This is a genomic window from Stenotrophomonas sp. TWI1149, from assembly GCF_039673155.1.
GTDB lineage: Bacteria > Pseudomonadota > Gammaproteobacteria > Xanthomonadales > Xanthomonadaceae > Stenotrophomonas > Stenotrophomonas maltophilia_AA.
Genome location: NZ_JBDJLB010000013.1, coordinates 1 through 57671 on the forward strand (window position 1 = coordinate 1; position 57671 = coordinate 57671).

At 68.8% G+C, this 57671-nt stretch carries 39 protein-coding genes (1 of these 39 running past the window's edge); 34 read left to right on the plus strand and 5 right to left on the minus strand.

Going from position 1 to position 57671, the window contains the following annotated elements; translation table 11 throughout:
* Window positions 1-670: 670 nt before the first annotated feature.
* The gene (locus ABE424_RS14925; protein WP_346491383.1) at window positions 671-1159 is read right to left on the minus strand and encodes an RDD family protein; all 489 of its coding nucleotides are present in this window, start codon (window positions 1157-1159) and stop codon (window positions 671-673) included.
* 59 nt (window positions 1160-1218) lie between these two features.
* On the opposite strand from ABE424_RS14925, the gene xerD reads away from it, so the two are divergent.
* Window positions 1219-2196: a site-specific tyrosine recombinase XerD gene (xerD, locus tag ABE424_RS14930; protein ID WP_176990448.1), complete on the plus strand. Its 978-nt coding sequence runs from the start codon at window positions 1219-1221 to the stop codon at window positions 2194-2196.
* A gap of 104 nt (window positions 2197-2300) precedes the next feature.
* Entirely contained in the window at window positions 2301-3080 is a 780-nt protein-coding gene (locus ABE424_RS14935; protein ID WP_346491382.1) for a thioredoxin fold domain-containing protein, read from the plus strand.
* Between the two features lie 116 nt (window positions 3081-3196).
* Here the strand turns inward: ABE424_RS14935 and ABE424_RS14940 are convergent, their stop codons facing one another.
* Complete coding sequence (locus ABE424_RS14940) at window positions 3197-5305, minus strand: glycosyl hydrolase family 18 protein (protein WP_346491381.1); 2109 nt, start codon at window positions 5303-5305, stop codon at window positions 3197-3199.
* A gap of 290 nt (window positions 5306-5595) precedes the next feature.
* Between ABE424_RS14940 and purL the strand changes: the two genes are divergently transcribed.
* The 28 genes from purL to ABE424_RS15080 all read left to right on the plus strand — a co-directional run bounded on the left by purL (window position 5596) and on the right by ABE424_RS15080 (window position 50430).
* The gene (gene purL / locus ABE424_RS14945) at window positions 5596-9480 is read left to right on the plus strand and encodes a phosphoribosylformylglycinamidine synthase (RefSeq protein WP_346491380.1); all 3885 of its coding nucleotides are present in this window, start codon (window positions 5596-5598) and stop codon (window positions 9478-9480) included.
* A gap of 450 nt (window positions 9481-9930) precedes the next feature.
* On the plus strand, window positions 9931-18540 hold the full coding sequence (locus ABE424_RS14950) for an ESPR-type extended signal peptide-containing protein (RefSeq protein ID WP_346491379.1): 8610 nt from the start codon (window positions 9931-9933) through the stop codon (window positions 18538-18540).
* A gap of 157 nt (window positions 18541-18697) precedes the next feature.
* The gene (locus tag ABE424_RS14955; protein ID WP_346491378.1) at window positions 18698-20551 is read left to right on the plus strand and encodes a S8 family peptidase; all 1854 of its coding nucleotides are present in this window, start codon (window positions 18698-18700) and stop codon (window positions 20549-20551) included.
* Between the two features lie 120 nt (window positions 20552-20671).
* Window positions 20672-22405, plus strand: a complete 1734-nt coding sequence (gspE, locus tag ABE424_RS14960; protein WP_346501949.1) for a type II secretion system ATPase GspE — start codon at window positions 20672-20674, stop codon at window positions 22403-22405.
* 37 nt (window positions 22406-22442) lie between these two features.
* A complete protein-coding gene (locus tag ABE424_RS14965; RefSeq protein ID WP_346491376.1) occupies window positions 22443-23663 on the plus strand; it encodes a type II secretion system F family protein in 1221 nt (406 codons plus the stop codon).
* 48 nt (window positions 23664-23711) lie between these two features.
* Window positions 23712-24143 carry a type II secretion system major pseudopilin GspG gene (gspG, locus tag ABE424_RS14970; RefSeq protein WP_176990440.1) on the plus strand — a complete coding sequence of 144 codons (432 nt, stop codon included), beginning with the start codon at window positions 23712-23714 and terminating at the stop codon, window positions 24141-24143.
* Between the two features lie 90 nt (window positions 24144-24233).
* Window positions 24234-24653 carry a GspH/FimT family pseudopilin gene (locus ABE424_RS14975; RefSeq protein WP_319206877.1) on the plus strand — a complete coding sequence of 140 codons (420 nt, stop codon included), beginning with the start codon at window positions 24234-24236 and terminating at the stop codon, window positions 24651-24653.
* The gene (locus ABE424_RS14980) at window positions 24650-25069 is read left to right on the plus strand and encodes a prepilin-type N-terminal cleavage/methylation domain-containing protein (protein ID WP_346478333.1); all 420 of its coding nucleotides are present in this window, start codon (window positions 24650-24652) and stop codon (window positions 25067-25069) included. The genes ABE424_RS14975 and ABE424_RS14980 overlap by 4 nt, the downstream gene beginning before the upstream one ends.
* Window positions 25066-25704 (plus strand): type II secretion system protein J, encoded by a 639-nt coding sequence (locus tag ABE424_RS14985; protein WP_346478332.1) that lies wholly within the window; start codon window positions 25066-25068, stop codon window positions 25702-25704. Before ABE424_RS14980 ends, ABE424_RS14985 begins: the two co-directional genes overlap by 4 nt.
* Window positions 25701-26564 (plus strand): type II secretion system minor pseudopilin GspK, encoded by an 864-nt coding sequence (locus ABE424_RS14990; protein WP_346491375.1) that lies wholly within the window; start codon window positions 25701-25703, stop codon window positions 26562-26564. Before ABE424_RS14985 ends, ABE424_RS14990 begins: the two co-directional genes overlap by 4 nt.
* Complete coding sequence (locus tag ABE424_RS14995; protein WP_346501951.1) at window positions 26561-27709, plus strand: PilN domain-containing protein; 1149 nt, start codon at window positions 26561-26563, stop codon at window positions 27707-27709. Before ABE424_RS14990 ends, ABE424_RS14995 begins: the two co-directional genes overlap by 4 nt.
* A complete protein-coding gene (gspM, locus tag ABE424_RS15000; protein WP_346501953.1) occupies window positions 27684-28442 on the plus strand; it encodes a type II secretion system protein GspM in 759 nt (252 codons plus the stop codon). The genes ABE424_RS14995 and gspM overlap by 26 nt, the downstream gene beginning before the upstream one ends.
* Entirely contained in the window at window positions 28432-29229 is a 798-nt protein-coding gene (locus tag ABE424_RS15005; RefSeq protein WP_346501955.1) for a hypothetical protein, read from the plus strand. Before gspM ends, ABE424_RS15005 begins: the two co-directional genes overlap by 11 nt.
* A gap of 9 nt (window positions 29230-29238) precedes the next feature.
* Window positions 29239-31437: a type II secretion system secretin GspD gene (gene gspD, locus ABE424_RS15010; protein WP_346501957.1), complete on the plus strand. Its 2199-nt coding sequence runs from the start codon at window positions 29239-29241 to the stop codon at window positions 31435-31437.
* Window positions 31438-31552: 115 nt separating this feature from the next.
* Entirely contained in the window at window positions 31553-32419 is an 867-nt protein-coding gene (locus tag ABE424_RS15015; RefSeq protein ID WP_346501959.1) for a glycosyltransferase, read from the plus strand.
* A complete protein-coding gene (locus ABE424_RS15020; protein ID WP_346501961.1) occupies window positions 32416-33252 on the plus strand; it encodes a glycosyltransferase family 2 protein in 837 nt (278 codons plus the stop codon). The genes ABE424_RS15015 and ABE424_RS15020 overlap by 4 nt, the downstream gene beginning before the upstream one ends.
* A 106-nt stretch (window positions 33253-33358) precedes the next feature.
* A complete protein-coding gene (gene pncB / locus ABE424_RS15025) occupies window positions 33359-34534 on the plus strand; it encodes a nicotinate phosphoribosyltransferase (protein ID WP_346501963.1) in 1176 nt (391 codons plus the stop codon).
* A 171-nt stretch (window positions 34535-34705) separates the two neighbouring features.
* Entirely contained in the window at window positions 34706-35887 is a 1182-nt protein-coding gene (wecB, locus tag ABE424_RS15030; protein WP_346501965.1) for a UDP-N-acetylglucosamine 2-epimerase (non-hydrolyzing), read from the plus strand.
* Complete coding sequence (locus ABE424_RS15035; RefSeq protein WP_346501967.1) at window positions 35884-38097, plus strand: hypothetical protein; 2214 nt, start codon at window positions 35884-35886, stop codon at window positions 38095-38097. The genes wecB and ABE424_RS15035 overlap by 4 nt, the downstream gene beginning before the upstream one ends.
* Before the next feature lie 5 nt (window positions 38098-38102).
* A complete protein-coding gene (locus ABE424_RS15040; protein WP_346478321.1) occupies window positions 38103-40247 on the plus strand; it encodes a glycosyl transferase family protein in 2145 nt (714 codons plus the stop codon).
* Complete coding sequence (locus ABE424_RS15045) at window positions 40244-43066, plus strand: hypothetical protein (RefSeq protein WP_346491373.1); 2823 nt, start codon at window positions 40244-40246, stop codon at window positions 43064-43066. The genes ABE424_RS15040 and ABE424_RS15045 overlap by 4 nt, the downstream gene beginning before the upstream one ends.
* 21 nt (window positions 43067-43087) lie before the next feature.
* The gene (locus ABE424_RS15050) at window positions 43088-44140 is read left to right on the plus strand and encodes a twin-arginine translocation pathway signal (RefSeq protein WP_346478319.1); all 1053 of its coding nucleotides are present in this window, start codon (window positions 43088-43090) and stop codon (window positions 44138-44140) included.
* 4 nt (window positions 44141-44144) lie between these two features.
* Window positions 44145-45269, plus strand: coding sequence for a cell division protein FtsQ (locus ABE424_RS15055; RefSeq protein ID WP_346491372.1), 1125 nt, complete (start codon window positions 44145-44147; stop codon window positions 45267-45269).
* Window positions 45270-45281: 12 nt separating this feature from the next.
* On the plus strand, window positions 45282-46862 hold the full coding sequence (locus ABE424_RS15060) for an MBOAT family O-acyltransferase (protein WP_346491371.1): 1581 nt from the start codon (window positions 45282-45284) through the stop codon (window positions 46860-46862).
* A gap of 13 nt (window positions 46863-46875) precedes the next feature.
* The gene (locus tag ABE424_RS15065; RefSeq protein ID WP_346491370.1) at window positions 46876-47106 is read left to right on the plus strand and encodes a phosphopantetheine-binding protein; all 231 of its coding nucleotides are present in this window, start codon (window positions 46876-46878) and stop codon (window positions 47104-47106) included.
* Between the two features lie 28 nt (window positions 47107-47134).
* On the plus strand, window positions 47135-48610 hold the full coding sequence (locus ABE424_RS15070; RefSeq protein ID WP_346491369.1) for an AMP-binding protein: 1476 nt from the start codon (window positions 47135-47137) through the stop codon (window positions 48608-48610).
* Window positions 48607-49293: an alginate O-acetyltransferase AlgF gene (locus tag ABE424_RS15075; RefSeq protein WP_346491368.1), complete on the plus strand. Its 687-nt coding sequence runs from the start codon at window positions 48607-48609 to the stop codon at window positions 49291-49293. The genes ABE424_RS15070 and ABE424_RS15075 overlap by 4 nt, the downstream gene beginning before the upstream one ends.
* A 3-nt stretch (window positions 49294-49296) precedes the next feature.
* Entirely contained in the window at window positions 49297-50430 is a 1134-nt protein-coding gene (locus ABE424_RS15080) for an acyl-CoA dehydrogenase family protein (RefSeq protein ID WP_346491367.1), read from the plus strand.
* Window positions 50431-50483: 53 nt separating this feature from the next.
* On the opposite strand, the gene ABE424_RS15085 is transcribed toward ABE424_RS15080, so the two are convergent.
* From ABE424_RS15085 to ettA, 3 genes are all read right to left on the minus strand, one after another.
* Window positions 50484-51482 (minus strand): DUF4434 domain-containing protein, encoded by a 999-nt coding sequence (locus ABE424_RS15085; RefSeq protein ID WP_346491366.1) that lies wholly within the window; start codon window positions 51480-51482, stop codon window positions 50484-50486.
* A 74-nt stretch (window positions 51483-51556) separates the two neighbouring features.
* The gene (locus ABE424_RS15090) at window positions 51557-52873 is read right to left on the minus strand and encodes an NCS2 family permease (protein WP_176990421.1); all 1317 of its coding nucleotides are present in this window, start codon (window positions 52871-52873) and stop codon (window positions 51557-51559) included.
* 93 nt (window positions 52874-52966) lie between these two features.
* Window positions 52967-54631: an energy-dependent translational throttle protein EttA gene (ettA, locus tag ABE424_RS15095; RefSeq protein WP_176990420.1), complete on the minus strand. Its 1665-nt coding sequence runs from the start codon at window positions 54629-54631 to the stop codon at window positions 52967-52969.
* A 236-nt stretch (window positions 54632-54867) separates the two neighbouring features.
* Between ettA and ABE424_RS15100 the strand changes: the two genes are divergently transcribed.
* The 4 genes from ABE424_RS15100 to ABE424_RS15115 form a co-directional block, all read left to right on the plus strand.
* On the plus strand, window positions 54868-55347 hold the full coding sequence (locus ABE424_RS15100; RefSeq protein WP_176990419.1) for an RcnB family protein: 480 nt from the start codon (window positions 54868-54870) through the stop codon (window positions 55345-55347).
* Between the two features lie 202 nt (window positions 55348-55549).
* Window positions 55550-56803 (plus strand): serine hydroxymethyltransferase, encoded by a 1254-nt coding sequence (gene glyA, locus ABE424_RS15105; RefSeq protein WP_346478311.1) that lies wholly within the window; start codon window positions 55550-55552, stop codon window positions 56801-56803.
* Between the two features lies 1 nt (window position 56804).
* On the plus strand, window positions 56805-57230 hold the full coding sequence (locus ABE424_RS15110; protein WP_346491365.1) for a hypothetical protein: 426 nt from the start codon (window positions 56805-56807) through the stop codon (window positions 57228-57230).
* Window positions 57231-57234: 4 nt separating this feature from the next.
* On the plus strand, window positions 57235-57671 hold the 5' portion of the coding sequence (locus ABE424_RS15115; RefSeq protein ID WP_346491364.1) for a hypothetical protein. Its footprint extends 7 nt past the window's final position; the window shows 437 of its 444 coding nt (coding positions 1-437); it begins with the start codon at window positions 57235-57237; the stop codon falls past the right edge of the window.

A 57671-nucleotide genomic window follows, 5' to 3' on the forward strand; every position in this document is an offset into this window, starting at 1 on the left:
TTCCGGCGTGGGCGCCAAGCTACATGGCGATCGCTCAGATCCAGGCTCGTACGGCGGCCCACGCCGGCTCTCGGCACCTAAGCTGCCAGATTCCGAACAGATAAGGCTCGTGTGCTGCCATCCATGGCAGCACACGGTCCCGGCCTGGCAATCCCGCCGCGCCTCCGACAGTGTGCTGGTGGGGGAGGGAGAGCAGCCGGGCATGGCCCGGCTCTACCATTCTGATGGGTTGGCGAAGTGCCGCTGTTCGCATTGAATCTTGGCGACTTAGCGACTTAGCGACTTAGCGACTTAGCGACTTAGCGACTGAGCGAAGGTTCGACTTCGCGATGAAGATTGCGCTTCTTAAGGCGTCTCGATCGCGAGAGCTGGTATTCAGTGCAAAACGTCAGCCACGCAAAAAAAACCGCTTTCACCAACCGCACTTCGCGATCTATCAATGCGGAGAGGCGCAGCCCATTTCAGGGCCGTAGTGCGCCATGGATGGCGCACTACGAGCCTACATGGACGTACTTGCGGCGGGCCCAGAAATGGGTTGCGCCTCTCCGCAAACGCACGGAAAGTGGAAACGCTGCTATTCGCGTTGTTCTGTAAGGCATCAGAGCTTCAAAGCTTCAAAGCTTCAAAGCGTCAAAGCGTCAAAGCGTCAAAGCGTCAAAGCGTCAAAGCGTCAGCGCTTAGGCAACCGGACAACCCGCGTCCTGCTGGCCCGGTCATGCCAGGTCAGGCGCTGTCGATCCACCAGCGCCCACCAGAACCCCAGGCCGGCCGCCAACACCGACAGCGAGCCCACCGCATACCGCAGCCACAACTGCCTGCGCGTCGGCACCGTGCCGTCCAGCGACACCACCTGCAATCGCCACGGCCGCATCCCCAGTGTCTGCCCACCGCGACGCCAACTCATCGTCGCGTACACCCCGGTCACGCCCCAGCAGCAGGCCCACAAGGCCCACTGCCACGCACTGAATGGCGCGATGTTCTCGCGCTCCGCATGGCCGCTCAACGTGTAGACCGCCACGAACAGCGCACCCAGCAGCATCCACAGCGCCAGCGCCGGGAAGAGGTCGTACAGGAGCGACAGCAAGCGCCACAGCAGCAACGACGCAGGACGATCAGCAGCAGTGGACGACAGCGGGGCATCGGTCATGTCCCGGAGCATACCCGGCCCGCCGCCCACGTTCGATGGCCCCCGATCATTCGCCTCCGTATGCTGTCCGCATGTCCGACGCCACCACCCCCGCACTGCGCCGCCAGCTCGTGCAGCACCTGCCCGAGCTGCGCGACGACGACAACGTCCGCATCCAGCGCTTCCTCGACACCGCCTGGGCCGAACACGGCCTTGCGCGTGCCAGCCTGGACAGCTATCGGCGCGATCTCGAAGGCCTCGCGCGCTGGCGTGATGGCGCCGCAGGGGGACTGGCCGGCCTCGACCGCGCCGGGCTGTTCGACTACCTCGCCTGGCGCTCCCGTCATGGCTGGTCGCCGCGCAGCAATGCCCGCCTGCTCTCCGCCCTGCGCGCCTTCTTCGCCGATGCCGTCCGCCGCGGCGAACGCAGCGACGACCCCAGCGCGCTGCTCGATCCGCCCAAGCTGCCCCGCCTGCTGCCCAAGGCGCTCGCCGAAAGCCAGATCGACGCGCTGTTGGCCAGCCCCGACATCGACACGCCGCTCGGCCTGCGCGACCGCGCCATGCTCGAGCTCATGTATGCCGCCGGCCTGCGCGTCAGTGAGCTGGTCAACCTGCCGGCCAATGCGGTCAACCTGCGCCAGGGTGTGCTGCGCGTCACCGGCAAGGGCAGCAAGGAACGCCTGGTCCCGCTCGGCGAAGAATCCCAGCACTGGCTCGAGCGCTACCTGGCCGAATCGCGCCCCCGGCTCACCGGCAAACGCAACGTGCCCACTCCGCAGGACGGCGCCGTGCCGATGTTCCTGGAGCCCTCCCTGCATCCGGTCAGCCGCCAGCAGTTCTGGGGCCTGGTGAAGAAGTATGCGGTACTGGCCGGGATCGACCCGGCCCGGATCAGCCCGCACGGCCTGCGCCACAGCTTCGCCACGCACCTGCTCAACCGGGGCGCCGATCTGCGGGCCCTGCAGATGCTGCTGGGCCACAGCTCCCTGTCCACCACCCAGATCTACACGCTGGTCGCGCGCGAACACCTGCAGAAACTGCACGCCAAGCACCACCCGCGCGGCTGATGCCGCGCCGGACAGGGGCGCGCGCCGCCGTTCCACTGCGGTCCAGCTGCGGGGGCAGGCAGCTGTGCGAGAATCCAGTCTGACTCCTTACACCGGAATGCTCGATGCTCCGTGTTGCCATTGCGGCGCTCTTCGGCGCGCTCAGCCTGACTGCCTGCGCGCAGCAACCGTCCGCTCCGGCGGCCAAGACCACGGCCGCTGCTCCGGCCGCTGCCGGCGATGCCGACCAGCGCGTGCGCACCGCGCTGCAGCAGCTGGACCCGACCTTCAAGCCCGATTTCATCGGTGCGGCGCCGTTTGCCGGGTTCCGTGAAGTGCTGGTCGGCGGCCAGGTGCTGTACGTCTCCGATGACGGCCGCTACCTGATGCAGTCCCAGCCGTACGACATCCAGAACAAGGGGCCGGTCAGCAGCCAGGGCCTGCTCAGCTACCGGCGCAAGCTGCTCGATGGCGTTCCCACCAACGAGCGCATCGTGTTCGCCGCGCCGAACGCCAAGTACACCGTCAGCGTCTTCACCGACATCGAGTGCGGGTACTGCCGCAAGCTGCACCAGGACATCGCCGAGCTCAACCGCAACGGCATCACCGTGGAATACCTGGCGTTCCCGCGCATGGGCCTGGGCAGCCAGGACTACACCGACATGATCTCGGTCTGGTGCGCGGCCGACCGCAAGCAGGCCCTGACCGCGGCCAAGACCGGCAAGGCCGTCACCCCGAAGAACTGCACCAACCCGGTGGCGATGCAGTACAAGCTCGGCCAGCAGATGGGCGTCAACGGTACCCCGGCGATCTTCGCCGCCGACGGCACCCAGCTCGGTGGCTACCTGCCGCCGGCCCAGCTCAAGGCGGCGCTGGAGCGCGTCTCGGCAGGCGGAAGCCGCTGAAAACAACACGCCCCGGCCAGGCCGGGGCGTGTTCTTCACTGAGCGGGGTGGTGCTTCGCTCGATCAGCTGGGCTGCGCCCTGCTCGATCAGCCGGGCAGCGTCCCGCGCTGCGGTGTCACTTCAGTCCATCACTGATCGCCTTGGTCAGCGTGCCCTGCGCATCATCGCCGCTGAACTCCCAGAAGAACGCACCGCCCAGGCCCTGCGTTTTCACGTAGCCCATCTTCTCGGTGACCATGGCCGGCGTGTCCACGCTCCAGAACGTGGTGCCGTTGGAGATCCATGTTGCCTTGGCGACGCTGTCGGTGTACACCGGCCAGTTGAGGGTCTTGAGCACTTTCCAGTCTTCGATGCCGGCCTCGTACGTGCCCGGTGCCGCGCCGCTGGCGCTCTTGTAGAGCCCGTTGTTGCCGGCGGCCACACCGGTCCAGCCACGGCCGTAGTAGCCGATGCCCAGGTTCAACTTGCTGGCCGGCACCCCGCGGCTGAGGAAGGCCTCCATCGCATCATTGCTGTTGTAGAACTTCTGGTCGTTGATGGACGGATCGGCCGGTGAATCGAACAGGGCCGAGTGGTGATTGGTCTGCGGATCCCACGCGCCGTGGAAGTCGTAGGTCATCACGTTGATGAAATCCAGGTACGGGTGATAGCTGGCCGGGTCGGTCACGCGAATCTTGTCCACGCCTGCGCCCACCGCCACCGTCAGCAGCAGGCCCGGCCGCACCGCATCGAGCTGGCGGCGGAATTCGGCCAGCAGCGCGGTGAAGTTGGCATTGTCGGCCGGCGTGCCGCAGCTCAGCCCGCAGGCCACCGGGTACTCCCAGTCGATGTCGATGCCGTCGAACACGCCGAGCGCCGCACCCGCGCCGCCCGCACCATCGGCGACCGGCAGGTTGCCCTTGATGTAGGCATCGATGCACGAGGCCACGAACGCCTGCCGGTTGGCCGGCTGCGCCGCGCTGGAGAACCCGCGCGACCAGGTCCAGCCGCCGAGCGAGATCAGCACCTTGATGTTCGGGTGCTTGGCCTTGAGCTGCTTGAGCTGGTTCCAGTTGCCGCGCAGCGGCTGGTCCCAGGTATCGCCGATGCCGCTCACGCTGGCGCCGGCGGCGAACGACTTGCCGTAGTCGGCATACGCATCGCCGCCCACGCCGGTGTTCGGGTCGGAGGCCTGGGTCACGCCCACTTCGCAGCGGTTGTTGCGCACGTTGCCGAAGGCGTAGTTGATGTGGGTCAGTTTCGCCGCCGAACCACTGGTGTCGATGTTCTTCACCTGGTAGTTGCGGCCATAGATGCCCCACTGGGTGAAGTAGCCGATCACCCGCTTGGTGCCGCCACCGCCACCGCCGGCGGCCGTGGTCACGCTGATCGAACCACTCTGCGCCGAGGCGTTGCCCGCGTTGTCGCGTGCCCGCACGGTGTAGGTGTAGGCCGTGCTCGCGCTGAGTCCGCCATCGGTGTACTGGGTCGCGCCGGGGGAGCCGACCAGGCTGCCGTTGCGGTACACGTCGTAGCCGGCCACGCCGCTGCCGCCGCTGTTGTCGGTGGCCGCATTCCAGGCCAGGTTCACCGTGGTGGCGGTCTTCGCGGGCGAGGCCAGCCCGCCCGGGACGCTGGGCGGCGTGGTGTCGTTGCTGGCGGCGGTGACGGTCACGTTGACCGTGGCCGAGGACGTCACCGCGTTGTTGTTGTCGGTCGCCACCGCCTTGAAGGTGTGGCTGCCGGCCGCGGCGTTGGTCCAGACCACGCTGTAGGGCGCACTGGTGTCGATGCCCAGCGAGGTGCCGCCGCGGAAGAACTCGACCTTGCTGATACTGCCGTCGGTATCGCTGGCATTGGCGCTGACCGTGATGCTGCTGCCGGCACTGAAGCTGGCCCCGGCGGCGGGCGAGGTCAGCGCGACGCTGGGCGGCTGGTTGCTGGCGCTGCCATCGCAGGCGCCGAGGTTGGTGTAGTAGGGCGCGCCGGCCGGGTGGTCGGGCGGGGCGTTCCAGATGTCCTGGTTGGCGCGGTACAGCACGCCCCCCTTCTGCAGGGTCTGGCCGGCCAGATAGATGGCTGCGCCGTTCCATTCGGGGGCCCCGGTACAGTTCGCCGCCTGGACCAGCGTGGGCGTGCCCGCGGCCGCGGCCAAGGCCAGGGCGAGCAGCCAGCGGGGGCGGCGGAGGAGGGCGGCGGGGGAGGAAAACGATGTCACTGCACGGCGCGCAATCGGGTCTGGCATGGTCGGTCTCCGATCAGGTGGGCGCATGCCGCCGGGATGGCGGCATGCGTGCAGCAGTTCCGGACGCCGGTGAGAGAGGCCGGCAACGACATGGGGGACGGACGGCACCTGGCCGCAGGCCAGGTGGTGATAACGTTGTCATGTAATCCGGGTGCAATCCGTGAACCAGCGCATGGTTCTGGTGTGAACGCGGTTGTCCCCGGCCCTGGCCGGCCGATCCCCAAGGCCGGGCCGCGGCGGCCGACTTGGGTACAATAGTGGGCCCCGTTCCCAACCACGGTTCCCCGGACATGATGGTCCTCGAGGGCGCATCCGCCCTTTCGCCGTTCCGCCGCGAACGTCTTGAATCCCGCCTGCAGTCCCTGGCCGCCGATCTGCGCATCACCGGTGCCTGGCATGTCTACTTCATCCAGACCGAGGGCGATGCGGCCCCGGACCCGGCGATCCTGAGCCGGATCCTGGAAGCCCAGCCGGCGCTGGCCGGGCGTGAGGACGGGGCGGTGTCGCGCTTCGTGGTGCCGCGGTTGGGCACGTTGTCGCCGTGGTCGAGCAAGGCGACCGAGCTGGTCCGCGGTGCCGGGCAGCCGATCCGCCGGGTCGAACGTGGCCTGCGCATCGACCTGGCCGGCTGGCCGACCGATGCGGCCGCGCAGGAAGCGGTGATCCGGGCGCTGCACGACCCGATGACCCAGTCCGTGCTGGCCGAGACCGCGCAGGCCCAGGCGCTGTTCAGCGTCCCGGCGCGCGGCGAGCTGGAGCGGATCGCACTGGATGACCTGGAAGCCGCCAACAGCCGCCTCGGCCTGGCCATGGCCCAGGACGAGATCGACTACCTGCGCCAGCGCTTCGGCGATCTGGGCCGCAAGCCGTCGGACGTGGAACTGATGATGTTCGCGCAGGCCAACTCCGAGCACTGCCGCCACAAGATCTTCAATGCCAGCTGGACCATCGACGGCGCCGACCAGTCGCACTCGCTGTTCCGGATGATCAAGAACACCCACCAGCAGACCCCGCAGCACACGTTGAGCGCCTACAGCGACAACGCCGCGGTGGTCGCCGGCTTCCCGGCCGCCCGCTATCGTCCGGACCCGGCCACCGGCCAGTACCGCAGCGAGGCCGTGGTGGATTCGGCGTTCTGCATCAAGGTGGAAACGCATAACCACCCGACCGCGATCGCCCCGTTCCCGGGCGCGGCCACGGGCGCGGGCGGTGAGATCCGCGACGAAGGCGCGACCGGCCGCGGCGGCAAGCCCAAGGCCGGCCTGACCGGTTTCTCGGTCTCGCACCTGCGCATCCCGACCCTGCCGCAGCCGTGGGAAGCGCCGCGCGCGCTCAACCCGCGCATGGCACCGGCGCTGGACATCATGCTGGACGGCCCGCTCGGCGGCGCTGCCTTCAACAACGAGTTCGGCCGCCCGAACCTGCTCGGTTACTTCCGCAGCTTCGAACTGCCCGAAGGCGAGGGCCTGACCCGCGCCTACGACAAGCCGATCATGCTGGCCGGTGGCCTGGGCGCGATCGACCAGAACCAGGTCGAGAAGCTGCGCCTGCAGCCCGGCGATGCGGTGATCGTGCTCGGCGGTCCGGCGATGCTGATCGGTCTCGGCGGCGGCGCCGCCAGCTCGGTGGCCTCCGGTGAAAGCGCCGAAGACCTCGATTTCGCCAGCGTCCAGCGCGACAACCCGGAAATGGAGCGTCGCTGCCAGGAAGTGATCGACCGCTGCGTCGCGCTCGGCCTGGACAACCCGATCCGCTGGTTCCATGACGTCGGCGCCGGTGGCCTGTCCAACGCGATTCCCGAGTTGCTGCACGACTCCGGCGTGGGGGGCGTGATCGATCTGGGCAAGGTGCCCGCCGATGACCCGTCGCTGTCGCCGATGCAGCTGTGGTGCAACGAATCGCAGGAACGTTACGTGCTCGGGGTGCCGCAGGCACGCCTGGCCGAGTTCGCCGCGCTGTGCGCGCGCGAGCGGTGCCCGTTCGCCGCGGTCGGTGTCGCCACCGCCGAAGAGCGTCTGGTCGTGGCCTATGGCGCGACCGTGGGCAACACCCCGGCCGATGCCCCGATCGATCTGCCGATGGACGTGCTGTTCGGCAAGGCGCCGAAGATGCACCGCGACACCGTGCACCCGGCGGCACCGCGCTGGCCGGCGCTGAAGACCGCCGGGCTGGACCTGCACGAAGCGGGTCTTCGCGTGCTGGCGCATCCCTCGGTGGCCTCGAAGAACTTCCTGGTCACCATCGGTGACCGCAGCGTCGGCGGCCTGACCGCACGTGAGCAGATGATCGGCCCGTGGCAGCTGCCGCTGGCCAACGTCGCCATCACCCTGGCTGGTTTCGATACCGTTGCCGGTGAAGCGATGGCGATCGGCGAGCGCACCCCGCTGGCCCTGCTGGATGCGGCCGCCTCGGCGCGCATGGCGGTCGGTGAAGCGATCACCAACCTGTGCGCGGCGCCGGTCGATGCGCTGGAAACGGTGAAGCTGTCGGCCAACTGGATGGCCGCAGCCGGCCACCACGGCGAAGACGCGCTGCTGTATGACGCGGTGCGTGCGGTCGGCATGGAACTGTGCCCGCAGCTGGACCTGAGCATTCCGGTCGGCAAGGACTCGCTGTCCATGCAGGCGCAGTGGCAGGCCGACGGCCAGGCGCACAAGTCGGTCTCGCCGGTCTCGCTGGTGATCTCGGCCTTCGCGCCCGTCGCCGATGCGACCGGCCAGCTGACCCCGCTGCTCGACCGCGATGCCGACAGCGAGCTGTGGCTGATCGGCCTGGGGGCTGGCAAACAGCGCCTGGGCGGCTCGATCCTGGCCCAGGTGCACGCCGACCATTCCGCACTGCCGGCCTTCGCCGGTGCCGTGCCGGACCTGGACGATGCGCAGCGCCTGCGCGCCTTCTTCGAACTGATCCGCGACGCGCGCCAGGCCGGCCTGCTGCTGGCCTACCATGACCGCAGCGACGGCGGCGCGTTCGCCGCACTGTGCGAGATGGCCTTCGCTTCGCGTCTCGGCCTGGACATCACCCTCGATGCCTGGGGCGATGATCCGTTCCGCAGCCTGTTCAATGAAGAACTGGGTGCGGTGGTGCAGATCGCCAAGGAAGACCGCGCGGCGTTCGCCGATCTGGTCGAGCGTCATGCCCTGACCGAATGCGCGCAGCGCATCGCGCGCCCGACCACCGCCCCGGTGGTGCGCGTCTCGCTGCAGGCCGACAGCCTGGTCGAGTGGCGCTGGGAAGCGCTGTTCGATGCCTGGTGGTCGGTCACCCACGCGATGCAGAAGCTGCGCGACAACCCGGACAACGCCGATCAGGAGCGTGCGATCGCGCGCAACTTCAACGCGTCGGGCCTGAAGCCCAAGCTGACCTTCGACATCAACGAAGACGTGGCGATGCCCTTCATCAACACCGGCGCGCGTCCGCGCGTGGCGGTGCTGCGCGAGCAGGGCGTCAATGGCCAGATCGAAATGGCGAACGTCTTCGAACGTGCCGGCTTCAGTTCGTTCGATGTGCATATGAGCGACCTGATCGAAGGCCGCGTCGCGCTGTCCGATTTCACCGGCCTGGTGGCCTGTGGCGGCTTCAGCTACGGCGATGTGCTCGGTGCCGGCCGCGGCTGGGCCACCTCGGTGCTGGAGCGCAGCGCGCTGCGCGATGCCTTCGCGGCGTTCTTCGCCCGCGAGGACAGCTTCGCCTTGGGCGTGTGCAACGGCTGCCAGATGATGAGCCAGCTCAAGGACATCATCCCCGGTGCCGAACACTGGCCGCAGTTCCGCCGCAACCGCAGCGAGCAGTTCGAAGCGCGCACCGCGTTGCTGGAAGTGGTGGAATCGCCGTCGATCCTGCTGCGCGGCATGGCCGGCTCGCGCCTGCCGGTCGCGGTGGCGCATGGCGAGGGCCAGGCCGTCTTCGCCAATGCGGTCGATCAGGCCGCAGCGCGCGTATCGCTGCGTTACATCGATGGCGATGGCAACATGGCCACCCAGTACCCGCTGAATCCGAACGGCTCGCCCGACGGCATCACCGGCCTGACCACCACCGACGGCCGCACCACGATCATGATGCCGCATCCGGAACGCACCCCGCGTGCGATCAACCACAGCTGGCATCCAGACCACTGGAACGGCGATTCGCCGTGGCTGCGGATGTTCCGCAACGCAAGAGTATGGTGCGGCTGATACTGCGCACCGCATCGCATTCGATGCGGTGAAAGTCGCGTGAAGAAACCGCCGGCCTGTCCGGCGGTTTTCTTTTGCATGGCCCACAAACTGATCGACAGCAATGAGTTACATGGCGTTACAGCGTGAAAACGCGTTATGGCGATTGCTCACATACATCTAACAAAATCACGCGATAACACGTCGTTTCTGTGACGCAATTCGCGGTCATATGAATTTCAATGTCAAAGTCTTGACGTTGTTCAAACTGTACGTTAACACTGCATGCTCATTTCGACAGCGTTCAGTTCCGCAGTAAGCGCATGGATGGCGTGCACGCTGTAGGTATCTGCCAGCCATTGCGCACAACGCAGTAAATCAAGCGAAAAAACGCCCCCAGGGGACGTTGGACCACGCGGTCCGGCGTTGGCGTCGCTTTGCCTAAAACCAGCCTAATCAGGAGCCGCATCGATGAATCGGATTTATCGCAAGGTCTGGAACAAAGCACTGGGGCAGATGGTCGTCGCCTCGGAATTGGCCAGCAGCCAGTCCTCGGGTGTCGTCATCGATCAGCGCCGAACCTCTGGCGGACGCAACACCGCACTGCTCTCGGCCGCCATCGCGTTGACGCTTGGATGGGGCACGGCAGGCGCCGTGCAGACGGCGCACGCGCAATCGGTGGAAGTGGGGGGCAATGCGAACTGCCTGGTGCTCAACAGCGGCATCGTCGACAGCTGCGTGGTCGACGGCAACGCCACGGCATCGGGCACCAACGCGGTCGCCATCGGCAGCAACAGCACGGCGTCGGCGGCCAACAGCGTGGCGCTCGGCGCCGGCTCGAAGGCCAACCGGGCCAACACCGTTTCGGTGGGGGATGCCGGCAAGGAACGCCAGGTCACCAACGTCGCCGCCGGCACGGCCGCGACGGACGCGGTGAACAAGGCACAGCTGGACAAGGTGGCGGTCGCCGCCGAAGGCGCGACCCGCTATTTCAAGGCCGACGGTGACGGCAGCGACGCCGATGCGGCGAAGATCGATGGCGAGGGTGCACTGGCCGCAGGCGCCAGCGCCAACGCCGATGGCGACGGCGCAACCGCGCTGGGTCGCAGCAGCCAGGCGGTCGGCAATGCCACCACGGCAGTGGGCAGCGAAGCGCTCGCGATCGGCCTCGGGGCGAGTTCGTTCGGCCAGGGCAGCATGGCCTTCGGGGATGCCAGCATCGCGCTCGGCCAGAGTGCAGCGGCCTTCGGTCTGGGCGATGTCGCCCTCGGTGCATCGGCCGTGGCGGCCAGTGAAAACGGTGCGGCCACCGCGATCGGCGGCCTGGCGGAAGCCAGTGCCGATGGCGCGACCGCGATCGGTGGGGGTGCCTTGGCCATCGGCCCGGGCAGCACCTCGCTCGGCCGCGGTGCGGCCAGTGCCGGTGAAGCCTCGGTCGCGGTCGGCGCGTTCAGCGTCGCGGTCGCGGATTTCAGCGCGACCCTCGGCGCGAACTCGGCTGCGGTGGCGGTGGGAAGCGTGGCGCTCGGCGCCGGTTCGTACGCCGATCGCGTCGATACGGTATCGGTCGGCAATGCGGAAAACGGACTGCGTCGCCAGATCACCAATCTTGCCGATGGCACCGAAGACAGTGACGCGGTGAACAAGGCGCAGCTGGACCAGGTCGGTGCGGTCGCAGCCAACACCGACAAGCGCTTCCAGGCCACCGGCAGCAGCGACAGCGATGCCGGTGCCCTCGCAGCAGGCGAAAACGCGACCGCGATCGGTGAAGCCGCCAACGCGCTGGCCAACGGCGCGACCGCGCTCGGCAGCGGGGCCACGGTCACCGCGCAGAACGCGACGGCCGTCGGCTACAACGCCAGTGCCACCGGCCAGAACAGCGCGGCGTTCGGCACCAATGCGCAGGCCAATGGTCCGGGCAGTGTGGCAGTGGGCGGTGCAGCGGTGGATGCCGATGGCAACCCGCTGATCACCAACGGCGGCGTGCCGGTGGATACCGGTGCGACCAGCGCCGGCGTCGGCGGCACGGCCGTCGGTGCGAGCGCGGAAGCCTCGGGTTTCGCTGCTTCGTCGTACGGCGTCGGCGCCTATGCGGCCGGTGCGCAGGCCTCGGCGTTCGGTGCGGTGGCCAATGCCACCGGCGACTATTCCACCGCCGTCGGTACGCAGAGCGTGGCGACCGGCAACAGCAGCACCGCCATCGGCGGGCCGGCGGATCTGCTGCCTGGCCTGGGCTTCTTCGTGCAGACCCAGGCCAGTGGCGAAGCGGCCACCGCGGTGGGTGCGGGCGCGATTGCCAGTGGCGATTACGCGGTGGCCAACGGCACCCTGAGCGAAGCCTCGGGCACCGAAGCTACCGCCGTGGGCTACTTCGCCTACGCTCCGGGCGAGGGCGCCACGGCGCTCGGCGCGGAAACCTGGGCCAGCGGTGAACTGAGCACGGCGGTGGGCTTCTACAGCACTGCGCGCGGCGCGAACAGCGTCGCGCTGGGCGCCAACTCCACCGCCACCCGCGACAACACGGTCTCGGTCGGTGATGTCGGCAACGAGCGCCAGATCACCCACGTCGCCGCGGGCAGCGAAGCGACCGATGCGGTCAACAAGGCGCAGCTTGATGCAGTGGCCAGCTCGGCCTCGGCGACATCGACGCAGTTCAAGGCCAACGGCGCTGCCAGTGGTGCGGTCGGCGCCTTTGCCGATGGCGAGGATGCACTGGCGGCCGGTGAAGCCAGCAATGCGCTGGGGGCCGGGGCAACGGCGGTCGGTGGTGGTGCGACCGCAGTCGGCGATGACACCGTCGCGCTGGGCCGCAACAGCAGCGCCACCGGCACGGGCAGTGTCGCCATCGGCGGCCTGGGCCAGGCGTATGACGAATACAACCAGCCGCTGGTCGATGACCAGGGCAATGCGATCCTGATCGGTGCCACTGCCGCGCCGGACAGCGTGGCGGTCGGTGCCGGTGCGCAGGCGACGGGCACCACCAGCAATGCGTTCGGCAGCGGTGCACAGGCCACCGGCAGCAACAGCCTGGCCAGCGGCTACAAGGCGCGCGCCACCGGCGATTACAGCGTGGCGCAGGGCGACAACGCCTTCGCCAGCGGCGAGGAAACCACCGCGACCGGCGCGTATGCGTGGGCCACCGCGGATGGTGCCACCGCCTTCGGTTCCAGTGCGTGGGCGACCGAAGCCAACGCCACGGCGGTCGGTCAGTCGGCCTGGGCCAGCGGCACCGGCTCGACCTCGATCGGCTACAACAGCTGGGCGCGTGGCAGCAGTTCCACCGCGCTCGGCCGCGGTGCTTTCGGCTACGGCGACAACAGCGTGGCCGTCGGTTTCCAGGCATTGGGCAACAGCATCAACAGCATCGCCATCGGCACCAACGTGGTCGTCGGCGGCGAGAGTGCGATCGGCATCGGTGCCGGCAGCAGCGCGACGGCGTCCAATGCGGTCGCGCTGGGCGCGGGCGCGGTCGCCGACCGTGCCTACACCGTCTCGGTCGGCAACGATGACCGGCAGCGCCAGATCACCCAGGTGGCCGCCGGTACCGAGGGCAGCGATGCGGTCAATCTGGATCAGCTGACTGCGGCGACCGACCAGTTCCAGGCCAGTGGCGAGGGTGTTGCCGTCGCCGGTGGCCAGGAAAGCGTGGCCGCCGGTGCGAACGCGGCCACCGATGGCGATTACGCCACCGCGGTCGGTTCAAGCAGCTTCGCGGCAGGCACGGGCGCGTCGGCGTTGGGCAGTGGCGCCTTCGCTCTGGCCGACAACGCCAGTGCCGTCGGCTTCAACGCGGTCGCCAGCGGTGCCAATGCGATCGCGGTCGGCGCCAATGCGCAGTCCACTGCCGAATACGCGACGGCGACCGGTGCCGAAAGCCTGGCCTCCGGCGAGCAGAGCACCGCGACTGGTGCGGCCAGTGTCGCCTCCGGCGCCGGCAGCCTGGCCGGCGGCGCGCTGTCGGAGGCCGCCGGTGAAGAATCGGTGGCCCTGGGTTACTTCAGCAGTGCCAGCGGCGAGGGTGCGACCGCGGTCGGTGCGGAAAGCGTGGTCAGCGGGACGCTCTCGGCCGGTTACGGGTTCGCCTCCGAAGCGACCGCCAACTACACCACCGCGATCGGTGGCTACGCGGTGGCGTCGGCCTTCAACGCGACCGCACTGGGCAGTTTCGCGCAGGCGACCGGCTCCAACAGCGTGGCACTCGGTGGCGATGCCGAAGCCTCCGGTGCATACAGCACCGCGACCGGCCAGGGCAGCCTGGCCAGCGGCATCAACAGCGTGGCCGTCGGTGGTGCGCTGTTCGGCCTGCTGCCCACCGAAGCCTCCGGCAACTACTCCACGGCCGTCGGCGGTGGTGCATGGTCGCCGGGCGTCAACAGCACCGCGCTCGGCAATGCGGCCACTTCGAGCGGGGCGAACAGCGTCGCCCTCGGCGCCGACTCGATCGCCGACCGCGATGACAGCGTCTCGGTCGGCAGTGCCGATGCGCAGCGGCAGATCACCAACGTCGCAGCGGGCACCGACGGCACCGATGCGGTCAACGTGAATCAGTTGAATGCAGTGGCCGATGCGGCCGCCACCACCAGCAAGTACTTCCAGGCCAGTGGCAGTGCCGACAGCGATGCCGGTGCCTACGTGGAGGGTGACAACGCGCTGGCCGCCGGTGAGGCGTCCAACGCGATCGGCAACGGTGCCACCGCGCTGGGCAGCGGCAGCACCGTGATCGGCACCGAATCCACTGCGCTGGGCTTCAACGCCACGGTCACCGGGGACAACGCGGTGGCGATCGGCAGCAATGCGAGCAGCAGCGCCGCAGGCGCGGTGGCCCTCGGCGATCTGAGCGCGGCCTCCGGCGCGGCCAGCGTCGCCATCGGCGGCGGTTCGCTGTCGCAGGGCTTCGGTGCGGTGGCGATCGGTGCCGGCTCCGAGGCTGCGGGCCTTGCCGCCACGGCGGTCGGTTACGGCGCCTGGGCGCTGGGGCGAGAATCCACCGCGATCGGCAACTTCGCTACCGCGGACGGCTGGCAGGCCAGTGCGTTCGGCGCGAACGCCACCGCAGGCTTCTTCGGCACTGCACTGGGCAGCAACACGCAGGCGGCCGACGTGGCGACCGCGGTAGGCCAGGGCACGCGTGCGGATATCGCCGGTGCCGCCTTTGGCGTGCAGGCCAACGCAGGCCTGTATGGCGTGGCGGTGGGTAACAACGCCGCCACCGGGGAAGACGGCGTGGCCGTCGGCTTCAACGCGCTGGCCGGTGCGGATGCGGGCAGTGTCACGCAGGGCATCCAGACCACCGCGATCGGCAGTGAAGCCTGGGCGACCGAAGACGGTGCCACCGTCGTCGGCTACAACAGCTACGCGCAGGCGGTGAATTCCACCGTGGTGGGCAGCAACACCTGGACCACCAAGGACGCCGACAACAGCGTCGCGCTCGGTGCCGGTTCGCTGGCTGATCGTGCCAACGCCGTCTCGGTAGGTGCCGCGCAGGCCTGGACCGACGCGGCGGGCGTGGTGCATGAGGCCATTGATCGGCAGATCACCAATGTCGGTGCCGGTACCGAAGACACCGATGCGGTCAACGTCGCGCAGCTGAAGGAGGTGGCAGCAACGGCTGAAGCCACCAGCAAGTACTTCCAGGCCAGCGGCAGCGCTGACAGCGACGCCGGTGCGTACGTGGAAGGCGACAACGCGCTGGCCGCCGGTGAGGCGTCCAACGCCATCGGCAACGGCGCCAGCGCGCTCGGCAGCGGGGCAACGGCCGTCGCCGACAACGCCACCGCGGTCGGCTTCAACGCCTTGGCAAGCGCCGAAGGCGCCGCGGCCCTGGGCAGTGACGCGCAGGCGACCGGCGAAGACAGCGTCGCGGTCGGCAACGGCGCCAGTGCCAGCGAGATCGGTGCCAGTGCCACGGGCGCCGGTGCGCAGGCCGGCGGTGCTTACGCCACGGCGACCGGCAGCCAGTCCACGGCGGCGGGCCAGCAGGCCACCGCCAACGGCTTCCGCGCGAATGCCTCCGAAGCCGGTGCATCGGCCTTCGGCAGCTACAGCGAAGCGACCGGGCAGCTCTCTTCCGCGCTGGGCTACGGGGCGGTTGCCTCCAACGCCTATGCCGTGGCGGTGGGTGCCGCCTCGACCGCCTCCGGCGCGGGTGCGGTGGCGGTGGGTGAATCGTCTGAAGCCACCGGCGATGAGAGCGTGGCAATCGGTGGCACGACCTTCTATGGTCTGCTGCCGTCGCGCGCCTCCGGCACCGGTGCGTCCGCCTTCGGTGCAGGTGCGTGGGCAACCGATGATTACGCCACCGCGATCGGGTGGAACTCGTGGGCCGATGCGGGCAATGCCACCGCACTGGGCGCCAGTGCCAGCGCGGAGGGCGTGAACAGCGTCGCGCTCGGCGCCGGTTCCACCGCGGATCGCGACAACTCGGTCTCGGTCGGTACGGCCACCGCGCAGCGGCAGATCACCAACGTCGCTGCCGGTACTGAAGGCACCGACGCGGTGAACGTCGACCAGCTCAATGCGGTCGCCGATGTCGCGGAAACCACCAGCCGGTACTTCCAGGCGTCGGGCAGCGGCAATGGCGATGACGTCGGCAGCTATGTCGACGGGGCGTATGCCACCGCGGCGGGCGAAGCGGCCAATGCGTTCGGCACCGGGGCCTCGGCCTATGGCAGCGGCGCCCTGGCCTCCGGGCGCAACGCCTCGGCGTCGGGCTTCAACGCCTCGGCCACGGCCGATTCGGCGACCGCCATCGGTGGTGCGCTGTATTACGAAGATGACAATGGCAACGTGCTGCTGGACAAGGCCACCAGTGCCAGCGCCGTCGGTGCCACCGCACTCGGTGCGGGGGCGCAGGCGGACGGCAGCTTCAGTACCGCCACCGGTGCCGGCGCCACGGCAACGGGGCTGCAGTCCTCGGCCTTCGGCTACAGCGCCGAAGCCGGCAGCGACTACAGCACTGCGGTCGGTACCTTCAGCGCCGCCAGCGGCGTGCGCACCACGGCGTTGGGCTACGGTGCCGAAGCCAGTGGGGATTACGCGTCCGCACTGGGCTGGGGCAGCGCCGCCTCGGGCAGCTACGCCAATGCACTGGGCTACGCGTCGCAGGCCAGCGGCGACAACAGTGTGGCTGCCGGTTCCAACGCCTGGGCCACCGCGGCACGCACCACGGCGGTCGGGCAGCTGGCCTGGGCCACCTCCCAGGGCGCCACCGCCATCGGCCAGGACAGCTACGCGTACAGCGGCATCAATGCCACCGCGCTGGGCACCAGTTCGTCGGCCAGTGGCGCAGGCAGCGTCGCGCTGGGCGCCGGTGCCCGCACCAGCGAGGCCAACGTGGTCTCGGTCGGCGGCGGCAACGGCACCACCGGCCCGGCCACGCGCCGCATCACCAATGTCGGGGATGCGGTCAATGCCAGTGACGCGGTGACCAAGTCGCAGCTGGATACCGTGGCTGCGACCGCCGATGCGGTCGGCAAGCACTTCCAGGCCAGCGGCAGCGGCGTGGCCACGGCCAGCGGCAGCGATGCGCTCGCCGCCGGTTCCGGCGCGACCGCCAGCGCAACCCGCAGCAGTGCGCTGGGTACCGCCGCCGTCGCCTCGGCCACCGGTGCCACCGCAGTCGGCGCCGATGCCTCGGCACGCGGTGCCAACAGCACCGTGCTCGGCCGCCAGGCCTCGACCAACGCAACCAACGGTGTGGCGATCGGCAACGGCGCGTTCGCCAGCAACGGGGCCAACAGCATCGCGATCGGTTCGGCAGCGGGCGTCTCCGGTGCCAACGCCGTGGCGCTGGGTGCCGGGTCGCGCGCAGTGGAGGCCAACGTAGTCTCGGTGGGTGGCGGCAATGGCACCGACGGCCCGGCCACGCGCCGCATCGTCAACGTCGGCACCGGCCGCATCGCGGCAGGCAGCACCGATGCGGTGACCGGTGGCCAGCTCAACACCACCAACCAGCGTGTCGGTGCGGTGGAAACCCAGGTCGGTGATATCGACACCCGGATCGGCTCGGTCGAGAACGTCACCGCCAATGCGCTGACCTACGACGACAGCAGCCGAGACACACTGACCCTGTCGGGTCTGCAGGGCACCACGCTGGACAACGTCGGCAGCGGTTCGATCGCGTCCGGCAGCCGCCAGGCGATCAACGGCGGACAGTTGTTCCAGTCGCTGACCGATGTCGCCACCTTCCTCGGCGGCGGCGCCAGCGTGGGCATGCAGGGGGTGTTCGTCGCGCCGAACTATGTGATCCAGGGGGCGACGTACAGCAACGTGGGCGACGCACTGGGTGCGCTGGACCGCAAGGTCAGCGACCTGGACCAGCGCGTGGCCGGTGGCGGCAGTGGCGGTGCACGTGCACGCACCGCCGCAGTGGCCACCGCCAGCGTCGCACCGGACGCCAGTGTCATGAGTGCTGCCAGCGAGGACGCGATTGCGACGGTACAGGGCACGCCGACCGCGGCGAGCGTGGGCAGCAGTCAGCCGCTCAGTGCGCCCGCCGCCGCACCGGCCGCGGTCAATGCGGTGGTGATGGGCGACGGTGCCGTGGCCAGCGGGGCGTCGGCCACGGCGATCGGCCAGGGCGCGACCGCCTCGGCCGCCAACTCCGTGGCACTGGGCCAGGGCTCGGTCGCGGATCGTGCCGATACGGTCTCGGTCGGCAGCGTCGGCAACGAGCGTCAGGTCGCCAACGTGGCGGCCGGTACGCAGGCCACCGATGCGGTCAACAAGGGCCAGCTGGACGGTGGCATCGCGACCGCCAACAGCTACACCGACCAGCGCTTCACCTCGATGGCCGACAGTTTCGATATCTACAAGGGCGAGATCGACCAGCGCCTGCGTCACCAGGACCGTCGCATTGATCGCCAGGGTGCGATGAGCGCGGCCATGCTCAACATGGCCACCAGCGCCGCCGGCGTGCGCACCCAGAACCGCGTCGGTGTCGGCGTCGGTTTCCAGGGCGGCGAATCGGCGTTGTCGCTGGGCTACCAGCGCGCGCTCAGCGAGCGCGCCACGGTGACCCTGGGCGGTGCCTTCAGCAGTGATGACAGCTCGGTCGGCGTGGGTGCCGGCTTTGGCTGGTAAGCCGTTTCAACGCGGGGCCGTGCGCGGCCCCGCTGCAACGCAATGCAAGGCCTGAGGGGGCGGGTCACGGGAACCCTGGCCAGGGCCGGCCAGGGAGCTCGCATGGAGTGTTGGCCTGAACAGTCGTTTGATCCATGACCTTGAAGAGGACGTCAACGTGACCAGTAAGCAGAACCTTCGCATCAATGTGCTGGCAGCCGCCGTGCTGTCGTTGTCCGCAGGCGCCAGCGCCTATGCCGCGGGCCTGCCGGCCAAGGAGCCGGTGCGCCAGCCGGCGGCCGCCCAAGGCGCAGAGCGCATCATCGTCAAGTACCGCACGGGGACCGCGGCGGCCACGGATCGTTCGGCCAAGCTGACGGCCGTGCAGTCGGCGGTCGCCCGCGCCAGCGTCGGTGGTTCCGCCGCCGGGCGTGCCAGTGCGGTGAACCCGCAGATCGTGCGCAAACTCGGCGTCGGTGCCGACCTGATCCGCCTGCAGGGCCGCCTGAGCCCGGCCGAACTGCAGAAGGTGCTGGCCGAAATCAAGGCCGATCCCTCCGTGCAGTACGCCGAAGTGGACGTGAAGCTGCAGCGCACCGACGTGCGCCCGCGCAATGCCACACCGCAGCTGGTGCCGAACGATCCGTACTACGCGCAGTACCAGTGGCATCTCAACAGCGCCACCGGCGGCATCAATGCGCCGGCTGCGTGGGACGTCGCCCAGGGCGAGGGCGTGGTGGTGGCGGTGCTCGACACCGGCATCCTGCCGCAGCATCCGGATTTCTCCGGCAACCTGCTGGCGGGTTACGACTTCATCAGCGACGCGGAAACCTCCCGCCGCGCCACCGATGACCGCGTCCCGGGTGCGCTGGATTACGGCGACTGGGTCGAGAATGACAACGAGTGCTACGCCGGCTCGCTGGCCGAGGACAGCTCCTGGCACGGTACCCACGTGGCCGGCACGATCGCCGAGTCCACCAACAACGGCGTGGGCATGGCCGGTGTCGCGTACAAGGCGCGTGTGTTGCCGGTGCGCGTGCTCGGCAAGTGCGGCGGCTACCTGTCCGACATCGCCGACGCGATCACCTGGGCCTCCGGTGGCACCGTCGCCGGCGTGCCGGCCAATGCCAATCCGGCCGAGGTCATCAACATGAGCCTGGGTGGCGGCGGCGCGTGCGATGCGCTGTACCAGGATGCGATCAACGGTGCCGTCTCGCGGGGCACGACCGTGGTGGTCGCGGCCGGCAACTCGGCCTCCAACGCGGCCAACTTCCGTCCGGCCAGCTGCGCCAACGTGGTGGCGGTCGGTGCGGCCCGGATCACCGGTGGCATCGCCTACTACTCCAACTTCGGCACGGTGGTGGACCTGTCCGGCCCGGGCGGCGGCGGCAGCGTGGACGGCAATCCGGGCGGTTATGTGTGGCAGGCGGGCTATGACGGCGCGACCACGCCGACCTCCGGTGCCTACAGCTACATGGGCATGGCCGGCACCTCGATGGCGTCTCCGCACGTGGCGGCGGTAGCAGCCCTGGTGCAGGGCGCGGTCACCGCGGCCGGCAAGGATCCGCTCAGCCCGGCCGCGCTGGAAACGCTGCTCAAGCAGACCGCGCGCGCCTTCCCGGTGACCATCCCGACCGCCACGCCGATCGGCTCCGGCATCGTCGATGCCAAGGCCGCGCTCGACAAGGCGCTGGAAGAAGAGTGCACCGAGAACTGCGGCCCGGTCGCCACGCCGCTGACCAACAAGGTTGCCGTCGGAGGCCTGAGCGGCGCAGGTGGCAGCGAAGCGCTGTACAGCTTCGAGGCACAGGCCGGCAAGGTGCTGAGCCTGCTCACCTACGGTGGCAGTGGCAACGTGTCGGTGTACGTGAGCCAGGGCAAGGAGCCGACCGCCACCGCGTTCGACGCCAAGTCCACGCGCCCGGGCAACAGTGAAACGGTGCGCTTCACCGCGCCGGTGGCCGGCACGTACTACATCAAGGTGGTCGGCGAGTCCGCGTTCAGCGGCGTGAGCATTCTGGCCAACCAGTAATACCGCAGCACCCCGAACGGGAGTCCGTCATGTGACGGGCTCCCGTTTTTGCATCTGGACGGTGCGCAATACCGCGTAGGATCGCGGTGAACTGCTAAAGTCGCAGCGGTTGCCAGGAGAATGTTCTTGAACGCGGTTGCCCAGGATTCCACTGCAGCATCCCCGGCCGAATCCCGCATCGTTGCGGTATTGCTGGAGAAAGGTCGGCTCAAGGACGGCGACCTGGCCCGTGCGCGCCCGCTGCACCGTGAATCCGGCGGCAGCCTGCTGGGCTTGCTGGTCCGGCTGGGGCTGGTCTCCGAGCGCGACCATGCACAGACCAGCGCCGAGGTGCTCGGCCTGCCCCTGCTCGACGCCAGGACCGTGCCGGAATCGCCGCCCGAAGCCCTGCTCGATGGGCTGCCGCTGACGCTGCGGTTCCTCAAACAATTCCATGTCTGTCCGCTGGCGCTGCACGACGACGCGATCGATCTGTGGGTGTCCGATCCGCAGGACCCGTATGCAGCCGATGCGGTCCAGCTGGCGATCGGGCTGCCGGTGCGCCTGCACGTCGGCCTGCGTTCGGAGATCGATGACCTGATCGAGCGCTGGTTCGGCCAGGGCCGCAGTGCGATGGGCGCGATCATCGAGACCGCCGACGGCGAGGGCGCCGCGGTCGACGACATCGAACACCTGCGCGACCTGGCCTCCGAAGCGCCGGTGATCCGCCTGGTCAATCTCGTCATCCAGCGCGCGGTGGAACTGCGCGCCTCGGATATCCACATCGAGCCGTTCGAGAATCGCCTGAAAGTGCGTTACCGCGTGGACGGCGTGCTGATCGAGGGCGAAAGCCCGCCGGTCAACCTGACCGCCGCGGTGATCAGCCGCATCAAGATCATGGCGCGGCTGAACATCGCCGAGCGCCGCCTGCCGCAGGACGGCCGCATCATGCTGCGCGTGCAGGGCAAGGAGCTCGACCTGCGCGTGAGCAGCGTGCCGACCGCGCACGGCGAAAGCGTGGTGATGCGCCTGCTCGACCGCGATACGGTGGTGTTCGATTTCCATCGCCTGGGGTTCACCGACGCCTTCCTGCCGCAGTTCCGCAAAGTGCTCGAACAACCGCACGGGATCCTGCTGGTCACCGGCCCGACCGGCTCGGGCAAGACCACCACGCTGTACACCGCGCTGAGCCAGCTCAATACCGCCGACGTCAAGATCATCACCGTCGAAGACCCGGTCGAGTACCAGATCGAAGGCATCAACCAGATCCAGGCCAAGCCGCAGATCGGGCTGGATTTCGCCAATGCGCTGCGCAGCATCGTGCGCCAGGATCCGGACATCATCATGATCGGCGAAATGCGCGATCTGGAAACCGCGCGCATCGCGATCCAGTCCGCGCTGACCGGCCATCTGGTGCTCTCCACGCTGCACACCAACAACGCGGCCGGCGGCATCACCCGCCTGCTCGACATGGGCGTGGAGGATTACCTGCTCACGTCCACCATCAACGGCATCCTGGCCCAGCGCCTGGTGCGCCGGCTGGAGCCGCAGCACGCGCAGCGCTATGCCGCCTCGCCGGAGGAGATCGAGAAGTTCGGCCTGCGCCGGCTGCAGCCGGACGGCGAGATCTTCCTGTACCGCGCGCAGCCCTCGGCGATCGCGCCGACCGGCTATCTCGGCCGGACCACCATCGTCGAATTCCTGGTGATGAACGATGCGCTGCGCAGTGCGGTGATGCGTCGCGCCGGGATGGGCGAGATCGAGCAGATCGCCCGCGCCGCCGGCATGCGCACGATGTACGAAGATGGCCTGTCCAAGGCGCTGCAGGGCCACACCACGCTGGAAGAAGTGCTGCGCGTGACGGAGGAATCGTGATGCGCGTGCGCGACCGAAAGCGGGAGCACGGCTGAGCATGGCCCAGTACCGCTACAAGGCGCTCAACGCCCATGGCGAACTGTTCGATGGCCAGATGGAGGCGGCCAGCGAAGCCGAGGTGGCCGCGCGCCTGCAGGACCAGGGCCACATGCCGATGGAAGCACGGCTGGCCAGCGAGGGCGTGGCCGGTGCCTCATCCTGGGCGGCGCTGCTGCGCCGGAAGCCGTTCGGCGGCGGCGGGCTGGTGCAGTTCACCCAGCAGCTGGCCACCCTGCTCGGTGCGGGGCAGCCGCTGGACCGCGCGCTGAGCATCCTGCTGGAGCTGCCCGAAGACGAGCGTACACGCCGGGTGGTCACCGACATCCGCGACATCGTGCGCGGCGGTGCGCCGCTGTCGACCGCGCTGGAACGCCAGCACGGGGTGTTCTCGCGGCTTTACATCAACATGGTGCGCGCCGGTGAAGCCGGGGGCAGCCTGCACGACACGCTGCAGCGGCTGTCGGATTACCTGGAGCGCAGTGCCGAGCTGAAAGGCCGCGTCATCAATGCGCTGATCTACCCGGCGATCCTGCTGGCGGTGGTCGGCGGCGCGCTGTTGTTCCTGCTCGGCTACGTGGTGCCGCAGTTCGCGCTGATGTACGAGAGCCTGGACGTCGCCCTGCCGTGGTTCACCCAGTGGGTCCTCACCGCCGGCCTGGTCGTGCGCGAAGGCTGGATCATCATGATCGTGGTGCCCGCGGTGATCGCGCTGGTGGTGGAGCGCCGCCTGCGGCAACCGGCCGCGCGCCTGGCCGTGGATGGCTGGCTGCTGCAGCGCAAAGGCATCGGCCCGCTGCTGGCCAAGCTGGAGACCGCGCGCCTGGCCCGCACCCTGGGCACGTTGCTGCGCAACGGCGTGCCGCTGCTGTCCGGCCTGGGGATCGCGCGCAACGTGCTGGGCAACCGCGCGCTGGCCGCCGATGTCGACACCGCCAGCGACGAGGTCAAGAACGGCAACGGCCTGTCGGCGTCGTTGTCGCGCGGCAAGCGTTTTCCGCGCCTGGCGCTGCAGATGATCCAGGTCGGCGAGGAATCCGGTGCGCTGGATACGATGCTGCTCAAGACCGCCGATACGTTCGAGCAGGAAAGCGCGCGCGCGATCGACCGTCTGCTGTCGGCACTGGTGCCGGTGATCACCCTGGTGCTGGCCTCGGTGGTCGGCCTGGTGATCGTGGCCGTGCTGGTACCGCTGTACGACCTGACCAATGCCATCGGCTGACCGGCCGCTGGAGAATACCCCCGTGATTCGATGCAAGGAGCCTGCCATATGCAACGTCGTCGCCTGACCCGCTTCACTTCCGCGCGCCACCAGTCCGGCATGAGCCTGCTGGAAATCATCATCGTGATCGTGCTGATCGGTGCGGTTCTGACCCTGGTCGGCAGCCGCGTGCTCGGCGGTGCCGATCGTGGCAAGGCCAACATCGCCAAGGCGCAGGTGCAGACCATGGCCGGCAAGATCGACAACTACCAGCTGGATACCGGCAAGCTGCCGGCCAAGCTGGATGATCTGGTCACCCAGCCGGGCGGCAGCGCCGGCTGGCTCGGCCCGTATGCCAAGCCGGCCGACCTCAATGATCCGTGGGGTCACGCGCTGGAATACCGCGTGCCGGGCGAGGGCCAGCCCTACGATCTGATCAGCCTGGGCAAGGACGGCAAGGTGGGTGGCAGCAGTTACGACGCGGACATCCGGTACGAGTAACCGGCCTTGGGAGCACCGTGGCCCGTGTCGAGCAGACCGCCGCATCGCGTGCCCACGGGCAGCCATGCACGCGGTCTGTCGCTGCTGGAGATGCTGCTGGTGGTCGCCCTGATCGCGATCATCGGCGTGGTCACCGCCACCGCGATGAACGGTGGCATCGAGGGCCTGCGCCTGCGCAATGCGGGCAAGGAGATCGCCACCCAGCTGCGCTACACACGCACCCAGGCGATCGCCACCGGGCAGACCCAGCGCTTCGTGATCGATCCGCGCGCGCGCAGCTGGCAGGCCGCGAACGGTCGCCATGGGCAGATTCCCGCCGCGCTGGACGTGCAGTTCCGCGGCGCGGGCCAGCTCAGCACCGCGCCGGGGCAGGGCAGCATCGCCTTCTTCGCCGACGGTGCCGCCAGTGGCGGCAGCATCGCGCTGAGCACGCGCGGTGCGGTGTGGGACATCCAGGTGGGGTGGATCACCGGCGAAGTCCGTGCGGGCCCGCGTCGGGAGGGCCGATGAAGAAGCACCAGCGCGGCTACTCGCTGCTCGAGGTGATCATCGCGTTCGCCCTGCTGGCGTTGGCGCTGACCCTGCTGCTGGGCAGCCTGTCCGGCGCGGCGCGCCAGGTCGGGCAGGCCGAGGTGCGCAGTCGCGCCACGTTGTACGCGCAGTCGTTGCTGGCCAGCACGGGCGTGGAGGCGCCGCTGCAGGAGGGCAGCACGCAGGGCGAGTGGGAGCAGGGCAAGTACCGTTGGCGGCTGCAGGTCGAGCCGTATGCGGAGCCGCGCACGACCACCGCGCCGGTGACGACCGACGTCGGCGGCCCCACCCTGGCCCAGATCACCCTGCAGGTGCGCTGGGGCGAAGGCAACGGCGAGCAGCTGCAGTGGCGCAGCCTGCGCCTGCTGTCCCCCGTACCGGGCACACCGCGATGACGCTGCGCGCGCGCCGTGTCCGCGGTTTCACCCTGATCGAAATCCTGCTGGCCACCGCGCTGCTGGTGGGCGGCCTGGCACTGGCCTTCGCCACCGTGCGCTCGGCGATGATGATCAGCCAGCGCGGCGAGCGCATGGCCGCGCAGAACGAGCGCATGCGCGCGGTCGAAGGCTTCCTGCGCCGCCGCCTGTCGACCGCGTTGGTGATCGCGACGTCGCCGCCGGATCCCACCCGCGACCCGGTGTATTTCCTGGGCGAGCCGCAGCGGATGTTGTTCGTCTCCGATCTGCCCGGGTATCTCGGGCGGGGTGGGCCGTATGCGCATGAACTGCAGGTCCGGCGCGCCGGCGCGCAGCAGCAGCTGGAGGTCGGGTTGACCCTGCTGCAGAACGGCGAAGCGATCGAAGAAGCTCCGCCGCGCCCGCCGGAGATGTTGGCCGATCAGCTGCGCGAGGTGCGCTTCCGCTATCGCGGCACGGATCCGCGCACCGGCCAGCTCACCGAGTGGCTGGACCGCTGGGAGGACACCCGGCGCCTGCCCTTGCTGGTCTCGATCGAGATCGTGCCGCTGCAGGGCCCGGCGTGGCCGCCGATGATCGCCGCATTGCCGCCACCACGGACGGATCGCCCATGAGGCCGGCGCGCGGTGCGGCGCTGGTGCTGGTGCTGTGGTTGATCGCCCTGCTCACGGCGGTGATCGGCGCATTCGCGCTGAGCGCGCGCGTGGAGCACATGCAGCAGCGGGTGATCGGCGATGACGCCATCGGCCAGGAATATGCGCGTGCCGGGCTGGAATACGCCCTGCATCGCCTGCAGCCGCGCGCCAGCCAGCCGGCGTGGGTGGCCGATGGCCGCCGCTACCGGTGGACCTTCGATGCGCGCCGGATCGATCTGGCGATCCTCGATGAGAACGGCAAAGTGAACCTGAATCTGGCCGATGCCAGCCTCCTCAGCGCCTTCCTGCGCGCGATGGGTGAAGCGCAGGACCGGGCGCAGCGGTTGGCCGGCGCCATCGTCGACTGGCGCGATGCCGACAGCCTCAAGCAGCCTGGCGGGGGCGCGGAGACGCCGGACTACGTCGCGGCCGGCCTGCCCTATGGCGCGCGCAATGCGCGCTTTGAGACCGTGGGGGAGCTGCAGCGCGTGCTCGGCATGGATGCGGACCTGTATGCGCGGATCGAACCGATGCTGACCCTGTACAGCCGCCAGGCACGGCCGGACCCGCGGTTCGCGTCCGGGCCGGTGTTGACCGCGCTGGGGCTGGATGCAGAACGCCTGCTGGCCGAACGCGAGCGCGCCGCAGCCGCGGATGACGCCGGATTGCCGGTCGCACCGCTTGCAGGTGGCAGCGGCACCTATAGTATCGAGAGTCGCGCCACGGACGAACGCGGCCGGATATCGGTACTGCGCGCCGTGGTGAGGATGGGGTCGGCAGGCACGCCGGGAACGGCATACACAGTACTTCGCTGGGAACAGGGAATGGCAGCAAGATGACGGCATGGCGTGACAGTCTGGTGCGGGCCCGGGGGCGCGTGTCGCCTGGCGTGGGCAGCAGCCTGCGCTGGTGGCGACAATCATTGCTGGCCTGGCTGCCGGTGCGCTGGCAATGGGCGATGGGCTGGTCGCGCTCGCGCCTGCTGCTGCAGCGCGATGGTGACGTCCTGCGCCTGCAGCGCCAGACCGGCGAACAGATCGAGGCGATCGCCGACCTGCCGTGGCCGGTCTCGCCCGGCGCGGTCGACGGCGTTCTGGATGCGCGCCTGCGCGGCCTGCCGCGGCATTGGCTGCTGCCCGCCGACACGGTGCTGCGCCGCCCACTGCGCTTGCCGGCGGCGGCCGCCGAGCGGCTGCGCGACGTGGTTGGTTTCGAGATTGATCGGCAGACGCCATTCGATGCCAGCCAGGTCAGCTATGACGTACGCGAGCTGGGGGCGTTGCCGGATGGCCAGCTGCAGGTGGAGCTGGTGGTGATCCCGCGCCCGCAGCTGGAACAGTGGGCACAGCAGGCCGGGCCCTGGGCACAGGCGGTGGCCGGCGTGGATGCGGTTGACGCCGAGGGGCGTCCGCTGGACATCAATCTGCTGCCGGTCGCGCAGCGGCAACCATATAGGGACCCGATGGCGCGCTGGAACGCGATCCTGGCGATCAGCGCGATCGTACTGATCGCGCTGGCCGGTCATCAGCTGCTGGAGAATCGCCAGGCGGCGGCGGAAGCGCTGCGCGCGCAGGTCGATGACGCCGCACGCGATGCACGCCGGGTTGCCGCCGAGCGCCAGCAGGTGCAGAGCCTGGTTGAAGGCGCTGCGTTCCTGGAGGGCAAGCGCGCCGAACATGCCAGCACGGTGGAGATCTGGAATGAACTCACCCGCCTGCTGCCGGACGGCACCTATCTGGAAAAAATGTCGATCGAAGGCACGACGCTGCAGCTGATCGGGCTCAGCCGCGAAGCCTCGCAGCTGGTGCCGCTGCTGCAGGATTCGCCGCTGTGGCGCAAGGTCAACCTGACCGGCGTGCTGCAGGCCGATGGCGCGACCAGCGGCCGCGACCGGTTCACGCTGACGGCCGAGCTGCAGCCGCTGCCCGGCGCCACGCCACCTGCGAAGGAGGTTGCCGATGGCAGCACAACCGACGCGCCGTGATCGCTGGTTGGCGCTGGGTCTGCTGCTGGCGGTGATCGCCGTGGCCTACCTGCTGCTGGTGCATCCGTGGTTGACCCGCCCGCTGCTGGCGATCAACGCCGATATCGCCGCCGTGCAGGAGCGCCAGCAGCGCGTGGACACGCAGTTGGCGCAGCGTGGGCAGATCGCCACCCAGCTGCGTGAGGTGCAGGCGGCGCTCGAAGGCCGCCCCGGCTTCCTGCGCGAGGCCACCGCTGAATCCGCCGCGGCCGCGCTCTCCAGCCGGCTGCAGGATGCCGTGGCCTCGGCCAGCCCGGGCAACCGCAGCTGCACCATCAGCAACCGCACGCCGCTGCCGGATGCCAGCCGTGAGCCGGCGTTCCCGCGCGTGGCGCTGCAGGTGCGCCTGCGCTGTGGCGTGCCGGAAATGGCGGCGGTGCTGCATACGCTGGAGACGGGCACGCCGCGCCTGTTCGTGGACAACCTCAATCTGCTCGCGCAGCGCTTCCAGCAATCCCCCAGCGAAACCGGCACCGGCCTGGATGTGTCGTTCGAACTGGTCGGGTATCTGCGCCCGGGCGCCGCGCTGGAGCCCGGTGCAGCACCACCACCGTCGCCGTTGCCGGCCGGGCCGGACGCCGGCCCGGGCGCGGTACCGCCCGCCGATGTGGCGGAACCCCCGCCGGGTGATGCGGCCGACCCAGCGCCTGCACCGGCCGCTGCCGCTGCCGAGGAGGTCGAGCATGAAGCTTGAAGCAGCCGGCCTGCGCACCTGGTGGCTGGGTGGCATCGCGCTGTGGGCGCTGGCGATCTGGGGGGCGACGTTGTTCGGGCTGGGCAGCCGCATCGCTCCGGCCACCGATGGCGATGCCGGGGCCGCGCCGTTGCCGCGACTCGCGCCCGCTGCGCCCGAGCGCATGGCCTCGGCCAGTACCTATGCACAGATCGGCGCGCGCCCCTTGTTCGCCGAAGACCGTCAGCCGCGCCCGTACCTGCTCGGTGGCACCGAGCAGGGCACGGCCAGCAGCGTATCGCTGACCGGCGTGCTGCTGACGCCCGGCTTCGGCATGGCGATCCTGACCACCGACCAGCGCCAGTCGCTGCGGTTGCGCTTGAACGGTGAAGCGGTCAACGGCTGGCAGCTGCTGGCGCTGGAACCGCGGCGCGCCACCGTCAGCGGCCCCGGCGGCACGCAGACGCTGGAGCTGCCGGTGTTCAACGGGCAGGGCGGCGAACCACCGACCGTGCTGGGCGCCACGCCACTCACCTCGGTACCGCCGGCCGGCGCCGGTGCACGCCCGATCAACGGCGTGGCGGCACCGATGCCGCCGCCTCCGCCGGCTGCCGTGCCTGCCTCGCAGGCCACCGCCGCACCGTCGAATGCAGCAGCCCCCGCGCCGAATCCGCAGGGACCCAGCGAAGAGCAGATGAAGGCGATCCGCGAGCGCATCCAGGCGCGCCGCCAGCAACTGCAGCAGCAACAGCAACAGCAACAGCAGTCGCAGCAACCGCCCGCGGGCGGCTCCGGCCACAACCCTTAGAGTGACAGCATGACCCTGCGCCTTTTCCCCGTGTCTTTCCTCGTCGCCCTGTTGGTGGGCTGCACCACCGTGCCCGCGCCCGAGGTTCGCCGCGATGCGGTGCTCGACAGTCACCAGGTGGTTGCCGGCGACGGCTCCCACGCGGGCATCGAGGCCGAACCGCTGGGCAACCATGGCGCCCCGCAGGCGGTGATCCGCCGCGGCACCGGCACCATGATCAACCGCAGCGCCGCGGCCGCACCGCAACCTTCGCTGGGCAATGCCTCCACCGGCAACGCCACGTTCAACTTCGAAGGCGAATCGGTGCATGCGGTGGTCAAGGCGATCCTCGGCGACTTCCTCGGCCAGAACTACGTGATCGCGCCGGGCGTGCAGGGCACCGTGACCCTCGCCACGCCCAAGCCGGTGTCCTCCGCACAGGCGTTGAACCTGCTGGAAATGGTGCTGGGCTGGAACAACGCGCGCATGGTATACAGCGCGGGCCGCTACAACATCGTGGCCGCCGACCAGGCGTTGGCCGGGACGGTCTCGCCGAGCACCGCCTCGCCGGCCAATGCGCGCGGCTTCGAAGTGCGCGTGGTGCCGCTGCAGTACATCTCCGCGACCGAGATGAAGAAAGTGCTGGAGCCGTATGCGCGCCCGAACGCGATCGTCAACGTCGACAACGGCCGCAACGTGATCACTCTGGGCGGCACCCGCAGCGAGCTGGAGAACTACCTGCGTACGGTGGAAATCTTCGACGTGGACTGGCTCTCGGGCATGTCCGTTGGCGTGTTCCCGATCCAGTCGGGCAAGGCCGAGCAGGTCGCCGCCGATCTGGAAAAAGTGTTTGGCGAAGAGAGCAAGACGCCCAGCGCCGGCATGTTCCGTTTCCTGCCGCTGGAGAACGCCAACGCCGTGCTGGTGATCACTCCGCAGGCGCGTTACCTCGACCAGATCCAGCAGTGGCTGGACCGCATCGATACCGCCGGCGGCAATGCGCGGCTGTTCTCCTACGAGCTGCGCTACGTCAAGGCCAAGGACCTGGCCGAGCGCCTGGCCGAGGCCTTCGCCAACGAGAACGGCCGTGGCGGTCGTGGCAGCAGTTCGCTGGCGCCCGGCGCGTCGCCGATGGACATCGGCAGCCGCGATGGCAACAGCAACAACAGTACTTTCTCCAACACCGGCAGCAGCAACGGCAGCAACCGCGGCGGACTGGGCGAAGGCACCATGAGCCTGCCGCAGCGCCAGTCCGGCAATGCCAGCTTCAGCCTGGAAGTGCAGGGCGATACCGTCGGTGTGTCCGCAGTGGAGGAAACCAACACCTTGCTGGTGCGCTCCACCCCGCAGGCCTGGCGCTCGATCCGCGAGGTCATCGAAAAGCTCGACGTGATGCCGATGCAGGTCCACATCGAAGCGCAGGTGGCCGAAGTCGCGCTGACCGGCGACCTGAGCTACGGCGTGAACTGGTTCTTCGAGCAGGCCGTCGCCACCGGCAAGACCGAGAGCGGCATCGACCTGCCCAGCGCATTGGGCCGTTCGATCTGGGGCAGCATCTCCGGCACGGTCGGCACCGACGGCGTGGGCTGGACCTTCCTCGGCAAGAACGCGGCCGCCGTGGTCAGCGCGCTGGACAAGGTCAGCAACCTGCGCCTGCTGCAGACCCCGTCGCTGTTCGTGCGCAACAACGCCGAAGCCACCCTCAACGTCGGCACGCAGATCCCGATCAACTCGGTGTCGGTCAACACCGGCGTGGGCGGCGACAACACCTACAGCCAGGTCCAGTACCTGGATACCGGCGTGATCCTCAAGGTGCGCCCGCGCATCACCCGCGATGGCGTGGTGTTCCTGGACATCGTGCAGGAGGTCAGTTCGGCCGGCGCGATCCCGGCCGGGTGCGACCCGACCCGCACCACCTGCAATCCGCCGATCAATACCCGCAAGATCTCCACGGAGGCCGCGGTGCAGAGCGGCGACACCATCATGCTGGCCGGCCTGATCACCAACTCCGACGACGACGGCGCCAGGGGTGTCCCGGGCCTGAGCAGGATCCCGGTCATCGGCGCGCTGTTCGGCAGCAAGACGAAGAAGTCCGAGCGCTCCGAGGTGATTGTGCTGCTGACCCCGACCATCGTGCGCAACGCGCAGGAGTCGCGGAACCTGACCGACGAATACAGCAGCCGCTTCCGCGCGATGGAGCCGTTCCCCGAGCCCAAGGCCAAGCGCTGAGCGTCGCCCGGCCCCCGCTGTCACCGCGGGGGCCGATCTTGTTACGCTGGCCGCGCCCAAGGGAGGCTGCGATGACACAGCGACACGGCGAGGACGGCGGCACCCGGAGGTCGGCATGAGTACGGTCATCCTGCTGCCGATCGGGGTCGATGATGCCGCGCTGGACCGCTGCCTGGCCGCACTCGATGCCGGCACTGCGCCCGCCACCGCGATCTGGCTGGCCGACGATGGCCAGGCCGGGCCACGCGCGCAGGCGGTGATCGAACACTGGCTCGCACAGACGCCGCTGCAGGCCGAGTACACCCGCCGCGCCCGCGCGATCGGTGAAGTGGCCCACCTGGATGAGATGCTGGCCGCGTGCACCGGCGCCGATGTCGTGGTGCTCGCCCCGGATGCGATCCCGGCACCGGGCTGGCTGCAGCAACTGCAGGCCTGCCTGGCCCGCGATCCCTCGATCGGCTCCGCCACGCCGTGGTGCAACGCCGGTGAGACGGCGGCGTGGCCGCGGCTGGGCGAGATCAATCCTCTTCCGGACGACCTGGATCTGGCCCCGCTGGCGCAGGCCTGCGCGGCGATGCCGCCGCTGCATCCCGAGCTGCCGTCCGCGGTGACCCACGCGGTGCTGTTGCGCGGCAATGCGCGGCGCAAGGCGGGCGGCCTGGACATGCACAGCTATGCCTCGTGGAATGCCGCCCTGATCGACCTCAGCCTGCGCATGGCCGGGCTTGGCTGGCGCAATGCGCTGTGCGAGACCGCGTTCGTCGCCCGGGTCGCCGAAGGCGTGACCGGCGAGGGCGACATGGAGGCGCTGGCAACGCGCTGGCCGGCCTGGCCGCCGCGGCTGGCCGGCTTTCTGATGGCCGATCCACTGCAGCAGGCGCGCCACGACCTGCAGCAGCATCACCGGCAGGCGATAATGCCGAGGGCGCAGGGCGATCTGTTCGCGCCGCCCGCCATTGCCGCCCCGGAGTCGCCTGTTTGAGCCCTGCCATCGCCGCCATCATCGTCAGCTACCAGAGCGCCAGCACCTTGGACGCCTGCCTGCTGCGCCTGCGCGAGGCGCGCGACATCGCCGAGATCCGCGTGGTCGACAACGACTCCACCGACGGCACCTTGGACATCGTGCAGCGGCATGCCAGCGCGGATGCGCGGGTGCGCTTCATCGCCAACCCGGACAACCCCGGCTTCGCCGCGGCCAACAACCAGGGCGTGGCCGACAGCCAGGCGCCGTGGTTGGCCTTCATCAACCCGGACCTGATGGTCGGCCCCGAAACCCTCGCCCTGCTGCGCGAACGCGCGCTGCCGCTGGGTGACTGCGTGCTCGGTGTCGAGCAGGTCGACGAGGACGGTCGCCCGGACGATGCGGTGCGCCGTCGCGACCCGGATTTCGCCGCGATGCTGCGCAACCCCGGGCAGGGCGGGAAACTCGCCATCCCGGTCGACCGCAGCCAGCCGCTGCAGACCGTGCCGGCCCTGTCCGGCGCATTGCTGCTGATGCCGCGCGCGCTGTTCGACCGGATCGGGGGATGGGATGCCGGCTATCGCCTGCATGCCGAGGACCTGGACCTGTGCCGTCGCGCGCGCGAGGCCGGGGCAGTGATCGCCATCGCCAACGACCTGCAGGTCACCCATGTGCGTGGTGTCTCCAGCCGCTCGCGGCCGTTCTTCGTGGAGTGGCACAAGCACCGCGGCCTGTGGCGGTACTTCCGCCGGTTCGAGGCGCCGCAGCGTCCCTGGCCGGTGCGCTGCGCGGTGTGGGGCGCGATCTGGGCGCATGCCCTGGTGCAGGTGCCGCGCCTGCTGCGTCGCCGGTAGATGTCCGCGCACTCACGCCGACACCCGGGCGATGTGCCGTGAACGCATTCCGCGCTGAGGGCACCGGCCGTTGGTCGTACACAGTGGCAGGCGCATACTCTTCAGCATGATCATCCAGTCCCTGCTCGACACCGACCTGTACAAATTCACCATGATGCAGGCGGTGCTGCATCAGTATCCCGGCGCGCAGGTGCAGTACCGGTTCAAGTGCCGGACCCCGGGCATCGACCTGGCGCAGTTCATCGACCAGATCAACGCCGAGATCGACCACCTGTGCAGCCTGCGCTTCAGCGCCGAAGAGCTGGACTACGTGCGCGGCCTGCGCTTCGTCAAACCGGACTTCGCCGATTTCCTCGGCCTGTTCCACTTGGACCGCAAGTACATCGCGCTGCGCCCGTCCGCCACCGTCCCCGGTGAGATCGACCTGGACATCACCGGCCCGTGGCTGCACACCATCCTGTTCGAAGTCCCGCTGCTGGCGATCATCAACGAGGTCTGGTTCCGCAATACCACCGACTCCGATTTCAGCGAAGGCGAGCGCCGCCTGCAGGCCAAGACCGCGCTGCTGCGCGATACCCCTGGTTTCGAGCTGTGCCGGATCGCCGATTACGGCAGCCGCCGCCGCTACTCGCGCGCGTGGCATGCGCGCATGCTGCCGATGCTGCGCGACGCGCTCGGTGCGCAGTTCGTCGGCACCAGCAACGTGCATTTCGCCCGCCTGTACGGCATGACGCCGCACGGCACCATGGCCCACGAATATCTGCAGGCGTTCCAGGCGCTGGGCCCGCGGCTGCGCGATTCGCAGGTCGCCGCGCTGGAATCGTGGGCGCGCGAGTACCGGGGCGACCTGGGCATCGCGCTGTCCGACGTGGTCGGACTGGAGGCCTTCCTGCGCGATTTCGACATGTATTTCTGCAAGCTGTTCGATGGTGTCCGCCACGACTCCGGCGACCCCTTCACCTGGGGCGACCGCATGCTGGCGCATTTCCACAGCCGCCGCGTCGATCCGCGCAGCAAGGTGCTGGTCTTCAGCGATGGCTTGAACATCGAAAAAGTGATGCAGCTGTTCGACTACTTCCGCGGCCGTTGCCAGGTGGCGTTCGGGGTGGGCACGCACCTGACCAACGACCTGGGGCCGACCCCGCTCAACATCGTGATCAAGATGGTCCGCTGCAACGGCCAGCCGGTCGCCAAACTGAGCGATTCGCCGGGCAAGAGCATGTGCGACGATCCGGGCTATCTGGCTTACCTGCGCCAGGTGTTCGAGCTTTCACCCGAGTGAGACGCCTTAAAAAGCGACAATGGGACGTCATCCGCGTCACTAAGTGACCTTGAGCGTCACTTTTTCGAGAAAATGTGATCTTCATCACGTTGCACTGGCTAGCTCCGGCAACTTGGCCTACGATTTGCGTGATGGAAGTCACATTCGTTGGTCATCACATGGAGCTGTCTAGTGAAGGTGCTATCTGTTTTCGGAACGCGTCCTGAAGCTATCAAGATGGGGCCGCTGGTGCGCGCACTGCACGCCGCGCCGGGAATCGAGTCCATCGTCTGCATCACCGGCCAGCACCGGGCGATGCTCGACCAGGTCATGTCCCTGTTCGAGATCCACCCGGATCACGACCTGGATGTGATGGTCGCCGACCAGACGCTCAACGGCCTGTGTTCCCGGCTGTTCGCCAAGCTCGACGCGTTGTACGAAGCGGTAGCGCCGGATCGCGTGCTGGTGCACGGCGATACCAGTACGGCGATGACCGCCGCGTTGGCCGCCTTCCATCGCCGCATTCCGGTGGCGCATGTGGAAGCCGGGTTGCGGACCGGTGACCTGCAGCAGCCCTGGCCGGAAGAAATGAACCGCCGCGTCATCGACGTGGTCGCCGACCATCTGTTCGCGCCGACCGACAGCTCACGCTACAACCTGGAACAGGAAAACCTGGCCGGGCGCATCAGTGTCACGGGCAACACCGTCATCGATGCACTCAAGCAGACGGTCCAGCGGATCGACGAGGATGCAGCGCTGCGCGCATCGATCGATGCGCAGTTCCCGTTCCTGCAGCCCCAGCGCAAGCTGCTGCTGGTCACCGGCCATCGCCGCGAGAACTTCGGTGGCGGTTTCGAGAACATCTGCCGCGCGCTTGCCGAACTGGCACGGCGCGAAGACCTGCAGATCGTCTACCCGGTGCATCTCAATCCGAACGTGCAGGGGCCGGTCCATGCGCATCTGGGCGGCCTGGACAACGTGCATCTCATCGCGCCACAGGATTACCTCAATTTCGTCCGCCTGATGCAGCGCGCGCACGTGGTGCTGACCGATTCCGGTGGCGTGCAGGAAGAAGCCCCCGCGCTGGGCCGCCCGGTGCTGGTGATGCGCGATGTCACCGAGCGTCCCGAAGCGGTGCAGGCGGGCGTCGTACGCCTGGTCGGCACCGATCCCGACCGCATCGTTGCCGCCGTGCACGCGGCCTGCGACCGGCCGGCTGTGGCCGCCCACTTCATCCCCGATGCCAGCCCCTACGGCGATGGACGTGCCTCGGCACGCATCGTCGCCGCGCTGCGCGGTGAGCCGTTCGATGAGTTCGTGGCCGCCCACGTCTCTGCCGTTTCCCACTCCTCCCTTTCAGAAGTGACGCCATGATCCAGACCAACCGTAGTACCGATCGTTTCCGCAAGGTATTACCGCTGGCCCTGGTGATGGCCCTTCCACTCAGTCCTGTCCACGCTGCCGACACCCCGGCCGGTCAGTTCACGGAGTGGGCCGCCGATGCCACGGTGACCCGCAGCATGACGCTGCGTGAGTTGGGTTTCCGTCAGCCGCTGACCCTCAGTGGCCAGGAAAGCCAGCGTGAGATCTATCTGCCGGTACCGGCGGGCGTGCCGACCCGCGACGCGCAGCTGCAGCTCGATGGGCGCTACGTGCGCGGCCATACCGGCCGCAGCTCGGGGTTGTGGTCGGTCGATGGCGACCCGGTCGCCGCGCGCTCGATCACCGATGCGCAGGGCGATGCCAGCCAGCTGCTCGGCATCGACGGCCTGCCGCGCGACAACGGTTTCGTCCGCGTGGGCGTGGGCTGGTGGTCGGTGGTATCGGATTACCGATGCGCCGATCAGAGTGCCCCGGCCAACGTATTGCGGTTGTCGCCGGAGTCGCGCTTCAGCTACAGCTTCGATGGTCGCGCGGTGAACACCGTGGCCAAGGCCTGGGGGGCTCTGCCCACGCGGGTACGCCTGCTGGTCGATGGCAAGGCGCTGCAGGCGCCGGCCTATGACGCGGCGTGGCGGGTGGGTGCGGCGCTGCGCAACGGCGGCAAACAGGTCGACGTGGTGGCGCTGCCGGTGGTGGGTGGCACGGTCGATCTGACCGGGATCAGCATTCCGGCCAGCCTGCAGGCCGTTCCGGCCTACGCGGCGCTGGCCGCCGGCGGCAGCCAGCATCGCATCGCTTCGCTGGCCGAAGTCGGCGCCCTGCTGTCGCTGCGCGACAGTGGTCCGCTGGCCGTCGACGTGGCCATCAGCACCGATCCGCTGCGTGCCGCCGTACGGGCCGCGCTGGATGCGCTGGCGGTCGAGGTGGGGGCCAGTGGCGGCGATGCCGCCGCGGCGTTCACCGCGTGGCGCGGCAGCGACATGGTCGCGCTGGAGAAGGGCGCCGGCGGCGCATCGGTCAGCGTTGCGGCGGTGGCCGGGCGCCCGACCCTGGTGGTCGCCGCCGAGGCCGGGGCGAAGGTTGCCGGGCTGCTCACCGAGCAGTGGCGCGCGTATGCACTGGGCCGCACCCTGCAGGTGGCCCAGGCCACCCCGCCGGCGGTGGGCGAGAACGCGGTGCTGCTCAGCCGCCTCGGCAACATGTCCGGTACGCTGGACATCGTGACCCGCGGCGACCGCACCGCCAGCTTCGAGCTGGGCGCATTGTCGGCCGATGGCCGCCTGCCCGACCAGGTCGTGGTCGATGTGTCGGCCGCACCCAACGCGGCCGGGCAGGGCGCGGTGGCCAGCATCTATTTCAACGATTACCTGCTGGGCGCCAGGGTGCTCGCCGCCGACGGCAAGCCGCAGCGGCTGGTCGCCAAGGTTCCGGCCTATGCATTGGCGGCCCGCAACGAAGTGCGCGTGAGTTTCCTGCGCCAGCCGGCGCGTCCGTATTGCCACGATCCGGCCACCGCGTTCCCGGTGTCGATCCTGCCCAGCAGCCACCTCACGCTGGCCAAGCGCACCCTTGATATGGACTTTGTCGGCGCGGCCAGCCAGCTGGCGCATGCCAACGAAGTGTTCGTGCCGGCCACCTGGCTGCAGGACGCCCCGGCGTCGTTGGCCAAGGTCATCGCCATCGCCAGCGCGGTTGGCGTGTCGGCGCAGGCGGCCGAACTGAAGGTGGTCGAGGCCGGCACCGCGATCACCCCGGGTCACCCGTACCTGGCCTTCGCGCTGGCCCCGTCCGGCGTCGACCCGGCCGCGCTCAAGGACGGTCGACTGGTGGTCGGCGGCGGCAAGCAGCCGTTGCTCGATCTGGCCGGACTGGACCGCGCCGCTGCAGTGCAGGTGGTGGATGCCGGCGGCCACACCGGCGTGATCTACAACGACCTGGGCGCGCAGGGGCCGCTGCTGGACCAGCCGTTCCGCCTGCTGCGCGGTGATCTGGCCGTGCTGGATGGCAGCGGTGTGGTCACCGACTTCGACAGCAAGGATCCGTATGGCGCGCGCGTGGCCGATGCCGGCAACCCGCAGCCGTGGTGGCAGCAGCACATGGTGTGGTTGCTGGTGCTCGTCGGGTTGGTCGTGTTCGCGCTGCTGGCCGCCCGCGTCACCCAAATCCGCCGCCGCCGCAAGTCCGGCAACACGGGGCACTGACCGCCGTGGACGGTCTGTCCTGGAACATCCAGCTGGCCAACTACTACGCCACCCTGGAAACGGTGGCGGCGGCAGTGGCCGTGCTGATCCTGATCTCCAGCCTCGATGACCTGTTCATCGATGTCTGGTACTGGGTCCGCGAAAGCTGGCGCACCCTGACCGTCAAGAAGCGTCGCGAGTATCGTCCGCTGACCCAGCAGGACCTGCTGCAACGCCCCGAACAGCCGTTGGCGATCATGGTGCCGGCCTGGGCCGAGTACGACGTGATCGCACAGATGGTGGAGAACATGATCGATGTGCTCGACTACCGCGAGTACATCGTCTTCGTCGGCACCTATCCCAACGATGCCGAGACCATCGCCGAAGTGGAACGCATGCGCCGGCGTTACAAGCGCCTGCGCCGGGTGGAGGTGCCGCATGCCGGCCCGACCAGCAAGGCCGATTGCCTCAACTGGCTGATCCTGTCGATCTTCGATTATGAAAAGCGGCACGACATCGAGTTCGCCGGGGTGATCCTGCATGACAGCGAGGACGTGCTGCATCCGATGGAGCTGCGCTTCTTCAACTACCTGCTGCCGCGCAAGGACATGATCCAGCTGCCGGTGACCTCGCTGGACCGCGAGTGGTACGAGCTGATCGCCGGCGTGTACATGGACGAGTTCGCCGAATGGCATGCCAAGGATCTGGTGGTGCGCGAGAGCGTGTCGGGCATGGTGCCCTCGGCCGGCGTCGGCACCTGTTTTTCGCGCAAGGCGCTGCTGGCCTTGAGCGCGGCCACCAACAACCAGCCGTTCAACACCGACAGCCTTACCGAGGACTACGACGTGGGCGCGCGCCTGGCGGCGATGGGCATGCATTCGATCTTCGCCCGGTTCCCGGTGCAGTTCCGCGTGCGCCGACCCTCGTGGTTCGGCTGGGGACCGGTGCGTGAAAGCACCCAGTCGATGGCGCTGTGCGTGCGCGAGTATTTCCCCGACAACTTCCGCGCCTCCTACCGGCAGAAGGCGCGCTGGGTGCTCGGCATCGGCCTGCAGAGCTGGGAAACGCTGGGCTGGCGCGGCTCGCTGGCGACCAAGTACCTGCTGGCGCGCGACCGCAAGGGCATCGTCACCTCGTTCGTCAGCATCATCGCCTACATCATCTTCCTGCAGCTGCTGCTGTTCTGGCTGCTCAAGGTGACCGGGGTGTGGACCACCCAGTTCCCGACCATCTTCCAGGCCGGTACCTGGCAGATGAACATCGCCCTGATCACCACCGCCGCCCTGGCCAGCCGCGTGGTGCAGCGCTTCTACTTCGTCAACAAGCTGTACGGGTGGGAACACGCGTTGATGTCGATCCCGCGCATGGTGGTCGGCAACATGATCAACTTCATGGCCACCGCGCGCGCGTGGCGCATGTTCCTGCTCTACCTGCTGTTCGGCAAGCGCATGGTGTGGGACAAGACCATGCACGATTTCCCCAGTGCCTCGCAGCTGGTGCAGACCCGCAAGCGGCTGGGCGAACTGCTGACCACCTGGCAGGCGGTCGAGCCGGAGCGCCTGGAACAGGCACTGCAACAACAGCAGGGCGGGCGCCAGCAGCCGCTGGGCCGCATCCTGGTCTCGCAGGGCTGGCTGGACGATGAAACGCTGGCCGAAGCCATCGCCTTCCAGGGCGACCTGGCGCGTGCCGTCATCGACGTGGACTACCTGCAGGCCGGGCAGTTCCCGCTTTCGGTGGAAGCGTGCGTGCAGTGGCGCCTGTTGCCGCTGCCGGGCAGCACGGCCGATACCCTGTCGATCGCGGTGGCCAACCCGCTCAGCGAGGCCGAGCAGGCGCAGCTGCTGCACGACGTGCACGCGACTGCCGTGGAGCAGTCGATCGCGCGCGAGAGCGAGATCAATGCCGGCCTGCGTCTGATCAGCGGTGAAACCTACCGCATCGACGCGGTGCCGTTGCTGGGCGATCTGCTGGTGGAAATGCGCCTGATCGCCCGGGACCAGTTCGAACGCGTGCTGGACGAGTACAAGCCGCAGCGCGATGGGCGCATCGGCGACTACCTGGTCAAGCACGGCGTGGCCACCGAAGCGGCGATCGCCGAGGCGGTGCGCGAGCAGCATCGCCGTTCCGGCCAACCTCAATACAGCGCCGACGGAGAGCTGAAGGTATGAGAACCACCCTGCTTTCCAGCGTGATCGCGCTGGGCCTGATCGGCCTGGGCAGCGCCACTGCCTTCGCGCAGGAACCGCTTCCGCTGTCGGGGAACGCGTACCGCATCGCCGAGCAGGCATTCGGTGCGTACGACCGCGGCGATTTCCAGCAGGCCTACCGCACGGCCAGCGAAGCAGTGCGCCTGCGCCCGGACGTGGCGCGGCTGCGGCTGCTGCAGATCTATGCGGCGCAGAAGCTGGGCCGTGCCGACGAAGTACGTGCGCTGGCACGGCGCGCGATCGCCGATGGCATCGCCGATCCGGCCCTGCCGGGGCTGGCCGCCGCCGCGCCGCGTGGCGGCACCGCTACCGGCACCGGCGTGCGTGGGGCTGCCGCGGCCCGCCCGACCGCGGCCGAGCTGGCCTACCAGCGCGCGTTCCCGTTGGCGGCACAGGCCTACGAGGCGTTCAACAGCGACCGGATGGAAGAAGCCGCCAGCAAGGCCGAGCAGGCGTTCCGCCAGCAGCCGCAGCAGGGCGCCTGGGCGATCCTGTGGGTGGCCTCTTTGGAGGCGGGCGGAAAGCTCGATGAGGCGCAGCAGGCCGCCGCCACGGCATTGACGCTGGGCGCACCGAACCGCACCGATATTCTCGCCGCGCAGCTGCGCATCCAGCGCGAGCAGGCCGTGGTGCCTGCGCAGGAAGGCTACCAGGCGCTGATCGCCCTGCGTCCGCAGGATGCAGTGGCGCCCGCCCGCCGGGCCGTGGCACTGGCCCCGGAGTCGGGCAGCCATCGCCTGCTGCTGATGACCGCGCTGCTGCTCAGCGACCAGCTGCCCGAGGCGGTCGATGCCGCCTCCGACGCGATCGCGCAGGACGCCGACGACACCAATGCCCTGGTGATGCGCGGTTACCTGCAGCAGCGGCTGGGACGCAGTGCGCAGGCCAATGCGGATTTCGACCGCGTGCTTGCCCAGGATTGGCTGGATGGCCAGCAGCAGCGCAACGTGCGGCTGCTGGCGGTGGATGCGGCCCTGGCCGCGGGCGACCGCGACCGTGCCGAGCAGCTGCTGGCACCGCTGAAGGCCGATCCGCTGACGGATGAAGATGCCGATACCCGCCGCGCGATCGCCGATGCGGTGGCCCTGCGCACCCGCGCGCTGCGCTCGGCGCGGCCGGGCCTGGCGCTCACCGAGGCGACCTATCCGGCACCGATCCAGCAATGCCGTGAAACGCCCTATGGCACGCAATGCGAGCTGACCCCGACCGACCTGCAGGGCGAGGGTGGCGCCGCCCAGCGTGCCTACGCGGCCTTTGGCCGGCAGGACTACCAGCAGGCCATCGAAGAGGCGCGCAAGGCCGTGCAGGCCGCGCAGGACAGCGCGCCGCTGCAGGCCTTGCTGACCACCTCGCTCGCCGCGGGCGACCGCAGCCAGCAGGCCGAAGCACGCCAGCGCCTGGATACCGCACTGGCCACCACGCCGGAGGATGCCGGCCTGCTGATGCAACGTGGCTATCTCAACCAGCGCGCCGGTGATCCACGCCATGCACTGGGCGATTTCCAGGCGGCGGAGGCGACCGGCAAGGCACCGCCGACGGTGGTGCTGGACCAAGCCTACGCCAACGCTGCACTGGGCCAACACACCGAGGCGGTGACCCTGCTGCGCGGTGCGATCGACAGTGCCGACGCAGGCACGTTGCCGCTGGACACCGCGCAGCGCTACAACACGCGCAGTTCCATCGCCAACTACTCGCGCGAGTGGGGCATGACCTTGTCGGCCGGCTACCGGGGCGCGCGCCAGGCGGCGACCAACCTGGGCGGTGCGGCGATCAGCACCCCCGGCGATTCGGTGTTCGGCACGCTCGAAGCGTTCTGGCGACCCGAGAAAACCAACAACCGCCATGGCACGCTGGAGCTGTATGCGCGCCTGGCCAACACCCTGTACGACGAAGGCGGCACCTTTGAATCGCTGCAGGCGATCGACCCGTGCACCGGCATCCCCAGCGAGGATGCACGCGCGCGCGCCGAGCGACTCAGCCGCTCGCGTTCGATCGCCGGCTGGCCGTCCACCATCGGCTCGTTCGGGGCGCGCTACACCTTCGGCCAGACCGGACTGAGCGCCGGCCTCGAGCGCCGGCAGTTCCTTGGCACGGCGACCCGCAACGGCGGCGTCTATCCGGATTCTGCGGCCATCCAGTGCCGCATCCAGGTGGAGTCGAGCCAGCCGCTGCAGATGACCACCGCGGCCCGCTACCGGCTGAAGGACAACGCCGGCGGCTGGATGTCCTACCTGACCTACGGCTTCTACCACGGCACCGGCGTTCGTACCGACGTCAACCAGTGGTGGACGCTCAGCGGTTACGCCCAGGCCGGCTTCACCTGGGATGACAACCGTGCGCAGTTCAGCGTCGATCAGATCGACAGCAACGGCGACACGGTCGCGCGGCTGACGGACTCCGAGGGGCGCCTGCGTCGCCAGCAGTGGTTCGGTGCGGCCGAACTGCGCGCAGGACGCAGCTATCGCTTCGGCGCCGACCAGACCCGCTGGGTACTCAGCCCGTATCTGGTGATCGGCGCGGACTGGATCGACCAGCGCTCGAAGGTGCGGGGCATCGCGTATCCGCTGATCGGCGCGCAGTCCTTCGACCTCTCCGACACCGATCGCAGCTGGTCGCTGGGTGCGGGTCCCGGCGTGGGCGTGCGCTACTGGTTCCGCGAGGACCACTACAACGCGGCGCGGTCCTACCTGGACCTGGCCGTGCAGTACCGGTTCGCCCTCGGCGGCGGCGATACGCAGCGCGCCAAGGGGCTGTTCGCCACCGCTACCCTGTACTACTGACATGGAAAAGGCATGATCGACATGGACAAGCATTCCCCGCTCGAACCCACCTCGCCACGCCGTCGCCTGCGTGCGCGCCTGCCGCTGCTGGCAGTCTTGTGCGCGTTGGCCGGTGCAGGTGCCGCGCAGGCGCAGGCACCGGCCAAGCCCACGCCGCCGGCCGCGGCCGCCAAGGACGACTCGGCCATCGTGCTGGTCGGCAAGGACGGCTGGTTGTTTCCGGCCTGGGGCAGCCTCAGTGACGTGGACATGCAGGCGGTCGACGCCTCGACCCGCCTGATCGCCGAGGCCAAGGCCCGCCTTGCCGCACGCGGCATCCGCCTGGAACTGTTGTTGCTGCCGGACAAGGTGCTGTTCTACGAAGATCGCCTGCCCGAGGGCAAGGTGGTGAGCGCCTCGGTTGAAAAGCGCTACGACACGCTGCTGGGTTCGCTGCAGAAGGCCGGCGTCGAGGCGCTGGATGCGCGCAAGGTACTGGCCGGCGTCCACGCCGCGGGCAGCGACGTGTTCTATCGCAGCGACCAGCACTGGACCCAGGCTGCCGCCGATGCCACCGCCGATGCGCTGGCGGCACGGATCAAGCAGGCCGTCCCGAACCTCGCGGGTGAACCGGGCTCGGGCACCCCGCTGGGCAAGGAAACCCGTGAACGCCGCTATGGCGACCTGGCTGAACTGTTCCTGCCGCCGGAACAGCGTGCCGCGGTCGGCCGCGAGACCTTCACCGTCCGCCGCGTCGCGGAATCGCAGGGTCTGCTCGACAGCGGCAAGGCCCCGGTGCACGTGACCGGGCACAGCATGGTGCAGCCCTATTTCGGTTTCCCGCAGAAGCTCTCCAATGCGCTGGACCGTCCGGTGACGGTCAACTGGAAGGCCGGCAACGTCGGGCCGTGGATCATGCTGCTGGAGTACCTGGAGTCCGATGACTTCCGCACCAATCCCCCGCAGGTGCTGGTCTGGCAGATGTTCGAACCGGTGTACGGATTCGGCCCGCAGGCCCAGGGCCAGTGGGACAACGCCTCGATCATGACGCCGCAGCAATGGACCGCGCGCTTGAACAAGGCACTGGGGCAGTAACCCGATGAGTGCACGTCCCGGCGCGCCCGCGCCCCTGCCACCGGCCGCGCCGGCCCGTGCCCATCTTCCCACCACCGTGGTGGTGATCGTGCTGCTGGTCATCGGCCTGCTCGCCGGTGGCTGGATGCTGGGCAAGGCGAACATCCCCGCCGCGTCGCTGGCCCCGGCGCGCTGGGCCGACGGCGAAGCCGGCCGCGCGATCAACGAAGCGCTCAAGCTGCCGGTACAGGCCCAGGCCGACCTCGCCACGGCGGCGCTGCGCTATCGCCTGCTGGGCGATCTCGGCCCGCAGGTCGCGCTCGGCTGCCCGGACTGGCTGTTCTACCGCGATGGCCTGCGCCCGCAGCCCGGTGCCGGCGCGCAGGTGCTGGCCCAGCGCGTACGGCTGATGCAGCACTGGTCGGCCCAGCTCAAGGCGCAGGGTGTACAGGTGCTGGTGGTGGTGGTGCCGGACAAGTCGCGGGTCGAACAGGCACACACCTGCGGGCTGCGCCATTCGGCGAGCATGCGGGCGCGGCTCGGCCAGTGGCAGCAGGCGCTGCACGCCGCGCAGGTGTCTTCGACCGACCTGCTGCCGGTGCTGCAGGGCGCCGACGCGCCGATGTTCTTCCGCACCGACGTGCACATGAACCGGCTCGGCGCGCAGCGTGCCGCCGATGCCGTGGCGGCCTCCGCGCTGCCGCTGCTGGGTGGCCCGGGCGGGCAGGCCTTCGAGGTCGGCGCACCCGGGCCGGCCAAGCCGCGGATGGGCGATCTGATCGTGCTGGCCGGGCTGGAAAAGGCGCCGCCGGCCTGGCGCCCGACGCTCGACCAGGAGCCGGAACAGGTGATTGCGCCGGTGCGCAGCGGCGGCCTGCTCGATGACACCCCGCCGGTGGAGGTGCTGCTGCTGGGCAGCTCCAACGGCCGCCGCAGCCTGTTCGCCGAACGCCTGGGCCATGCGCTCGGGCGCGAAGTGTGGAACCAGAGCCTGGATGGCGGGCAGTTTTCCGGCGCGTTGCTGGCCGCCTGGCCGCAACGCGCGCAGTGGCCACCGACGCTGAAGCTGGTGGTCTGGGAATTTTCTGAAATGGCCCTGTCCTTGCCGTTGACCGACGGTGAGCAGGCAACGCTGGCCGAGATCGACTGAGCGCTACGGACGATGCTTTTCAACTCCTTCCTGTTCCTGCTGGTTTTCCTGCCGATCGCACTGGGCGTGCATTACGCCCTGGGTGCGGTGCGGCCACGCCTGGCCGCGCTGTGGCTGTGCGTGGCCTCGATCGTGTTCTACGGGTGGTGGAACCCGCAGTTCGTGATCCTGCTGTCCGGCTCGATCGTCTTCAATTACCTGGTCAGCCTGGTGATCCTGTCGCTGGCCAAACGGCCGAAGCTGCAGTTGCTGGCCACCGCACTCGGCGTGGCCGCCGACCTGCTGTTGCTGGTGCACTACAAGTACTTCGCGGCGATGGTGAACTTCGTCGGCGAGATGGGCTTGAACGTCGGCCCGATGGATGCGCTGATCCTGCCGCTGGGCATTTCCTTCTTCACCTTCACCCAGATCGGCTACCTGCTCGACTGCCGCGCCGGCGTGGTCAACGACCGCAGCCCGCTCAGCTACGTGCTGTTCGTGACCTTCTTCCCGCACCTGATCGCCGGCCCCATCCTCCACCACAAGGAGATGATGCCGCAGTTCAGCAAGCGCGAAACCTACCGCTTCCATGCCGACAATCTGTCGGTGGGCGGCATGCTGTTCGTGATCGGGCTGGCCAAGAAGGTGTTGCTGGCCGACAGCATCGCCCCGTATGCGGATGCGGGCTTCGCGGCTACCGGCGAGGTCCAGTTCTGGGGCGCCTGGGCCACCGCGCTCAGCTATGCGCTGCAGCTGTACTTCGACTTCTCCGGCTACTCGGACATGGCGCTGGGCCTGGCCCGGATGTTCGGCATCCGTTTCCCGCTGAACTTCAATTCGCCGTACAAGGCGAGCAGCGTGATCGACTTCTGGGCGCGCTGGCACATGACCCTGACCCGCTACATCACCGCCTACCTGTACTACCCGGTGGCGATGGCGGTGACACGCTGGCGCACTCGCCACGGGCGTGCCACCGGACCGACCGCGGTGGCGTCGGCCGGCGGCTTCGCCTCGATGATCGTGCTGCCCACGGTGTGGGCGATGGGCCTGGCCGGCATCTGGCACGGCGCGGGCCTGCAGTTCCTGATCTTCGGCCTGCTGCATGCGGGCTACCTGTCCATCAACCATGCCTGGCGCGTGTTCGTCGTCGGCCGCAAGCCGGCCGCGCTGCGCCAGCTGCGCTGGTACCAGCACGCCGGCTACGTGCTGCTTACCTTCGCCGCGGTGCTGGTGGCGCAGGCGTTCTTCCGCGCCGACGGCGTGCACGATGCGTGGGAGCTGGTCCAGGGCATGTTCGGCATGCGCGGCTGGGAAAGCCTGGAGAACCTGGGCTACCTTGGCGGCATGGGCCTGGCCGACAGCTGGCGCCTGCTGGCCGGCCACCACGTGCAGCTGCTCTACATCCTAGTGCTGCTGGCCATTGTCTGGCTGGCACCGAACGCCCAGCAGATCATGGGCGTGTACGGTCCGTCGCTGGCCAAGCCGAGCCCGGCCCCGCGCGCGTGGATGCGCTGGCAGCCCAACTGGCAATGGCTGCTGGTGATGCTGCTGATGCTGGGGCTGTCGCTGCTGAGCCTGCACAAAGAATCCCGTTTCCTCTACTTCCAGTTCTGACAAGGTGAACCCGATGGATATCCAGACCCTCCAGGCCCAGTTGATCGACATCGTCGAAGCAGTGATCGGCATCCGCGTGCAGCCGGACGAATACATGGAGTCGCTGTTCGACTCGATGTCCAAGGTGCAGCTGATGGTCGAAGTCAAAGACCGCCTCGGCGTGACGTTGCCGGTGGATGAGATCGATGCGCTGGTCGACTCGGTGCAGGTGCTGGCCGATTACGTGGCCGCGCACCAGCGCTGAGCCATCCCCCCCTGCAGGAGGCACCCGCATGCGTTTCGATTTCGACCACTGCCGCTTCGTCGCGCTGGAGCACGCGCCGCATGCGCCGGCGCTGCACGACGCCGACGGCACCCTGGACTGGGCCGCGCTGCATGCGGCGACCCAGGCATGGATCGTGCGCGCGCAGGCGGCCGGCGTGCAGCCGGGGCATGCGCTGGTGATCTCCGGGCACAAGCAGTCCGCCTTCGTGGTGGCCATGCTCGGCTGCCTGCAGATGGGCGTCACCTACGTGCCGGTGGACACCATCAATCCGGCGGCGCGGCTGCAGCGCATCACCCAGCTCACCCATGCCGGCGCGGTCTACGATGCGGCGACGGACAGCTTCGCTCCCGGGGCCGATGCACCGCGCGGGCTGAGCGTGCCCGACCTGGCCTACATCATGTTCACCTCGGGCAGTACCGGCGACCCCAAGGGCGTGCAGATCGGCCGCGACAGCGTGGCGCTGTTCACCGGCTGGATCACCGACTGCCTGCAGCTGGGCGAGGCGCCGGCCTTCCTCAACCAGATGCTCTTCAGCTTCGACTTCTCGTTGTTCGACCTGTGCGGTGCGCTTGGCACGGGCGGCAGCTGCGTGCTGTGCCCGCGCGAGGTGATCGCCGACAGCGAACGGTTTGTCGAACACCTGCGTCAGTCGGCGGTGGCGGTGTGGGCGTCCACGCCTTCGTTCGTGCGCCAGCAGATGCTCAACCCGCGCTTCAACGCCGAGCACCTGCCGTCGCTGCAGGTGTTCGTGTTCGGTGCCGAATCGCTGACCCCGCGCGTGGCCGAAGAACTGTGGGCGCGCTTTCCACAGGCGCGCATCATCAACTCCTACGGTCCCACCGAGGCCACCTGTTCCACCACTTGGGTGGAGATCGACCCGGCCCTGCGTGCGGCCGCGCCCAACCCGTTCCCGATCGGGGTGGCCAAGCCCTACGCCGAGGTCTTCATCGACGACGGCGAGATCTGCATGTCCGGCGACCACGTGATGCGCGGTTATCTGGATCGACCGGATCTCGACCAGGGGGTGTTGTTCGAGCATCACGGCAAGCGTGCGTACCGCAGTGGCGACCTTGGCGATCTCGACGACCAGGGCCGGGTGTATTTCCGCGGGCGCAAGGACGACCAGATCAAGCTCAACGGTTACCGCATCGAGCTGGCCGAAGTGGACGCGTCACTCTCCACCCTCGACGGTGTAGTGGCGGGTGCGGCGGTGGTGCTGCGCCGGCCCGACGGCAGCCTGGTGCGCATGATCGGCTTCGTCGAACTGTCCCGGCCCGGTGAGGGTCTGGTGCAGCCGCTGCCGGATGCGCTGCAGGACTGGAAGGAACAGCTCGGCCGCCGGGTTCCGCCCTACATGATTCCCTCTGAACTGATCGCCGTGGATGCGTTGCCGACCGGCAACAGCAACAAGGTCGATCGCCGACAACTCGAGCAGCGCTATGCACTGGCGCGCACGCTCCGCAGCCAGGAACCCAAACGATGAAGCTCTCTCCGATCCCGTTCGCCCTCGCCCTGCTGGCGCTCGCGCCGCTGGCCGGCCACGCCCAGCCCGCCGGCCAGGAAGGCCGCCTGGCCCAGCTCTATGCCCCGCGGCCGCCGGCCGGCTCGGCCTTCGTGCGTGTGCTCAATCCCGGCAGTGCCGCGCTCAAGGTCGCGGTGGGCAACGGCGCCGAGCAGAGCATCGGCCCGGCCACGCGGGCGACCCGCTATGCCATCGTCGAGGGCGGCAGGCCGTTCACCCTGCGCGTGGCCGGTACCCCCCGCAGCCAGCCCAAGGTCGCGGCGGGCAGCTTCAGCACGCTGGTGCTGGACCCGGCGGCACCCTCCAAACCGCTGCTCGCGCTCGCCGATGGCGGCGGCACCAGCGACGCGCTCAAGGCGGAGATCCGCTTCTACAATCTTGCCAGCGGCTGCCCGCAGGGCCGCCTGGCGATGGCCGACAAGGGCGCGGTGGTGTTCCCGGCGGTCGCCGCCGGCAGCAGCAGCGCGCGCGGCATCAACCCGGTCAAGGCGCGCCTGGTCGCCGGGTGCGGCGGCAAGGAGAGCGCGCCGGTGGCACTGCCGGCCCTGCAGCCGGGGGACCACTACAGCCTGTTCCTGACCGGCAGCGCCACCGCCCCGATCCTGCAGGGCCAGCTCAGCGGCACCGATGCGGTGGGCCGCTGACCCATGCAGTCGCGTCCGGTATTCCGCGAAGACCACGAACTGTTCCGCGAGCAGGTACGGCGTTTCATCGCCGCGCAGATCGCCCCGCACTACGCGCAGTGGGAACGCGATGGCATCACCCCGCGCTCGCTGTGGCGCGCCGCGGGCGAGGCCGGCCTGCTCAACTGCCAGCTGCCTGAACCCTACGGCCTCGGTGGTGATTTCGGCCACGCTGCCTGCGTGATCGAAGAGTTGGCGCGCGCCAACTACCTGGGCATCGGTTTCTCGATCCACTCGGACATGGTCGCGCCGTACCTGATGCAGTACGCCAGCGCGCCGGTACGCGAGCGCTGGCTGCCGGCGATGGCGCGCGGCGAAGCGATCGGTGCGATCGCCATGACCGAGCCCGGTGCGGGCAGCGACCTCAAGGCGATCCGCACCCGCGCCGAGCGCCAGGGCGATCACTACCTGCTCAATGGCCAGAAGACCTGGATCACCAACGGCAGCAATGCCGACGTCGTGGTGGTGGTCGCCACGGTAGCGCCCGAGCTGGGCGCGCGCGGGTTGACCCTGTTCTGCGTGGACACTGCGCTGCCCGGCGTCACCCGCGGCGCGCCGATGGCCAAGATCGGCCAGCACGCACAGGACACCAGCGAGGTGTTCTTCGAGAACGTGGCGGTGCCGGTCTCGCATCTGCTCGGCGACGAACAGCGCGGCTTCGACTACCTCGGCGAACAGCTGGCCGCCGAGCGCATGGCCATCGCCCTGCGTGCGGCGGCGTCGGCCGAAGGCATGCTGGCGGAGACCGTGGCCTACGTGCGTCAGCGCAAGGCGTTCGGCCGCTTCCTGATCGACCACCAGAACACCCGTTTCGTGCTCGCCGATGCGGCGGCGAAGCTGGCGATGCTGCGCAGCTTCCTGGACGAGTGCCTGGGGCTGCAGATGCAGGGCCGGCTGGATGCCACGGTGGCGGCGATGGCCAAGCTCAACGCCACCGAGCTGCAGGGTGCGGTGCTCGATGACCTGCTGCAGTTGCACGGCGGCTACGGGTACAGTAGTGAATACGGTATCGGTCGCGCCTGGACCGACGCACGTGCGTTGCGCATCTTCGGTGGCAGCAGCGAGATCCTGCGCGAGATCATCGGCCGCACGTTGTAACCGCGGCGGCCCCGGTAGCTACCGACCGTTGGTCGGTACGCCCAACGCGCGCGCTACAACCCCCAGTGCCGCCGCAGCGCCTTGGCCTGCGGCGTGTCCTGCGACAACCACGGGTCGAGCGCGTATACGAGAACGTGCTCGGCACCGCTGTCGGCGGCCCAGGCCAGCTGCCGTTCGATCCGCGCCGCATCCGCGGTCTCGCCCTTGAACTGGGTCCCGTCGCTGTTCTCGCCGGGCAGTTCGCGGAACAGCTCCACGATCGCATCGAATGCGACGCCGCGCCGGGTCAGCATCGCCAGCAGCGGCTTGAGCTGCTGCACGTTGCCGGCGCCGGCAACGCCCACGCCGTCCTGCACCATCGGCCGCAGCGGCACCCGGTCCAGCACGGTGGCCCACACCGTCTCGAGGCGGCCGGTGGTTTCCAGCCGGCTGAAGTAGGTGGAGATCGCACAGTCGCCGCCCTGCGCATGCGCGGCCTGCTGCAGGCCATGCAGCCACTGCGCCAAGCCCTGCACGCGTGCCGCGTCGGCCCAGTGGTACTGCTCGATTTCATAGGGCACGTACCAGCCACCGAAGGCCTGCAGGCGCGCCCATGGCGCCTGTGCCAGCCACTGCTGCGCGCGTCCCAGGCTGTCGGCGAAGAAGGCCTGCAGGGTGGCGTCATCGCCGCCGATCGCCCTCCACCAGGATTGTTCGAACGGCAGCCCCATCCGCACCGTCATGCCGGCTTCGCCCGCGGCGGTGAACACCATCCGCAGGCTCGCATCGGGCAACTGCCAATCGCCTTCCGGGGCGCCGTGGATGCCCGCCCACTGCAGCACCAGCTGTTTGCAACCCAACCGCTGTGCCAGCTGCACCGAGCGCTGCCAATCGGCCATCGTCCAGTCCAGGTGGCTGCGCCAGGGTTGCAGGAACGTGCCATCGACCTGGGTGGGGATCGAGCAGCCGGGCAGGGCGGCCAGTGCGCCGACCGCCGGCGCCAGCAGCGCCGCGCGCAGCAGCCGGCGACGCAAGGGCGAAGGCAGATCGGGAAACACGGGGGAATCGCTCATGCCGCCATCATCCCAGAGCCGCGTTGTAGAGGGGTGAACCCTGGCTTGCGCCGACGACGCTCAGCCCAGGTGGCTCATTCCAGCGCGTAGCGCAGCACGAACAGGCCGGCCACCAGCCACACGGCCGGATGCACTTCGCGCCAGCGCCCGGTGCCGGCCTTCAGCACCGCATACGCGATGAAGCCGAACGCCAGGCCATTGGCGATCGAGTAGGTGAACGGCATCGCCAACGCGCACAGCGCAGCCGGCACGGACTCGGTCAGGTCGCCCCATTCCACGTCCACCAGTTCGCGCAGCATCAGCCCGGCCACGAACAGCAGGGCGGGCGCGGTGGCGTAACCGGGCACCATCTTGGCCAGCGGCGAGAACAGCAGCGCCGCCAGGAACAGCGCGGCCACCACCAGTGCGGTCAGGCCGGTGCGGCCACCGGCCTGCACGCCCGAGGCGCTTTCGGCGAACGCGGTGGTGCTGCTGGTCCCGAGCAGCGAGCCGGCCACGATCGCGGTGCTGTCGGCCAACAGGGCCCGTCCGAAGCGTTTCTGTGCGCCCGGCAGCTTGAGCAGGCCGGCACGACCGACCACGCCGTACAGCGTGCCGGTGGCATCGAACACTTCCACCAGCACGAACACCAGCACCACCTGCAGCAGCACCGCCATCGGCGCGCCGCCATCGTGGTGCAGCAGCCCGGGCAGATCGAGCTGAAGGAAGGTCGGGGCCAGGCTCGGCGGCAGCGAGATCAGCTCGGTGTACTGCACCTCGCCCAAGGCCCATGCCGCGCCCGTCACCGCCAGGATGCCGATCAGGATCGCGCCGCGCACCCGCCGCGCCTCCAGCACGGCGATCAGCAGGAAACCGGCCAGTGCCAGCAGCGGCGGTGCGGTATTGAGCGGGCCCAGCGCGACCAGGGTATCGGTGTTGGCAATGATCACGCCGGACTTCTGCAGCGCGATGATCGCCAGGAACAGGCCGATGCCGGCCACGATCGCCGCCCGCAGCGAGGGCGGAATGCCCGCCACCAGCCAGGCGCGCACGCCCGTCAGCGACAGCACCAGGAACACCAGCCCGGAAATGAAGACAGCGGCCAGTGCCTGCTGCCAGGGCAGCCCGGCAGCGCCGACCACGGTGAACGCGAAGAACGCATTTAAGCCCATGCCGGGGGCCATGCCGACCGGGAAATTGGCCGCGAACGCCATCACCAGCGAACCCAGCGCGGCGGCCAGGCAGGTGGCGACGAACACGGCATCCGGGTCCATGCCGGTGGTGGCCAGGATGTCCGGGTTGACGAAGACGATGTAGGACATCGTCAGGAAAGTGGTCAGGCCGGCCAGCAACTCGGTGCGCACGGTGGTGCCGTGCTGCTGCAGCTGGAACAGGCGTTCGGGGAGGGACATGGTGGAATCTCGTGACGATAAGGCGTCACGACCCACGGTCGTGACTTACCGGAATGCAAACGGCCGCGCAGTGCGCGGCCGTTCTTCATTCCCTTATTTCAGCGCCTTGAAGCGCAGCCGCTTCGGCGCGGCGTCGTCGCCCATGCGGCGGCGCTTGTCTTCTTCGTACTCGCGGTAGTTGCCCTGGAAGAACTCCACATGCGAGTTGCCTTCGAAGGCCAGGATGTGGGTCGCGATGCGATCCAGGAACCAGCGGTCATGCGAAATGACGAAGGTGTTGCCCGGGAACTCCAGCAGCGCATCTTCCAGCGCACGCAGGGTTTCGATGTCCAGATCGTTGGACGGTTCATCGAGCAGCAGCACGTTGCCACCCTGCAGCAGGGTCTTGGCCATGTGCAGGCGGCCGCGCTCACCACCGGACAGCGAACCGACCAGCTTCTGCTGGTCCTGGCCCTTGAAGTTGAAGCGGCCGATGTACGCGCGCGACTGGATCTCCACGCCGTTGATGTTGAGGATGTCCAGGCCGCCGGCGATTTCCTGGAAGACGTTGTGGTTGCCCTCCAGCGCGTCGCGGCTCTGGTCCACGTAGGACAGCTTGACGGTCGGGCCGACCACGATCTCGCCGGTATCGGGCTTCTCCTGGCCGGTGATCATCTTGAACAGGGTCGACTTGCCGGCACCGTTGGGACCGATGATGCCGACGATCGCGCCACCGGGCACCAGGAAGTTCAGGTCGTCGAACAGCAGGCGATCACCGAACTTCTTGGAGACATTCTTGAACTCCATCACCGCATTGCCCAGGCGCTCGCCCGGCGGGATGAAGATTTCGTTGGTCTCGTTGCGCTTCTGGTAGTCCACCGACTGCAGTTCTTCCAGGCGGGCAAGACGCGCCTTGCCCTTGGTACGGCCGCCCTTGGCGTTCTGGCGCGACCATTCCAGTTCCTTCTGGATCGCCTTCTGGCGGGACTTTTCCTGGTTGTCTTCCTGGCGCAGGCGGTCGTCCTTCTGGGTCAGCCAGTCGGTGTAGTTGCCCTTCCACGGAATGCCGCGGCCGCGGTCCAGTTCCAGGATCCACTCGGCGGCGTTGTCCAGGAAGTAGCGGTCATGGGTGACCGCCACGACGGTGCCGGTGTAGCGCGCCAGGAACTGTTCCAGCCATTCCACGGACTCGGCGTCCAGGTGGTTGGTCGGTTCGTCGAGCAGCAGCATGTCCGGCTTCTGCAGCAGCAGGCGGCACAGCGCCACGCGGCGCTTTTCACCACCGGACAGGGTGCCGACCACGGCTTCCCACGGCGGCAGGCGCAGCGCATCGGCGGCCACGTCCAGCTGGTTTTCCAGCGTGTGCGCGTCACCGGCGGCCAGGATCGCCTCCAGGCGCTCCTGTTCCTTGGCCAGCTTGTCGAAGTCGGCGCCTTCTTCGGCATAGGCCAGGTACACCGCGTCCAGCGCGGCCTGGGCCTGCAGCACCTCGCCCACGCCTTCCTCGACCGACTCGCGCACGGTCTTGGTCGGGTCCAGCTCCGGTTCCTGGGCCAGGTAGCCGACCTTGATGCCGGCCTGCGGACGGGCTTCGCCCTCGAAGTCGGTATCCACGCCGGCCATGATCTTGAGCACCGTCGACTTGCCCGAGCCGTTCAGGCCGAGCAGGCCGATCTTGGCACCCGGGAAGAACGACAGCGAGATGTCCTTGATGATCTGCCGCTTGGGCGGGACCACCTTGCTGACGCGGTTCATGGTGTAGATGTATTGCGAGGACATGAGGTCTCCGAAGGCGCAACCCTGCGCCCGTTCCAAACGGAACAGGAACAGATGGAAGAAAAGGATGTCCCGATTATAGCCGGAAGCGATCAGGACCGCCGGGAGCCACCGGCCCTGGGGCTTGCCGCCGCCTGAATGCGGGGTCAAAGCCCTTGAATTGGAAACCGTTTCCAGCCGGAGACCGTTCAGACGCCGTGCGCATGATGGAGCCATCAACCCACCAAGCGAGGCCAATCATGCGCATGAATCGATTTGTGGTCGGGGCCGTTGCCTCGCTGCTGGCCTTGGGCACCGTGGCCCCGGCCTTTGCCGATGACCACCGCGGCCGCGGTCACGACCGCCGGGAGTGGCGTGATGACCGCCGCGACAACCGTCACGATCGCCATGACCGGCACGATCGTCATGACCGTCGCGAGGTCCGCCATGACCGCCGTTACGATCATCGCTACGACAATCGTGGTTACTACCGTCCGGGCCCGCCGCCGCCGCGTGTGGTCTATCGCCCGGCGCCGGGGTATGGCTCTTACGGCTGGGCGCGTGGCCACCGCTACCGTGAGTACTACGGCGGCCCGGTCTACGTGGTCAACGATTACAGCCGCTACTCGGTGCGCCGCCCGCCGCGCGACCACCACTGGATCCGCGACGACCGCGGCAACCTGCTGCTGGTCGCCATCGCCACCGGGATCATCGCGGACTATGTGATCAACAACCGGTAAGGCCGGGTCCGGTCACTGCGGAAGTGAACAGCAACGGCGCCCTTCGGGGCGCCGTTCCGGTTTCCCCGGCGGGCCGTCGCGGCTGGCGTCCTGGTCTGCATGCGGCGGTGCCGCCGATGGGCGGCGCCATTGGTCAGCCCCGCCCCCGCGGACTACAATCCAAGGCTCGCGCTGTACCCCCTCTGCCTGCCTGGAGTAACCGATGTTCCCGCGTGACGTCCGCATCGAAACCTACGATCCCGAACTGGCCAAGGCCATCGCCGCCGAAACCCAGCGCCAGGAAGACCACGTCGAGCTGATCGCCAGCGAGAACTACACCAGTCCGGCAGTGATGGAAGCCCAGGGCAGCCAGCTGACCAACAAGTACGCCGAAGGCTATCCGGGCAAGCGCTACTACGGTGGCTGCGAATACGTGGACATCGCCGAGCAGCTGGCCATCGACCGCCTCAAGCAGCTGTTCGATGCCGACTACGCCAACGTGCAGCCGCACAGCGGTTCGCAGGCCAACCAGGCGGTGTACTTCGCGCTGCTGCAGCCGGGCGACACCATCCTGGGCATGAGCCTGGCGCATGGCGGCCACCTGACCCACGGGGCCAAGGTCAATGCCTCGGGCAAGCTGTTCAACGCCGTCCAGTACGGTGTCGACGAAGCCGGCCTGATCGACTATGACGAGGTCGAGCGCCTGGCCCTGGAGCACAAGCCGAAGATGGTCGTCGCCGGCTTCTCGGCCTACTCGCAGGTCATCGACTGGGCGCGCTTCCGCGCGATCGCCGACAAGGTCGGTGCCTACCTGTTCGTGGACATGGCGCACGTGGCCGGTCTGGTCGCCGCCGGCGTCTACCCGAGCCCGCTGCCGCACGCCCACGTGGTCACCTCGACCACCCACAAGACCCTGCGCGGCCCGCGTGGCGGCATCATCATCGCCAAGGGGGCCAGCGAAGAACTGCAGAAGAAGCTGCAGTCCATCGTGTTCCCGGGCATCCAGGGCGGTCCGCTGATGCACGTCATCGCCGGCAAGGCCGTGGCCTTCAAGGAAGCGCTGGAGCCGGGCTTCAAGGCCTACCAGCAGCAGGTGGTCAAGAATGCCCAGGCGATGGCGACTACGCTGATCGCGCGCGGCTACAAGATCGTCTCCGGCGGTACCCAGAACCACCTGATGCTGGTCGACATGATCGGCAAGGATGTCTCGGGCAAGGATGCGGAAGCCGCGCTCGGCCTGGCCCACATCACCGTCAACAAGAACTCCGTGCCGAACGACCCGCGTTCGCCGTTCGTGACCTCGGGCCTGCGCCTGGGCACCCCGGCGGTCACCACGCGCGGTTACCTGGAACAGGACTGCGTGGACCTGGCCAACTGGATCGCCGACGTGCTCGACGCCCCGGCCGACGAGGCCGTGATCGCCCGCGTCCGCGACGCGGTCAGCGCGCAGTGCCGCAAGTACCCAGTCTACGGCTGATATGGACGCGGGCCGGCAACGGCGTACCTACGCCGTGCTGGCCCTGGTCTGCGGCATCGTCGGGATGGCCGGCGGCGGCACCTTCGCCGCCATCGGGGTCTGGGTCGCGTTCGTCGAACCGGCGTATCTGGACCGGGCCTCGCGTCTGTTGATCGGCGGCTGGGGCGCGGCGGGGCTGATCGGGGTAGGCGGTTGGCTGTGGTTGAGCGGCCGCTATCTGCGGCACGGCCGCGCAGGCCTGCAGGACAGCGGCCGCTGGGCGTGGGGTGCGCTGGCCATCGGCGCGCTTGCCGCCGTGGCGGTCGTGGGGATGGCGTTCTGGCAGGCCACCGAGAGTCCGATGGCACTGGTCCTGCTGCTGGCGGGGCCGCCGCTGATGCTGCCCGCGGTCATGCTGGTGCGGCTGCGGCGCAGCCAGGGCAACTGACCGGATGGACCTCCATCGCAGGCGGCAGCGCGCCCTGCTGCTGCACGTCGGTGTGGTTGGACTCCCCCATGCCGTGGCGGCGTTCGTGCTGGTGGGTCTTTGCCTGCGCGACGTGCTCCACCAGTACGGTGGGGCGGGCGACGCGCCGGGCTGGGCAGCGGCGTGGTTCGGGACCGCAAGTCTCATCGTCATGACCTGGCTCACCCTTGCCCGGCGGTGGTGGCAGGGCGGCTCCGGCACGGTTCCGGCGGCGTCGACGGTCTGGTGGGCAGGCCTGCTGCTCGCCCTGGCAGCAACGGGCATTGCCTGGACCGGCCTGGTGCGGTCGATCTTCCACCTTCATCTGTCCGATGCGGCCGTGCCAGCCGCTGCCCTGGTCCTGATGGCGGGGCTCCCGCTGCTCTCCTGCGCGGCGCACCTGCTGTGGTTGCGTCTGCGCGC

Excerpts from the sequence above, each read along its gene's own strand:
- ABE424_RS14965 (WP_346491376.1), top strand. The coding sequence starts at position 22,443 with ATGGCCCAGTACCGCTACAAGGCGCTCAACGCCCATGGCGAACTGTTC.
- ABE424_RS15110 (WP_346491365.1), top strand. The coding sequence starts at position 56,805 with ATGGACGCGGGCCGGCAACGGCGTACCTACGCCGTGCTGGCCCTGGTC.
- ABE424_RS15035 (WP_346501967.1), top strand. The coding sequence starts at position 35,884 with ATGATCCAGACCAACCGTAGTACCGATCGTTTCCGCAAGGTATTACCG.
- ABE424_RS15075 (WP_346491368.1), top strand. The coding sequence starts at position 48,607 with ATGAAGCTCTCTCCGATCCCGTTCGCCCTCGCCCTGCTGGCGCTCGCG.
- glyA (WP_346478311.1), top strand. The coding sequence starts at position 55,550 with ATGTTCCCGCGTGACGTCCGCATCGAAACCTACGATCCCGAACTGGCC.
- ABE424_RS14985 (WP_346478332.1), top strand. The coding sequence starts at position 25,066 with ATGACGCTGCGCGCGCGCCGTGTCCGCGGTTTCACCCTGATCGAAATC.
- ABE424_RS14980 (WP_346478333.1), top strand. The coding sequence starts at position 24,650 with ATGAAGAAGCACCAGCGCGGCTACTCGCTGCTCGAGGTGATCATCGCG.
- gspD (WP_346501957.1), top strand. The coding sequence starts at position 29,239 with ATGACCCTGCGCCTTTTCCCCGTGTCTTTCCTCGTCGCCCTGTTGGTG.
- ABE424_RS15070 (WP_346491369.1), top strand. The coding sequence starts at position 47,135 with ATGCGTTTCGATTTCGACCACTGCCGCTTCGTCGCGCTGGAGCACGCG.
- gspE (WP_346501949.1), top strand. The coding sequence starts at position 20,672 with ATGTTCTTGAACGCGGTTGCCCAGGATTCCACTGCAGCATCCCCGGCC.
- ABE424_RS15100 (WP_176990419.1), top strand. The coding sequence starts at position 54,868 with ATGCGCATGAATCGATTTGTGGTCGGGGCCGTTGCCTCGCTGCTGGCC.
- purL (WP_346491380.1), top strand. The coding sequence starts at position 5,596 with ATGATGGTCCTCGAGGGCGCATCCGCCCTTTCGCCGTTCCGCCGCGAA.
- ABE424_RS14925 (WP_346491383.1), bottom strand. The coding sequence starts at position 1,159 with ATGCTCCGGGACATGACCGATGCCCCGCTGTCGTCCACTGCTGCTGAT.
- ABE424_RS15065 (WP_346491370.1), top strand. The coding sequence starts at position 46,876 with ATGGATATCCAGACCCTCCAGGCCCAGTTGATCGACATCGTCGAAGCA.
- gspG (WP_176990440.1), top strand. The coding sequence starts at position 23,712 with ATGCAACGTCGTCGCCTGACCCGCTTCACTTCCGCGCGCCACCAGTCC.
- pncB (WP_346501963.1), top strand. The coding sequence starts at position 33,359 with ATGATCATCCAGTCCCTGCTCGACACCGACCTGTACAAATTCACCATG.
- ABE424_RS14990 (WP_346491375.1), top strand. The coding sequence starts at position 25,701 with ATGAGGCCGGCGCGCGGTGCGGCGCTGGTGCTGGTGCTGTGGTTGATC.
- ABE424_RS15060 (WP_346491371.1), top strand. The coding sequence starts at position 45,282 with ATGCTTTTCAACTCCTTCCTGTTCCTGCTGGTTTTCCTGCCGATCGCA.
- ABE424_RS14975 (WP_319206877.1), top strand. The coding sequence starts at position 24,234 with ATGCTGCTGGTGGTCGCCCTGATCGCGATCATCGGCGTGGTCACCGCC.
- ABE424_RS15090 (WP_176990421.1), bottom strand. The coding sequence starts at position 52,873 with ATGTCCCTCCCCGAACGCCTGTTCCAGCTGCAGCAGCACGGCACCACC.
- gspM (WP_346501953.1), top strand. The coding sequence starts at position 27,684 with ATGGCAGCACAACCGACGCGCCGTGATCGCTGGTTGGCGCTGGGTCTG.
- xerD (WP_176990448.1), top strand. The coding sequence starts at position 1,219 with ATGTCCGACGCCACCACCCCCGCACTGCGCCGCCAGCTCGTGCAGCAC.
- ABE424_RS15055 (WP_346491372.1), top strand. The coding sequence starts at position 44,145 with ATGAGTGCACGTCCCGGCGCGCCCGCGCCCCTGCCACCGGCCGCGCCG.
- ABE424_RS15085 (WP_346491366.1), bottom strand. The coding sequence starts at position 51,482 with ATGAGCGATTCCCCCGTGTTTCCCGATCTGCCTTCGCCCTTGCGTCGC.
- ABE424_RS15005 (WP_346501955.1), top strand. The coding sequence starts at position 28,432 with ATGAAGCTTGAAGCAGCCGGCCTGCGCACCTGGTGGCTGGGTGGCATC.
- ABE424_RS15015 (WP_346501959.1), top strand. The coding sequence starts at position 31,553 with ATGAGTACGGTCATCCTGCTGCCGATCGGGGTCGATGATGCCGCGCTG.
- ettA (WP_176990420.1), bottom strand. The coding sequence starts at position 54,631 with ATGTCCTCGCAATACATCTACACCATGAACCGCGTCAGCAAGGTGGTC.
- ABE424_RS14995 (WP_346501951.1), top strand. The coding sequence starts at position 26,561 with ATGACGGCATGGCGTGACAGTCTGGTGCGGGCCCGGGGGCGCGTGTCG.
- ABE424_RS14950 (WP_346491379.1), top strand. The coding sequence starts at position 9,931 with ATGAATCGGATTTATCGCAAGGTCTGGAACAAAGCACTGGGGCAGATG.
- ABE424_RS15045 (WP_346491373.1), top strand. The coding sequence starts at position 40,244 with ATGAGAACCACCCTGCTTTCCAGCGTGATCGCGCTGGGCCTGATCGGC.
- ABE424_RS15050 (WP_346478319.1), top strand. The coding sequence starts at position 43,088 with ATGGACAAGCATTCCCCGCTCGAACCCACCTCGCCACGCCGTCGCCTG.
- ABE424_RS14935 (WP_346491382.1), top strand. The coding sequence starts at position 2,301 with ATGCTCCGTGTTGCCATTGCGGCGCTCTTCGGCGCGCTCAGCCTGACT.
- ABE424_RS14940 (WP_346491381.1), bottom strand. The coding sequence starts at position 5,305 with ATGCCAGACCCGATTGCGCGCCGTGCAGTGACATCGTTTTCCTCCCCC.
- ABE424_RS15080 (WP_346491367.1), top strand. The coding sequence starts at position 49,297 with ATGCAGTCGCGTCCGGTATTCCGCGAAGACCACGAACTGTTCCGCGAG.